Raw genomic sequence first — 44,547 nt, forward strand, 5'->3', positions numbered from 1 at the left:
TGCCCGGCGCTGTTCGACAAGACGCTCACGCAAAGCGTCTGAAGTGGCGTGTGGGCAGTGTCTGGGTCGCGATGAACGATCTTGCAGACCCGCCTCACCTTCCTCCCGAAAACGTCTGAGCCATTTGTAGGCGGTTCGAACGCTTACGCCCGCCGCCTGCGCAGCATCTTCGACACGCAAGCCTTGCTCGATACGTTGGATAAGAAGGGCTCGACCTCGAGGTGTAAGACGGGCATGTTTATGTAGGTTCATCCGGGGCTCCTGGAGTGCTTGGTTGGTCGCACTTCCAGAATTCCGGGAATGCCCCGGATGAACAACCTACTGAGAGATCACATCTAGACCTTGCTGGCGAAGCAGAACGCCGCGCTCCTGCGCGGCGTTTTTCATTGCCGCCCAGGCTCGTCAGCGCCCTGCCCGTGCATGGCGTCGCAGCTCAGCCCAGCGGGAAGCACGATATCTGCACCTGCAGTGGGCTAAGCAGTTGAAAGTGCATAAATTTATTGAAAACGATGCTTGACAGAAAAGCGCTGCACGCGAATAATGCGCGCCACTCGGCTACGTAGCTCAGCTGGTTAGAGCATAGCATTCATAATGCTGGGGTCCGGGGTTCAAGTCCCTGCGTAGCCACCAAACAAAACAAGGGTTTAGCGAAAGCTAAGCCCTTTTTTGTTTCTGGGGTGTCCCCAAACTGTCCCTTTCTTGTCCCACCCACATCAGGCGATGAGTTCACCGATGCAGCGCTCGAAAATGGCGGTCATTGCGCGATAGTCGCAAACCACAGCATCGATATTTGCCTGAATCCACTCAGCCTCACCTACGCCCCACCAGTCGACCTGATAGCCCGCGTTGATGATCAGGTGCTCGAACAGAATCCGCTGAGCCCGGCCATTGCCCTCGCGAAACGGGTGGATGATGTTCAGATCGCCGTACAGTTCTGCAGCCGCAACGACCAGATCCGGGCGAGCCATCTCCTCGAACCAGCCAGTTGAAGCTACTCGCTTGAACAGCTTGGTGGATTCAGCCTCGATGCGGGTCACGTTGCAGAAATGCGTTCCACCCTTCGAGATATCGACCGTGCGCAATTCACCCGCCCAATCGTAAACGTCGCCGAACAGATGCCGGTGTATACGCTGCAGGTAGGCAAGATCGTAGGGAGGAAGGTCGAAGTCCAGCTGGCTGGCTGCGATTTCAGAGAGGCTGCGCTCAGCCTCATGGAGAGCGCTATCGTCAGTCAGGCCTAGACGATTACGTAAAACATCGGTGCCTGGGTAGCAGTAAGGATCCTGCCCGACGCCGTAGTTGTCGAGCATCAGGCCTGACTAGACCGCGCAGCGTTCAAAGCAGCCTCACGAGTCGGGAGCTGACGCTCCGCATCGGCCTGGGTCGTGTTGAACCCTTCAAGGCGCAGGCTGGCCGCGTAGTTCGACCGGCGGGCCTTAGCGCAGTAGGCCTTCTTGGCTTGCAGAGATACACCTGTCATAGGATTGCCTCATTCGTTTCGCCAGCGATCATTATAGCGGATTGCCCCTCATTCTGGTTCAGTAACCCAAGTGGAGAAAGGGTCAAGGCGGTGGCGAAGTGATCAGGCGCCAGATGTGAGTAGCGCATGGTCATCTTGATATCGCCATGACCTAGGATGCGCTGCAGCCCGAGAGATGAAAGCATAGGGCTCATCCCTCGCCCCTCTCTACGTCTACCGGCGCTGCGCCGCGCGGCACGACCGGGGTATGCCGCAAGCTCGCTCCGGCAAGGCTGCCGCCCAGCCTGGAGGCGGCCTTGACGCCCTCACGCGTCAATCCCTCGGTGAGTTCCACGCCGGCTTGCGGCAGCGCCTGCTCCAGGCCTCGGAATCGGTTGTAGCCGTTCTCGAACCGGCGGGCCAACGTATTGGGGCGGGTGCCATGGGGCAGCACTTCGCGATCAGGGTCGCGGATATTCTGCATGGCGCTGGCAAAGCGTGTCGTGTCGTCGAGTTCGGCTTCGTCCCGCGACTGCTTGTTGGCATAGAAAGGCGCCAGCAGGCCGAGCGCCTGAACACCAGTCAACAGCACGGAACCGGCCTTGGCCGCTACGGTACCGGCGCCAACCCTGGCCACCAGGACGCCCATCCCGTGATAGACGGACATCCCCTCGCTGGCGCTGTAGACCTTGCTCGTATACGCCTCACGCGAATTGCTCTGCCGGGGGTCAACGGACGTCAAGGCCTTGCCCCAGAGCGTGCCCAGCCGAGTACCCAGGCTCTCGGCGGGAGGCGCCTGCGGAACATGGGTCGGCAGGCTCCGCCCCTGATATTCGAACCGCTTGTGCTGCTGGCCCAGCGCCTGGCCACCCGACATCACCGCCCCACCGGCGAACGACGACGCCGCCCGCGCAGCGATGCCGGACGCATTGATCGAGGTGGTCAGCTCGATCAAGCGACGCACCATCTGCGCGCCGGCCTGGCTACCGAACGTAATGCCGTCGCCTTTTAGCGTGCCGTTGTGATAGTCCTGCTGGGCGTTGATGAACCCTTTGCGTGCGCGCTCCACGTCGTTCATCGAGGCCTGCAGCTCGTCATCGGTGAACGCGCGATAGCGACCTCCGTCGGTCGTGGCCAGAGGCGTATTGGGGATCACTTCGGCGGCAGCCACCTTGCGCAACTCGGGTGCCCCCAAAGACGCCAGCACCTCCCTGGCCGAGGGCTTGACGAAGTTGTCCAGCGTCTCGTGCACGGCACCGACGGCAGCGCCACTGGAAGCGGCCTGCCCGGCCAGATCCAGTACCGACAATTCGGGATCGACGTAAGCTCGCGCCAACACGAACAGCAACGTGGCAGACAATCCCTGAGGGATACTGGCGGCGAGAAAAACCCGTGCACTGGTAAACAGGCCACTGCCCTGCTCGGCCAGTTCGTGCAGGTGCCTGTCCAGCCCCATGTTGTCGAGACTGTCCTGCAGGGCGCTGCGCTGTAGCCCGGCGCTGGCCTCATCGAACTGCGTCTTTACCTGCGTCCATCGCTCGACCTCGGCCTGTGCCCGTTCGACCTGCTGAGCGCGCATGGGGCCTGGCGGCAGGCCCTGGGTTGCCTGCCACTCGCCACGGGCGGCCACCAGGCAGGCATCGGCCAGCGCCTGGCACTTGTCGAGGATCCGCTCCTTGATACCCGTCGACCAGCGTCCGGCCAGCGCCTGGAAGGCGTCGAAACCGACCTGTACCTGCTGGCGCTCCTCATCGCTCAGTTCGCAGTCGGCCAGCACCTCGCCATAGAGGGCTGCCTGTCCATCGAGATGCCTGGCGATACGCGGCAACGCATTGTCGAGCAGCACCTGCAGGCGTTCGCCGGACACACGCATTCCAGCAGGCATGGGCTGGCTGAAGCGCTGATCGATGTCCGCCAACAGCCGCGCGAACGTGTCGCCATAGGGAATGCCACTATCGAGTTGGCCTGGCTGACCGTCATTGAGCAAGGCCCTCATGCGCTCGTAACTGAGCCGAGGATCCATCTGCAGCACACGCCCCTCCAGGATCATGCGCCTTTTGTTGATTTCCAGCGGGTTCTGCGCGAGCCGGTGTGCCGCCCGCTGCTGCTGGCCGATGGGCCGTGAATAGTTCAGCGGCTTCTGCGCGAGGATCATTTGGCGAGCTTCGGCGCGCACGGCCTCGAGCCCTGGATGCTGGCTCTCGAACAGCCGCACCAGGCTCGTTGGCGAAGGCTGCACAACCTGCGCCTGTTGCTGCGCACTCAAGGGCGCCCGGCAAGAGGCGCGCGCCTGGGAACGCATTGCCTGCGAACGCTGGCTTGGCGCGTCGACCGTGGCGGTGGAGGAAAGGGAACCGTGCGAACGGCTGATGGTGCTGGGCGTTGGCTGCATGAGGCGATCCTTTTTCCAGGGTCATTGCTCGCTAGTACGAGCTGTCAGCGCTTTGCGCGAGGTCGGCCGACCACCTGGCCGGCACACGGGCTGATCGGCGTCGAGGAAAAAGTCTCTGCGCCAGGCTTTGGCCATATCGGCCAGTTCTCCCAGCAAGGTGAGCAGACGCTCGGCACTCAATCGCTCGAGCAGCAACGCCGCCGCCAGGTTTATATGCCGGCTTTGCGGATTGAGCGTGAAGACTGGACTGAGCGGTTCACCGAACAGATGAAAATTCATCTCCAGCAGCCGCAGGGCAGCCGCTGCCGCCTCACGCGAAGGCAACTGCCCGAGGTCGGCATAGAGCAGCACTGTGCCCATGCCCTGGCTCTGCCTGTGGCACAAGGTGAAATCGACACCATTGACCTCGATAGCAGTGCGCTCATAGAGGCTTGCCGGGTTGGGAATCAAAGCCAGGGTACAGAAATGGTCGATCAGCGATCGATAGGCAGGCGTGGTCATAAGCACCATGAAAGTCATCTTGACGATGTGCCATGGGTGGGTGGGAAACCGCCGGCGGTTCCTCTAAGAACCGGAATAAAATCAATGAAATCAAATATTAAGGTTTTATTAACGAACAATGAACGCTGCATGAATTCGCTGTTTCAATCCTGAACGGAAAGGCATCGTCGATGCCATCATGCATCCGAAACAAACCACCCGGCTGGGGTACGTCCGCCAGCACGCCAGATACCGCGGATATCTCGCAAGACCAGCAGTGCTCGCAAACCTCCCGGTACGGCCACCGATCGACCTGGCCTGTGCTCAATCGCGTAGCGAGATAACGCCGGGCCTTTCTCCCAGCGAGCTGCGCAGCCCGAGGCTGAGGCCATCGATGGCGCCCCACAGGTAGCCCCCGGCGAACGCTAGCGCAGCGACGAACAGGTAGCGCTTCAAAGCCTGCCCCGCTGCACGTCGGTGACGGTCGACTCGATGGCACTGCCCGTCCCCATCGCCGCCGTGACTACCTGGTTGCCTGTCCCACAGGTGATTTCCGCCGTCGGCGAGTCGCCCTCGGAGCCCTGCCCATAATCCCCCGCACAGAACACGGTTTTGCCCCGTTCCATATCACGGCGGATACGGTGCAGGTTGATGACGCGGTGGCGGCCAATCTTGGCGGTCGGGACGGTGCCGGATTCGATCCAGCCGCGTACGACATCCTCGGTAATCACGTCAATACCCAGCAGCTTGGCGAACACGTGCTTTGAGCAAAACGGCGCATCACGCAGGTCGTTGACGCGTTCCGGGTTTCCCTGTGTGTCGAACCCCACTATTCCAGACTGTTCCATGCAAAGCCCCTATAATCCAGTTTCACCGAAAGTGAACATGCACCAAATGCATATGTACATGTTACACCTTCAATTAAAAATGTACATAGAACATCAATGGCATTTGTTAATGGCAGAGCAGATAGTCGATAGAAGCCTTCAATTGATCGACCTAGCCAGTCTGAAAGAGCTAGCGGAGGCCGGTGGAACGGATTACGTCCGCTGGCAAAACATCAAGCGCGGGCGCGCGCGCGTGGGCGCTGAAGAAATTGAAATTCTTGGGCGAGTATTCCCGACGTACCGATGGTGGCTAATAACAGGTGAAGTGGCACCAGAGAATGGGCAGACAAGCCCAAGCTTCGACGAGGCCAATCGAAACTTGAACGGTCAATACGCGGGATAGCGATCACTGAAGAAGCTGCTAGGCGCTGGTTTGCCCGAACAGATCTGCACAAGGAGTAGTGAGATGGGCGGTCAAATAAAACCAGATCCTGTAGAGGACTATCGCAACATTCAGCGGGAGGTTAAAGAATGGGAACGATACCTGAACGATAGTGTTGGATACTTTGCCTTTACATTTGCAATAGCGTCATTAGGTACTAACGCACCGCAGTTTTGGGCAACAGTTAGTATGATATTTATTTTTGCTGGGCACCAAGTAAACCAGAAAGGAAAGATGGAAACTCTGAAAAGAATCATAGCACTAAGAAAGCAATCGGGTAACGAGTACTATGCCTTCGTTGAAAAAGATGCACGTAGAACTATCAGCATACTACGCTCACTGCCGTTCTTTATTGGATATATGACTTTGGCTACTATAATATTTGCCCCAAGCCTTATGCCTACTGAATGGGTTACCCTTCTCTACGGTGGGAAGCCATATTTTGACTTTTCAAAACTTAGCATAGTTATGGCTCAATGATTCTTGAATATAATATCGACTAAAACAGCTCTCCTTGTAGCGAAGGGACTCTAACACCATACAGTTCAGATATTTTATTTGTGAACTCTGTCTGACCACCGTAACTTGGATGTCTCACTTTAACTCCAGGTATTCCAGCAGCAACCCTAGCTATAGAACCTACAGCATCATTACCTACAGCGATAAGGCGCCGGGGTTTTATCATGCTAATAAGCTCGCCAAGTACAGCCTCACCAAGATTACGTTCCTGGGAATTATGCGATCTATTGGTGAAAGGTAGCCCTTCTTCATGAGGGTGCAGAGGGAAGACATTCCACAAAAAAACATTGTCGTGTATGCAGTTCAAAACATCCCATATAACTGTTGCTGTTCTTTCTTTAAAGGGCTCTCCTTTAGTTGTTTTAATTGCAGAAAGACTCCAGCGTTTTGCATATGCCTCAGCATGAAATTCGTCTGTCAATGCCAGCCCAGTGCGGCGCCCACCCCTATACCCTAAGTCACGGCCAATCCAGATTGCATCTACCCCTTCCACCGATGCTTTTTTTAAAACATCAAGCAATAAGGCCCTTCTAAGCTTATCGGCGCCTCGAAGGTCATGAGTAGCGCATATTTCAGAATATGGATTGAAGCTGTTTACCGTTCTAATTTCGGATAGCCGCCGCACAAATTCTTTAGGTTGCATCGCGTGGATTCTCTAAACTGTATTCAAGAGATCTTTTTTCTCTAGATCCAATTATATATCCCCGGCCATTAATTTTCAACTCACGGAACACTTTGTACCCATCTAGGATTGCTTTCTCAAATAACGCATAAGGGCAGACATCTACTTCATACCCCTGGACAAACTGCTTCACATTCTTGAGAATGTCAAAAGATAACTCAGACTGAGTTTCAAAATAATCTTTTTCTTTTGCAATAGAAAAAATCCACGCACTTAGTCCTTCTTCAATTACTATAGCTCTTCCACCATCCTGTGATTCATCCTTTTCTGGATTGCTCTTCCGCTTATTCTTTAAGAGCGCCCTAAAAACAGGAGACCAGTGTAAAATCACAGCATACGCCATGTGAAAAACATCATGAAATCTATAACCGTCCTCAACCTCAATATTATCCGTCAGAGGATCACCTATAAAGACGTCTCCTTTTTTCATGTATGTTTTGCCATTGGAACGCTGACTTACCTCAATAATAAATTCACGTGGCAGTTGCTCATCTTGGTCTTCACCCTTGTCAAAATCGGGAAGCTCGCCGAGAGCGGGCGGTAAAAATCGGCCTAAGGATTTTTCTAAATTATTATCTATGACATCTTTAAAGCTAACGCCTGAGGACGACACAACATCGATATATGCCTTTAGAAAATCTTCCAGAAGGTCTGATGATATCTGATTAACATCAGACACTAAGAAAGCTGAAGCTTTATAGCCGAGAACCCTGCTTGACTCAATTAAATCGAGCTTAGTTTGGACTGGTACAAATCCTATTGGGTGATTTTTTATACTGGTACTAATAGCGTAGCGAGAACTATCCTTGTAAATCACCTCAAGAACCTTGGCGACGGAGGTGTCTCGACGATTACATAGCCTTGAGAAATACCAAAGAGCATCTCCTAGCTCTTCTACAAGGGACTTGTCTTGATCGAATGCAGCGTTTTCTCTATATGCTTTTTTTGAAACAGATAAAATACTTCCAACCTCCCCATAGAGGCCGAATGATAATAAATGCCATGGCTTATCACTTAAACGATCTGTATCAGATATCTTACCTTCGTAGACTGTAATGAATTGAAATCCACTCATTGAAATGTCCTCTTGTGCTGCCACTTTTCAGGCTGACCAAGGACTCCTTTTTCTTGATGGCGAAACCATAAGATAAAGTCATCTACAAATTTTCGATCAAAGTCATTCCGATGAGATCGGAGCACTCTTAGTGCGCCAAACTTTTCAGGCAAAGGTATTGCGCCTACGCCCCAATAGGAGAAATTAGACGCAATCAATACTTGATCGGTAGATACCGTATCAGTATCAATGTTGGCCTGAATTGGACTACCGTCTTCATTCGTATGATGGGATTTTTGCTGATGCCACGTTCCATCATGCTTTCTAAAATATATATTATCGCCTGCTTTATATTTATCACTCATATTGAAGACTGGTTTTTTAACCTGAAAGCGGGGATCGTTCCAATATTCATCAAATGATATTTTCTCCGCAACTTCCATGACATAGCAGATTCTATTCCCATCTGGCTTGGGAGTGAGGCCTACTACATAGTCACCGACCATCGCATGCTTTCGAATTTGCGGCTTACATGCAGCCAAGGTGCAAATCCCATGAAATGGATTAGGTGCAAAACCGAAATCACGGGAAACAATATAGGAAAATAGTCTCATTTTTTATTACCGCACTTATGGCGCGCAAAAGGACCATCCTCTTTTATGGAAGAGTCAACATTTGTCCATCCATCAGTGAAAGGTGTGGCCAGTATTTGATCCAGCACCTCAGATACTTGATGAACAAGACCGTCGCCAAACTTGGTAAATCCGTCTGCAAGGACGTCACCTTCATCTTCTTGAATGCAGATTATTTTTCTACCTAGTCGGTTTGCTTCGACTAAGGCTTGTTTTAAACAATCATTTATCTTGTCAGAGGCGAAAAAAACCAGAATCTCGGATTTCCCGATAGCAGCAAAAATCTCTTCTCGCTGAATACAAAATTCTTCCTGTCCAGCTTTATAGATAATTATATCAAGGATTATTTGATACTCTGCAAAATGCTCTTCAATGGCTTTTAGTTTAAACACTTTGTCTGAATTAAGTAGGGCAAGTACTCTCATAACTATTCCTTAGTTAAATTTTTCTAAGAGACGAATAGCATTGCGCTTCGCAGGAGAGAGACTTCAACTCACTGCGAAGCGAAATAATGCTTGGGAGTACCGTTTGGGAAGCGAAACCCGCTAATGCGACTGAGATACAGTAGCAAGCAGGAACGGAGCTGCTTTCGGTCATCCTAACCCTCTATCCGCTACGATTGGCAAATAGCCATCATTTTCAGGCTAGCTGGTAGCTGGAATTTCGTAAATAGGTTGGGTGACTACGTTGGTCGAATTGTGTGCCGGAAACTGGCTTAGTATGGCTAGGCAAATGCCACAGAGCGCGGATTATGGGGCTTTCTGGCTCAGCGGAACGCTTCGTATCGGATTCATAATGCCGGGGTCCGGGGTTCAAGTCCCTGCGTAGCCACCAAACAAAACAAGGGTTTACCGAAAGGTAAGCCCTTTTTTGTTTGCGCCGGTGACTACAAAGTGTGCGCATCTTGACCAAGGAGCACGCGAAGGTCGAATGTGTCAGGGCAGTGGGGAAATGATCGGGCGCAGGGTGGACGAGCCCCGTTCCAATAGCCATTTCCCGGCCTCACATCCAGGCGCTTTCAAAGGCGGGAGTGGCGCCGCCCAAGCGACTGTGGCGGGTGCAGTCAATGGCTTGCCTCGATCATCCGTTGGGCTGGGGTTTAAAAGATCAGGTAGCCCAGCGCGATCAGCAAGCTGCAGATGATTGCACTCACGATATACAGCAGCCGGCTGATGCCAGAACCTCCAGGTGCGTCGAAAACCTGCTGTGGCTGTGTGGAGGCGGCGCGCAGGCGGCGTGGGCGGCGAATTCTGATGACGTTGTCTGCCGCAGGTATCGCGCCCTCGCTATCGGGTTTGGGTTTGAAATTCTCCCAAGACGCACCATGGCCCTGTTTGCGGCGCTCTTCGCGCCACCATTCCTGGTCTTCCCATCCCATCCTTCAGCCCTCCTGGCTGGTATTGTTCGTTCTTGACGGTCATTGAGAACTACGCTGGCAACCACGAGTTCAATACGCGGCTGCAAATAGGCCGATATCGGCGAACCACTGTCCTGACCATCTTAGTACCGACCGCGGCTTTATGCTGTGCTGCCCGTCACCGCGGCGCAGCAACGGACACACGGTCGCTCGTTTCGGTCTGCCGGGCGTGCCTCCGTTGCATTGACCTCGACGGACAGTCTCTGGCGGGTGGCTGACCGACTATTCGAGCAGCAGCTCGACCACCAGGAACAGGCTGGAGACGCCGCACAGCAATACCCCCAACCAGAAGAACGAGGCGCCACGCTGCACGGCGGTGTCGATCACCGCTCGCTTGGGAAAGGTAGGGTCGTAGCGAACCGCGACCGCATCGCCTTTGCGGTAATGGCGCCAGCTGCTCATGCTGCTCTGGTGCACGTGCAGGTCGCCGTGCTCGTCACGCCATTCGAAACGCGGGTAGCGACTCGAGGTATTGAGCCCGTGCTCGCTGGCGATGATCCGCCCCTGGGCCTGTCGCCAGTCACGGCTGGCAAGACGCCGGGACAGGCCAATACCGATCAGCACCGCACCGACGCAGCCGAAGACCATGGCGAGAAAAACGGAAACAGGCATGACTGACTCGAGTGGCGGGACGTGAACAATAGGCGTGCTGGCGCAGTGAAGGTTCAGGGAAAAATACCCCCCGCTCGGCGACCGCATACTCACGCGATGGCCATCCGTAATGCCAGGCGTCGCCAATGCTCTGCGGCCGACGCGTGCAGAAATTTAGGTTGAGTGTTCTGCGGCCGCTCCTGTCCATAGTCATGCCCCCGGATTAAGGAGAGTCACCCATGAACACCACGTCTACCCTCAGCGTTCTGCTCGGCACTCTGCTGGTCGCCGGCCTTGCCCATGCGGCCGACCCGGCCAAGCAGGAGCCGTCCCGCGAGGTCTATCAGGATCAGGTATTGCAGCAGAAGCCCGACCAGAAAGACCCCCAGGCCAAGGATCCGATGCATATCGGCGACCTCAAGGAAGGCACCCCGGCGCCGCACAAATACTGGCGCAAGGATTACGCCATCAACGACCTGAAAAAGCACAATCTTCCGCAGCCCGAAGACAAGGAACACGAGCAGTGGGTGAAGATCGGTACCGACTATGTGTTGCTGAACAAGGATACCGGTACCATTCAGCGCATCATCAAGGGCAAGTAATGGTTCTGCGCTAATATGGCGGCTTGGGAACAGCCCGTCGGCGTCGCCTGATTGGCTATCAATCATGGACGCTTGCGCCCTGCTCGTATCGGTTCTTTTTCTTCTAGGGATGGATGATGAAGGTTTCAGTCGATAAGCCTCATGCCCCGTACCGCGAGCTCTTGCGCGGCGCGGCGGCAATTGCCGTCGGAGCCGCCCTGGCCTATGGCGGCGCTCATCTGTTCGCCCTGCTGCGCCTCGGCTCGCCGCCGGTGGAGCCGGAAACCTTCGAGGTGGTGCCGCAGGTGTCGGTGCACGAACCGGCAGTGGTCGAGCCAACTGCGCCGGGTGAAGATCCCTGGTGGCGCGGTGATGCCGAGTTCTGGCAGGAGCAAGCGCGTTTGAACAGCGCGGTCGTGCCTGCGCAATACCGCGACTTGCAGTTCGCCTGGTCGGAAAAAATGGCCACCAACGCCAGGCAACGTGCCCTGCAGGATGCCTCCGGCCAGCAGCCACAGGTACTACCGGCCAAGCAGGCACAGACCACTGAATTGCAGATTCCCGAGAAGCCGCGTCGCTGAGCCCTGCGCCAGTCCCATCGAGACCTTTTCATCGCTTCGCGGGTATTGCACGGAACGCTTGCCCGTCGAGCGGCTCAAACGCCTGCCTGACCCCATGTAGCAGGCGCCTTTGCCTGCAGAGGCGGGCATAATGCCGCAGCCAAGCAGCCCGCTCCTGAATGTCGGACTGCGCACACCGTTGGAGCCCTCGATGGAATTCATTCACCTGGTTATCGATTTCATTCTGCATATCGACCAGCACCTGGCGGCCCTCACCGCCCAGTACGGCACCTGGATCTACGCGATCCTGTTTCTGATCGTGTTTTGCGAAACCGGCCTGGTGGTCACCCCGTTCCTGCCAGGCGACTCGTTGCTGTTCGTGGCCGGCGCCATAGCCGTGCACGGCACCATGAACGTGCACCTGCTGGTACTGTTGCTGATCACTGCGGCCATTCTCGGTGACGCACTGAACTACACCATCGGCCGCTTCATGGGCCAGAAGCTGTTCAGCAACCCGGATTCGAAGATCTTTCGCCGCAGCCACCTGGAACTCACCCAGAACTTCTATGCCCGGCATGGCGGCAAGACCATCATCCTCGCCCGCTTCGTGCCCATCGTGCGCACCTTCGCGCCCTTCGTCGCCGGCATGGGCCGAATGAACTATGCCCACTTCGCCGCCTACAACGTGGTCGGGGCGATTCTATGGGTGACCCTGTTCACCTACGGCGGTTACTTCTTCGGCAACCTGCCGGCGGTACAGAGCAATCTGCACTACCTGATCATCGGCATCATCGTGGTCTCGATCCTGCCGGGCGTGATCCAACTGATCCGTCACAAGATGAACAGCTCGGCCCGCGTGCAGACGCCTTGACCGGCAAATCGCAGAAATGAAAAAGCCCCGGAATTCCGGGGCTTTTTCTTGCCTTGCCGCTGTCGATCAGGACTGCGGGGCGGCGGGTGCAGGTGCGGGGGTCGTCTGGGTGCGTTCGTTCCAGCCACCACCGAGCGCCTTGTAGAGGTCGATCTCGCTGGTGAGCTGCGACAGGCGTACACCGATCAGCTCCTGCTGCGCGCTGAACAGCTGGCGCTGGGCATCGAGCAGGGTCAGGTAGCTGTCCACCCCGGTGCGGAAGCGGCGATCGGCGAGGTCGTAGTAGTTCTCGGAGGTCGCCACCAGGCCGCGCTGCGCCTGCAACTGCTCCTCGAAGGTACCGCGCGCCGCAAGACCATCGGAAACTTCCTGGAAGGCGGTCTGGATCGCCTTCTCGTAGGTCGCCACCTGGATGTTCTTCTGGATCTCGGCATAGTCCAGGTTGGCGCGCAGACGCCCCGCCGTGAAGATCGGCAGGTTGATCTGCGGCTGGAACAGCCAGGTACCCGAACCACCATCGAACAGACCCGACAGCTGGCTGCTGGCGGTGCCGGCATTGGCGGTCAGGCTGATGCTCGGGAAGAACGCGGCACGCGCGGCACCGATGCTGGCATTGGCGGCGAGCAGCTCGCGCTCGGCCTGCAGCACGTCTGGGCGGCGTTGCAGCAGATCGGACGGCAGGCCGGCCGGGACATCGGCCAGCAGTTGCTTGTCCAGGCCCTCGCCTTGCGGCAAGTCGGCCGGCACGGCACCACCGAGCAGTACGCCCAGGGCATTGCGGTCCTGGGCTACCTGGCGGGTGTATTGCGCCAGGTTGGCCTGGGCGGTCTGCACCGAGGTGCGCGCCTGGCTCAGGGACAAGGCATCGGTCACGCCGACGTCGAAGCTGCGCTGGGTCAGTTCCAGGCTGCGCTGGAAGGTACCCAGTGTGTCGCGGGTCAGCTTCAGCAGCGCTTCGTCGGCCTGCAGGGTCAGGTAGGCGTTGGCCACACTGGCAATCAGGCTGATCTGCGTACTGCGCTGTGCTTCTTCGGTGGCGAAGTACTGCTGCAGGGTCTGCTCGTTGAGGCTGCGCAGGCGACCGAAGAAGTCCACTTCCCAGGCACTCACACCGACGCTGGCGCTGTACTGCCCGCCAACGGTGGAGCGGCCGGTCTGCGACAGATCGGCTGGCGTACGCTGACGGGTACCGCTGCCATCGGCCGAGATGGTGGGGAACAGCTCGGAACGCTGGATGCGGTATTGGGCACGGTAAGCGTCGACGTTCAAGGCGGCGACGCGCAGGTCGCGGTTGTTGTTCAGTGCGGTTTCCACCAGGCGCTGCAGCGCCGGGTCACGCAGGAACTCGCGCCAGCCGAGATCGGCCGCGGCGACCGAGCCCTGCACGTTGCTGCCCGCGTACGCCTGGCCCTGGGGCCAGGCCGCTTCTACCGAGGTATCCGGGCGCTGGTAGTCGGGGATCATGGTGCAGCCGCTGAGCACGATGCCCGCGACTGCGAGAGACAACAGGGACTGCCTCACTGGACGGCCTCCTTCTCGTTGGTTTCTTTGACGCTCTTGTCCTTGAACATCGAGCTGACCAGCACATAGAACAGCGGAATCCAGAAGATCGCCAGGACCGCAGCGGTGATCATGCCGCCGATCACGCCTGTGCCGATGGCATGCTTGCTACCGGCACCGGCGCCGCTGGAAATCGCCAGCGGTACCACACCGAGGATGAACGCCAGCGAGGTCATGATGATCGGACGCAGACGCATGCGGCACGCTTCCACTGCCGCTTCGATGTGGCTCTTGCCCTGCTCGTGCAGCGACTTGGCGAACTCGACGATGAGAATCGCGTTACGCGCCGACAGGCCGATGGTGGTGATCAGGCCCACCTGGAAGAACACGTCGTTGGACAGGCCGCGCCCCAGGGTGAACAGCAACGCACCGAGGATACCCAGCGGAACCACCAATATCACCGAGAACGGAATCGACCAGCTTTCGTACAGTGCCGCCAGGCAGAGGAACACCACCAGCAGCGACAGCGCATAGAGGGCCAGTGTTTGCGAACCCGCCAGACGCTCCTCGTAGGACTGCCCGGTCCAGTCGAAACCGACACCCTGCGGCAGTTCGGCAGCGATACGCTCGACTTCGGCCATCGCTTCACCCGAGCTGTGGCCTGGCGCCGGCGCACCGAGAATCTCGATGGCGCTCACCCCGTTGTAGCGCGACAGCTTGGGCGACCCGTAGGTCCATTCGCCGGTGGCGAAGGCACTGAACGGCACCATCTGGCCCTGGTCGTTGCGTACGTGCCATTTGTCCAGGTCTTCGGGGTTCATCCGAGCGTCGCTTTCACCCTGCAGATAGACCTTCTTGACCCGGCCGCGATCAATGAAGTCGTTGACGTAACTGCCGCCCCAGCCGATCTGCAAGGTGCTGTTGACGTCGGACAGGGAGACACCCAGGGTGCGCACCTTCTCGTCGTCGATCAGCAGCTTGTACTGCGGTTCGTCGAGCAGGCCGTTGGCCCGCACGCTGGATAACACAGGGCTCTGGTTGGCCAGTTGCAGGAACTTGTCACGGGCCTCGTTCAAGGTGGCCTGGCCAACGCCAGCGCGATCCTGCAGGAACAGGTTGAAACCGGTGGCGTTACCCAGCTCCATGACCGCTGGCGGAGCGAAGGCGAAGACCATGGCATCGCGGAACTCACCGCCGAAGAAGCGCCCCTGGGCACGCTGCGCCAACTCGGCAACGCTGGTACCGGCAGCGGTACGCTCGGACCACGGCTTGAGCATGATGAACGCCATACCCGAACTCTGGCCACGGCCAGCGAAGTTAAAGCCGGTTACGGTGAACACCGAGTTGACCACGTCCTTCTCGTCGTCGAGCAGGTACTTGCGCATGTCGTCGACCACCGCCTGGGTACGCTCGGCGCTGGAGCCCGACGGAGTCTGTACCTGAGCGAACAGCACGCCCTGGTCCTCCTCGGGCAGGAACGCCGAGGGAATCAGGGTGAACAGCCAGCCCGCGACCGCGACGATCACCACATAGATGATCAGGAATGGCGCCTTGCGCTTGATCACACCGCGCACGCCACGCTCGTAGCCGTTGACGCTGCGCTCGAAGGTACGGTTGAACCAGCCGAAGAAGCCGCGCTTCTCGTGATGATCGCCCTTGGCGATGGGCTTGAGCATGGTGGCGCACAGCGCCGGGGTGAAGATCAGGGCGAGGATCACCGAGAGCACCATGGCCGAAACGATGGTGATGGAGAACTGCCGGTAGATCACTCCCACCGAGCCGCCGAAGAAGGCCATCGGCAGCAGTACCGCCGACAGCACCACGCCGATGCCCACCAGCGCGCCCTGGATCTGCCCCATGGATTTGCGCGTCGCTTCGAGTGGCGAGAGCCCCTCCTCGCGCATGACCCGCTCGACGTTCTCCACCACCACGATGGCATCGTCCACCAGCAGGCCGATGGCCAGGATCATGGCGAACATGGTCAGGGTGTTGATGCTGTAGCCGAATACCGCGAGCACGCCGAAGGTACCCAGCAGCACCACCGGTACGGCGAGGGTCGGGATCAGGGTGGCACGGAAGTTCTGCAGGAACAGGTACATGACCAGGAAGACCAGCACGAAAGCTTCGATCAGGGTCATGATCACGCCGTGAATGGACTCCTGCACCACGGGGGTGGAGTCGTACGGCATGACCACTTCCATCCCGGCCGGGAAGAACGGTTTGAGCTCGTCGATGGTCGCGCGGATCGCCTTGGCGGTATCCAGGGCGTTGGCCCCGGTGGCCAGCTTGATCGCCAGGCCAGATGCCGGGTTACCGTTGAACTGGGCGCGGATGTTGTAGTTCTCGCCGCCCAGCTCGACCCTGGCGACATCGCCAAGACGCACCTGGGAACCGTCACGGTTGACCTTGAGCAGAATCTCGCGGAACTGCTCCGGGGTCTGCAGGCGGGTCTTGCCGATGATGGTGGCGTTGAGCTGTTGGCCCGGCCCGGCCGGCAGGCCGCCGAACTGGCCGGAGGAGATCTGCACGTTCTGCGCTTCGACTGCGCTACGCACATCGCTCGGGGTCAGCTGGAAGTTGTTGAGCTTGGCCGGATCCAGCCAGATACGCATGGCGTACTGGGCACCGAACACCTGGAAGTCACCGACGCCCGCCGTACGCGAGATCGGATCCTGCATGTTGGCGACAATGTAGTTTGAGAGATCCTGGTTGGTCATGCTGCCGTCGGTGGACACCACCCCGATGACCAGCAGGAAGTTCTTCACGGCCTTGGTGACGCGCAGGCCCTGCTGTTGCACTTCCTGAGGCAGCAGCGGCGTCGCCAGCTGCAGCTTGTTCTGGACCTGGACCTGGGCGATATCCGGATTGGTGCCCTGGTTGAAGGTGACGGTGATCTCCATGCTGCCGTCGGAGTTGCTCGCCGAGCTGATGTAACGCAGCCCGTCGATACCGTTCATTTGCTGCTCGATCACCTGGACCACGGTGTCCTGCACGGTCTGTGCGGACGCACCGGGGTAGTTGACCTGGATGCTCACGGCCGGGGCCGCGATGCTCGGGTACTGGTTGACCGGCAATTTGAGGATGGACAGACCGCCCGCCAGCATGATCACCAGCGCGATCACCCAGGCGAAGATGGGCCTGTCGATGAAGAAATTCGACATCGTGAAATCGCTCCTTAGCGGTTGTCAGCCTGGTCGGAAGCCGACGCCTGCTGAGGATCTGCCACGTTCTTCGCCTCGGTGGTCTTCACCTCGGCGCCTGGCTGCACGAACTGCAGACCTTCGGTTATCAGCTTGTCGCCCGGGTTCAGGCCTTCGAGGATCAACCAGCGGTTGCCGGCGGTGCGCTCGGCCTTGAGCTGACGCAGTTCGACCTTGTTCTCGGCGTTGACCACCAGGGCGGTTGGCTCCCCCTTGGAGTTGCGGGTGACGCCTTGCTGCGGTGCGAGGATGGCTTGCTGGTTCACGCCGGCAGCCAGACGCGCATGCACGAACATGCCGGGCAGCAGGTTGTGATCGGGGTTGGGGAACATGGCGCGCAGGGTGACCGAACCGGTGCCTTCGTCGACCGATACCTCGGAGAATTCCAGGGTGCCTTCATGCTCGTAGTTGCTGCCGTCTTCGAGGCGCAACTGGACTCTGGCGGCGTTGTCACCGACCTTCTGCAGCTTGCCGCTCTCCAGCTCGCGGCGCAGGCGCAGCAGATCCTTGGCCGGCTGGGTCACGTCGACGTAGATCGGATCGAGCTGCTGGATGGTCGCCATGGCGTTGGTCTGACCGTTGCTGACCAGTGCCCCCTCGGTAACCGCGGAACGACCGACGCGACCGGAGATAGGGGCCATCACCTTGGTGTAGCGCACGTTGATGCGCGCCTGCTCAAGCGCGGCCTCTGCCTGCAGGCGGGCCGCCTGGGCTTCGTCGTAGGCCTGCCGACTCACGGCCTGGTCAGCGACCAGGTCCTTGTAGCGCTCGGCCAGCGACTTGGCCGAAGCCAGGGTCGCCTGGGCGCTCTTGGCAGCGGCTTCATAGACCGACGCATCTATCTGGTACAGCTGCTGGCCAGCCTTGACTTCAGAACCTTCCTGGAACAGACGCTTCTGGATGATGCCATCGACCTGCGGACGCACTTCGGCGATACGGAAGGCGGCGGTGCGGCCCGGCAGTTCGGTGGTCAGCGTGTAGGGCTCGGCCTGCAGGGTGACGATGCCAACGGTGGGCGCCTGCTGCGCTGGCGGTGCGGCTTCCTCACTGCAACCAGCGAGCGTCAGCGTGGCCAGAGCGATAGCGGAAACCATAGCGGCGAAGGCTGGCTTCTTCTGCATCTGAAAGGACCTCATTTTCATATTGATTCGAGCCGCACGGGCGGTACCTGGCAGATAGCCGAGGTGGATACTGGGGTATAGAGTGCGAATATACTTACATCCGAGAATGTTTGTAAACGCATCTTTTGTGTAACATTGTGATCTGCCTGAAACCCAGGATAAGGGTTTTCATCCATTTCCCAATACGCGGGACCTGCCCAGATGGCCAGACGCACCAAAGCGGAAGCTGAAGAAACCCGAGCGCACATCCTTGATGCAGCCGAGCGGGTGTTCTATGCCAAAGGGGTATCCAGCACCTCGTTGGCCGATATCGCGACCGCGGCCGGTGTGACTCGGGGCGCCATCTACTGGCACTTCCAGAACAAGGTCGATGTGTTCCAGGCCATGTTCGACCGCCTCCGGCTACCGCTCGATGAACTGTCGCTGGCTTGTCGCAGTGAAGACGAACCCGACCCACTGGGCAACATGCGCTACTTGCTGGTACACCTGCTGCAACGCCTGGTGCAGGACCCACAGAGCCGGCGCATTACCGAAATCCTTCAGCACAAATGCGAGTACTCCGACGACCTCGGCGACCTGCGCCAACAAATGCAAGCATTCAGCCAAGACTGCGACCTGCGGATTGCAAAAGCATTATGCAATGCAGTGAACAGGGGCCAGTTGCCTGACGACCTGGATTGCGCACGTGCGGCGATCTGCCTGCACGCCTACATCGACGGCCTGCAAGCCCACTGGTTGCTGACTCCCGACAGCTATGACATCGGCGCTCAGGCCGAGACGATGGTGGACGCCCTGATCGACATGCTGCGCCATAGCCCTGCGCTGCGGCGTGCCTGACGGCCGGCGATCAGCACTGATCGGCCGAGGCGGCTGCGGCAGGCCCGCCCATCTGCCGGGACCGGGCCGTGACGCGGTTCAACCATGCGGCCGAGCATTCGTCGGAGTATTGAGCCTTGGCGCACGGTCTGAACCACAAGCCCACTGCCAGCGGAAGCCACCATGTCTGTTATCTACCTGCGCAGCCTGCTGCTCGCCTCGCTCGTGATTGCCCTGAGTGCCTGCAGCAGTCTCGTTCCGGACGATCCGTTACACATCGACCTGGTCGGCCTCGAACCGCTCGCCGGAGAAGGGCTGGAGGCGCGTTTCGCGGTGAGACTGCGGGTGCAGAACCCCAATGACAAGGCCATCGATTTCAACGGCGTGGCCCTGCAGCTGGACATCAATGAGCAGCCCATGGCTCGTGGCGTCAGCGACCAGAGCGGCCAGGTGCCGCGCTTCGGCGAAACGGTGATCCGTGTGCCGGTGACCATCTCAGCCTATTCGGTGTTGCGCCAGGCCTGGGGCGCCGGCGGTCACCAGCCCGGCCAGAGCCTGCCGTATCAGTTGCGTGGCAAGCTCGCCGGTGGCCTGTTCGGTACCCGGCGCTTCAGCGCCAGCGGGCAACTGAATTGGCCGGCGGCACAGCCCGCCATCAGGTAGCGGGCTCGTTCTCCGGGAGGATTTCCTTGTCTCCCGGCTCCTTGCCTTCTCTGGAAAGATGCTCGATGACCGCATTCAGCTCGGCACCGAACAGCAGCACCGCACAGGAGATATGCAGGTACAGCAGGAAAACGATGATCGCGCCGATGCTGCCGTAGGTGGCGTTGTAGTTGGCGAAATTCTGCGCGTAGTAAGCGAAACCCAGCGAAGCGGCGATCCACACCACCACCGCCAGCACCGACCCCGGCGTGATGAAGCGAAAACGTTGCTCGACGTCCGGCGCCACGAAGTAGACCACTGCCACGACGATCATCAGCAAGGCAATCGCCACCGGCCAGCGCAGCCAGTTCCACAGGATGACCACGACCTGTTCGATGCCGACCTGCTGTGCCAGCCAGTTCATCACTTGCGGGCCGAGCACCATCAGCGCGGCAGCCGTGAGCAGGGCGGCGGCGATGCCGATGGTATAAAGCAGCGACAGGGGGATGCGCTTCCAGGGCTTGCGGCCTTCCTTCACGCCATAGGCCTTGTTCATCGCGTCCATGGTCGAGCGCACCGCCGAGGAAGCCGTCCACAGCGCCACCACGATACCGATCGAGAACAGACCGGCCTTCTGGGTCTGCAACTGATCGATGACGGGATTGACCAGCTCGACCGTGGAGAGTGGCAGCACCAGTTCGGCCTGTTGCCGCAACCAGTCGAAGAACGGCTGCATGTCCAGCAGGCTGATCAGGGCGACCAGGAACAACAGAAAGGGAAACAACGAAAAGAACATCTGGAAGGCCAGGGCCGACGCGTAGGTGGGCAGTTCGTCCTCGATGAAGTCACTTACCGTCTTTTTCATCACCTGAAACAGGCTGACACCCTCGATCTTGGGTAAAAACATAGCGCCTCCACTGGCTATGCCGGACCGCCCGCTCGCGCCCCGGTGAATCATTGGCAGATGCAGCCGCCCGCCCCGCGGATCAAGCGACTGCTAACGGTTGGAGGTACCGAATGCCGCATGAGTTCGGGTTATCCACACCTGCATCGTACAACTGGCAACACTCCCGAGTTAGCCGATGGTGCAACCTGCCCTAGACTGCCTGGCCGTTTTTCTGGCCATGGAGGTATCGATGCACAGGCACACACTGAACCCGGACTCGGTATTCGACACCCTGCAATATGGTTTCAGCCAGGCAGTGATCAGCCAGGGCGAACGGCGCATTCACCTGTCCGGCCAGATCGGGGTGGATGCTCAGGAGCATCTGGTTGGCAAGGACCTGGCCAGTCAGACCCACGCGGCCCTGGACAACGTTCGCAAGATTCTCGAGCACGCCGGCGGCAGCATGGAGACCGTGCTGGTGCTGCGCATCTATATCGCTGCGGCGGCCCGTGAAGAGCAGGCCTGTATCGTCGATGCGTTGCGCAAGTTCTTCCCCGAGCGACCTCCTGCAACATCCTGGATCGTGGTCACCGGCCTGTCGGAGCCAGAGTGGCTGATCGAAATCGAAGCCGAGGCGCTGCTGCCGGATGCCTGAACGGCGATCCACCGGCAGTCGCCAAAACCCTATATAATCTGCGGCCTTTTTATCATCGGTCTCAGAAGGATCCACCGTGAGCACGCTGCCCCCCTGCCCCGCCTGCAACTCCGAATACACCTACGAAGACGGTACCCAACTGGTCTGCCCGGAATGCGCCCACGAGTGGTCGGCCAATGCCAGCGAAACGGCCGATGACATCAAGGTGATCAAGGATTCGGTCGGCAATGTGCTGCAGGACGGTGACACCATCACCGTGATCAAGGACCTCAAGGTCAAGGGCTCGTCGCTGGTGGTCAAGGTCGGTACCAAGGTCAAGGGCATTCGCCTGGTCGACGGTGACCATGACATCGACTGCAAGATCGACGGTATCGGCGCGATGAAGCTGAAGTCCGAGTTCGTCAGGAAAGTCTGACTGCCCGAGCGCTCACTGCACCGGCAGGAAGTTCAGGAACATCAGGCTGTGGGCGTAGTTCACGCCGATACGCCGATAACGCTCGTCGAGCACGTCGCTGAGGTAATCCAGGCGTGCGACGATCTTGCCGAACTCCACGGCGAAGCTCAGATTGCGCCCCTGCTCGGACAGCTCGTTGGACAACAGCAGCGGATTGCCCTGGGCATCACGCCGGGTCGCCAGCAGCCAGGTGGCCGTCTCGATATTGCGCGCGGCGTTGTGCACGAACTGCGCATCGATGGTATCGGTGATGTAGAACTGGGTGCTGCCGCCATGGGCGGTCACCAGCATGCTGCCGATGGCGTAGATGAACGCGCCGACCCTGTCCCCCTGGAACTCCGGACTCAGCGCGTAGCTGAGGGCGGCGATATCCTGGCGGCCGGCCAGCGAGGGCAGCGGCCTGCCCTGCTCGACCGCCTGCTGCACCGCACGCTGCGCGGCCTCGCGATCACCCAGGCCGCTCTTGCGCCATTCCCGCGGGTTACGCTGGTAGAGCTTGGCCATCAGGCGATAGAGGCTGTTCAGGTTGTTGCGCATGCCAATGGTGGCGAGGCGGTCGGAATGGGTCTGGAACAGTTCGCTGGGGGCCGCGGGCGCGCTGTTGCTGAGGAAGGCGCGGTTATCCTGGTTGCGGGCACAGCCCCCCAGGCAGAGCACCAGCACCAGCAGTGCCAGCCCCGCCCTGCGGGCATTGCGCCCAGCGGCCAGAGCCCTCGTCAGCGAGGTGACTGGGGCTTTACCGAACGCTTGGGAGATGTGCGAGTCGTCCATTAACCCACGCTCCATCCTTCCGCTGATGACATGACACTAGCAAGTGATTCGCCTTCGTGCCGGTTACGGCTTCGCCTGCGAGGACGCACGCCAGCCAGCGACATAGACCGCGGAATATCGTGCAAAGTTTTCCAGTGCCGCAGATTGGCCCTGCACCCGCGGCTCAAGGGGCTGCGCGCACCGGGCCAGCAAACGCTCGCCGCCGACCGTATGCCTGGACTTGCCGCTCGAAGCGGGCAGCGTGTCGCCGTGCCTGGCGAGTGCCAATGCGCACCAGCAACCCTCACCTGACAGGCCCAGAACGTACCGCGTCAGACCGACGCCCGCTGCACAGATGTGGGCAACGTCGCCAGAAGCAGGCCGGCGAAGATCATCGCGCCGCCCAGCCAGTGGAAGCGTTGCAGGGCCTCGCCCAGCAGGATCCAGCCAAGGATCGCGGTGAACACCGGCATCAGGTAATTGCCCATGGCCGCCGTCGATGCGCCGAGCACCTTGACGCCCTGGTTCCAGCCCAGATAAGCCACCAGCGAAGCGAACACCGCGGTGTAGGCGATGGCGGCCAGATTGGCGGGAGTCGCCAGCAGTTGGGCACCGTTGGCCAGTTCGTACAGATAAAGCGGCAGGATCAGCGGCACGCCGAGGAGCATGAAGACGCCCAGCAGCGCCAGCGCCGGGATCGGTGCCAGGTACGCCGCCCAGCGGCGCAGCAGCACGGTATAGAGCGCCCAGTCGATCACCGCCAGCAGCATGATCAGGTCGCCACGGTTGAATGCCAGCCCGACCAGGGTCTGCCAGTCACCACGGCAGATCAGTACCAGCAGCCCCAGCACTGCCAGGGCCATGCCCCACCACGCCCTCATCGACGGCCATTCGCCAAGCAGCAGCCCGGCGAACAGGAAGGTCACCAGCGGAATGCAGGTGTTGACCAGGGTGATGTTGATCGCCGCGGTGGTCTGCGCGGCGCTGTACAGGAAGGCGTTGTAGCCGGCGATACCGAAAGCGGCGATGACCAGCAAGCGCCAGCCGGCATGCCGCAGCGCGGCACGATGACGCCAGAGTGGCGACACCACGAACGGCAAGACGATGAAAAGGGCCAGGCTCCAGCGCCAGAACGCCAGGGCCAGGGGCGGGATCTCCCCCGCGAAGGCCCGCGCCACCAAGGCATTGCCCGCCCAGCACAGTACCGCCACCAGCACACCGGCGATCGCCAGCTGGCGTGAGGATACGCTCGCACTCATGACTGTGGTGGGCGCAGACGGTACTGTTCGGGCAGTTGCGCGGCAGCGCTGACGGTCACGTCGAGGTCCTTCCAGCGCCCGTCCTTGAGGCCGTAGATACAGCCGTGCACGGACAGCGGCTGGCCACGGTGCCAGGCATTCTGGACGATGCTGGTACGACTGACGTTGGCCACTTGCTTCATCACGTTCAGTTCGCACAGACGGTCGACGCGCGCCTCTTCGTCGCCCAGCGCGGCCAGGTGCTCGTGCTGCTCGTAGTAGAGGTCACGGATGTTGCGCAGCCAGCCATCGATGAGTCCGAACTGCGTGTCGTGCATCGCCGCGCGCACGCCGCCACAACCGTAGTGGCCAGTGACCAGGATATGTTTGACCTTGAGCACGTCGACCGCGTACTGGATCACCGACAGGCAGTTGAGGTCGGTATGCAGCACGACGTTCGCCACATTGCGGTGCACGAACAGTTCACCGGGCAGCAGCCCGACGATATCGTTGGCCGGCACGCGGGCGTCCGAACAGCCGATCCACAGATACTCCGGCGTCTGCTGACGAGCCAGGCGGGGAAAGAAGTCCGGGTCGTCGTGGGTGATGTTTTCAGCCCAGCGCCGATTGTTGTCGAACAGGTGTTTAAGGTCGCTCATGCCGGTGGCTCGCGGGAAGATCGACACGCACCATACGGAGGCGTCAGCCTTTTTGGCAAGGCGATTGCCACCCCGGCGCATGCGGCGCGGACGGCAACACGGCACACGAAACGCTGAATCTTTCGGCCGGCGGGGCCGTCCACTGACAACAGCCATCGACGGATCTGGAGGTCGTCATGACGGACAAACAGCCGGAAAACCATGTGCCACTGATCAACGAGCCCCCCATTCTCCGGGACCGTGTGCAAGAGCTTGTGCCGAGCATGCGCGAAGCCGATGCGGCCCGCGAGCCGAGCGGTGATACAAGCGAGGCCGATGACCAGCGTGACGCCATGCAGGCGCCCCCCTATCGGATGAATACGACCTGAGCCTGGTCGATGATGAGCGCGAGCCGGGCCAGCCGGCGTGCCGCAAGTAGCTCACTCGACCAGGGTGCAGGCCATCACCAGGGCGTCTTCGCGGCCCCCCGGGGCCGGGTAGTAATCGCGGCGCCGGCCGATCTCGTTGAAGCCGTAGCGCTCGTACAGGCGGTAGGCCGCCTGGTTGCTGGAGCGCACTTCGAGAAAGCATTCCCCCGCCTTGAGCTGAGCGGCGCGCTCCATCAGATGTTCGAGCAGGCGCAGGCCCAATCCGCGGCCCTGGCTTTCCGGCTTGACGGTAATATTGAGCAGGTGCGCCTCGTCGATGATCACGTTGATCACCCCGTGGCCGACCTGCTGGCCACCTTCGAACATCAGCCAGACTTCGTATGATTTCAGGCTGTCGAGGAAAATGCCGCGCGTCCAGGGATGACTGAAGGCGGCGTATTCGATCTTCAGCACGGCGTCGATGTCCGCCTCGGTGGCGCGGCGGAAGGAGATCGCGTCACTCATGTCGACGCCTCGAGCCAGCGCCGACGCACCCGCTGCATGGCCTGCCACAGCTCGCGCTTGCGCAGGGGCTCGTCCATCAGCAGCTCCAGGCCCGGCAGAGCCCAGGCGGCGCCCAGCTCCTCGACCTGCAGCTCGCGGTTGTAGGCCTCGGCGTCGGCGTCACCGGCGAAACGAATCGCTGGCAGGCCGATCAGCCACAGGCAGGCGCAGGGCTCCTGCTCCTCCAGCCGTGCGCCGATGAAGCTCTGCACGAAGTCCAGGGCAGCCTGCGGCCCCTGATCCATAGTGCCGCGCACCAGCAGGGGCCAGCGCACCGGCTCGCCAATGATCTGCGGGGCGTCCGGCAGGCCGGCGGCACGCAACAGGTCCTTGAGCAGCAGGTAGGCCGGATCGCGGCTCTGGAACGGCTCGCCCGTGGGCAGTTCGACCAGCAGCGCACAGCTGCCGGCGCGCAACAACTGCAGAGCGAAACGCGGCGGTGGCGCCGGCCGCTCTCGGCGCGGCGGCGCACTGACTTCAGCAGTCGCAGCGGGCTCACTGGCCCTGGCTGCAGAACCGGGTTTGGGCACCTCGATGCGTGGCCGCTCGCGAACCACTTCGTTGCCTGCGGGTGCCGCCACTGCTGCGGCTGCCGGTGCCTTGGCCTGCGGCGGAGGTGCCGCGACCGCTTCAGGCTCCGGCTCTGGCTCGAAAGACACCAGCAGCTCGGGCCGCGAAGGTGCCGCGAACGGCAGTTCGACACGGGGCAGCCAACTGGCCACTTGCATGGCATCCAGATAGGCGCGGCGGCGCAGCTCGGTGTTCAAACGTCAGGTACCCGGTACTTCGATTTCGAGGGCGCTGATTGTCGCGTGAATCGTCTGCTGCGGGTAGCCCCAATGATCCAAAGGATCACCGAGGCGCCCTTGCCTGGCCCTGTGATCAGGGCCGCTGCAGGATCTCGATCCACAAGGCGCCATCACCTGCTGGCGCCTCGTCGACCCGCTTGAGGCTACCGTTCTCGCCAATCGCGTAGCTGCCCACGGCCTGGCTTTTCTCACCGGTCACCAGTAGCCACTTGCCGCTCGGGAAGAAAGCGATGTTGCGTGGCTGCTTTTCCTCGAGCGGGTAGTTGCCGATGAAGCTCAGGCCACCGCTCTGCGGATCGACCTTGAAAGCCGACACCGAACTGGTGGTGCGCTCGGTGATGTACAGCAGCGTGCCGTCTGGCGACAGGCGAATGTCGGCCGCCCAGATACGCGGCGTTGGGTCATCCTTGAGGTCGTTGTTGGCCGCGCTGCGCGCCTCGCCCCGCGCCAGGCCCAGACTCTCGGGAACGCCTTCGGCAAGGCTGACTTCCTTCAACGCACCAGTGTCGGGGTCGATGGCATAGCCGGTGACGCTGCCGCTGAGTTCGCCGACCACATAGAGGAACTTGCCATTGGGTGAGAAGGCGATATGCCGTGGGCCGGTCTTCGCGGCGGTGCTGGCGAAGCCCGCACCGATGGGCGTCAGCGCGCCGGTTTGCTTGTTCTGGCTGAACTGCAGCACCTTGTCGACGCCCAGGTTGCCGGCGTAGACGAAGCGATCGCTGATGTCGCTGCGGATCGAGTGGGCGAACGGGCCGGTCTTGTACACCTCGGTCTGTTCCGACACACGCTGCTCGGCATCGATGGCCTGAACGGTGAGTACCGCACCGCCATAGGACGCGCCCATCAGGAAGCGCCCGCTGCGGTCGGTCGACAGGTACGCCAGGCTATCGGCCAACGGCGCCTGGCCGCGCTTGTGCAGGTGGCCGGTTTTGCCATCGATGCGGTACACCAGCACGGTGAACGGTGCGACGCGTTGTGCGGCGAACAGCGTGCTGCCGTCAGGTGAGAGGGCCATAGGGTTGACCTTGTCCCCCGCCTTCGTCTGCTCGACGAGCGCGATGGCACCGGTGCTTTCGTCCAGCCGGTACTGGGAAATCAGGCCGTCGTTGGGACTGGAGATATAAGCGAACGTGGTGGCGGCGTGAACCGGCGCGGCAAGTGCCGAGGTCAGCGCAGCGGCAAGCAGGAGCGGCTTGGACATGGTCGGGTGGCCTTTATGTTGTGCTTATTGTGGTCAGTCATCGTATGAGCAACCCATTGCCAGCAGCAAGTGCTCTACATGATCGATGAACGGGCCGCCAGGTACTCGTCCTTCAAGTCGAACCGCTCGCCCACTATGCAGGCGCGTCAGCGTGCTGCTTGAGCAGGCTGACGAACGCCTGGGCCGGTGGGCTCAGGTAGCAGGGTTTGCGCTGCAGCACGCCAATACCACGGGCCGGTGCAGCCGGTAGCGGATGGACAGACAGGCTGCCATCGGCGTTGAAGGTGCCCGCCACGCTCGCCGGCAGCAAGGCATAGCCCAGCCCTGCTCGCGCCAAGGCGGCAGCGCTGCTCAGGTAGGCGACCTCCCACGCAGGATCGCGCAGCAGGCCCATGCGTTCGAGGGTCTGGTCGGCCATGGTACGCAGGCTGGTATCCCGGGTGGTGGCCACGTAGTCGAGATCCCGCAGGGCAGCCACCAGTCTTTCGCCATGCAACCTGGCCAGGCCTCGCACCAGCAGCACCAGGCTGTCGTCGTAGAGGGGCTGAAAATCCAGCACACCGGGCTCGTCCGCCACCGAGGTGATGGCGAAGTCCACTTCCGCGTTGCTCACCCACTGGCGGATTTCCCCGGCACGACCATCGCGCAGGCTGATGTCGATACCCGGATAGCGCTGGCGATAGTCGACCAGCACCCGGGGCAGCGGCTCGATGGCGACCGAGGGCAGCACCGCGATGCGCAGCGAACCGCTCTGCAGATGCAACTGTTCGTGGGCGTCATGCACCGCGTTGTGCATGTCGCGCAGCAAGCGGCGGGCCTGTTCGAGAAAACGCACCCCGGCCTCGGTCAGCTCCACGCTGCGGGTGTTGCGCGCGAACAGCGACAGCCCCAGCGCCTCCTCGAGCTTGCGCAGGCTGTAGCTCAGAGCCGGTTGCGACAGATGGATCTGCTCGGCAGCGCGACTGAAGCTGCGCTGCTCGGCGATCAGCACGAAGGCGTGAAGCTGGCGAAAGCTGATATCCATGGCCACTGCTTTTATAAAATTAACTTATCAATTGATATCACATTTCGAATTCACAACTAAATCAGGAAGCCGCACCCTTTCCGCAGACCTCGACCTGGATCAACAATGATGACAACAGTCCATATCGGTTGCGGGGCAGGCTTCGCCAACGATAGACCCGATGCCGCCCTGGCACTGGCGAGCGATCTGGCCGCTCGCGACGGCCGGCGCTTCCTGTTCTTCGAACTGCTCGCCGAACGCACCCTGGCCGAGGCGCAGTTGCGTCGCCTGGCCGACGCAGAAAGCGGCTACGCCACCCGGCTATTCGACTTTCTCGAGCCGGTGCTGGAGATCTGCCTGGCTGCCGGCATCCCGATCATCACCAATGGCGGCGCGGCCAATCCCAGCGCTGCGGCCCGGCGCCTGCGCAAGCAACTGCAGGCTGGCCGCTTCGCAGCGGCGCGAATCGCCTGCGTACTGGGTGACGACCTGCTCGAGTCGGGCGAGGCGCTACGACGCTGGCTGCCCGAGACGCTCGACGGCGAGGTGGTGTCGGTCAACGTCTACACCGGTGCCGATGGCATCGCCCAGGCCCTCGACGAAGGCGCCGACATCGTCCTGTGCGGGCGCGTGGCCGACCCGAGCCTGGCGGTTGGCCCGCTACGCCATGCCTTCGGCTGGCAGGCCGAGGATTGGGACCGCATTGCCCTGGCCACTGCGGTTGGCCATTTGCTGGAATGCTGCACCCAGGTCAGCGGCGGCTACTTCGCCCATCCGGGCCTCAAGGATGTGCCGGATCTGGCCAACGTCGGTTGCCCGATCGCCAGCGTCCAGGCCGACGGCCGTGTGACCATCGGCAAAGCCGCCGGCACCGGTGGCTGCGTCAGCGAACGCACGGTCAAGGAGCAGTTGCTCTATGAAGTCCATGACCCCGCTGCCTACCTGACCCCGGACGTGACCCTCGACCTGAGCCAGGCAACAATTCGGCAGGTCGGTCCTGATCGTGTAGAGGTCGAAGGCATACGCGGTCATCCACGCCCGGCCGAACTGAAAGGGCTGGTCGGCCTGCGTGGCAACTGGTTCGCCGAGGCGGAGATCTCCTATGCCGGCCCTGGTGCCCTGGCCCGCGCCGCCCTGGCCCGGGACATCCTGCTGCAGCGCTGCGCCCGCCTGGCGCCGCGGCTCACGCCCTGGATCGACTTGATTGGGGTCGCCAGCCTGTTCAACGACGCCCGGGGCGAGTGGCTGCAGCAGCGCCTGGCCGACGCAGCGGACCCGCAGGATGTGCGCCTGCGCATCAGCTTCGTCGACCACGACAAGGCGCTGCTGGAAAACCTTCTGCTCGACGCCGAGTCGCTCTACACCAACGGCCCGGCGGGCGGCGGCGGTGTGCGCCGGCACCTGAGCGAATCCCTGGGCACGGCGAGTTTCTTCATCCCACGCACCGCGGTGCAGCAACAAGTGGAGTGGTTCTGATGAGCGAGACGGTAGTGCTATGCGACTACGCCCACGCCCGCGCAGGTGACAAGGGCAACATCCTCAGCGTGGCGGTGTTCGCCTACGACCCGGCGCATTACGCCTGGCTGGCCGCCGAGCTGACCAGCGAGCGCGTGGCGGGCTGCCTGGCACATCGCCGGATCGGCAGCGTGCGCCGTTATGAGTTGCCGAACCTGGGCGGCCTCAACTTCGTGGTGGAAAACGCCCTGGAGGGCGGCGTCAACGCCAGCCCCGGCATCGACCGTCACGGCAAGAGCCTGAGCTATGCCCTGCTCGACCTGAAGCTGCCCATGCCCACCTGAGCTCACGCAACGCCAGCCTCGCGACTCCAACAATAATAAAACCGGAGAGATCGTCATGATCACCGCACTCGGCTTCACCCTGATGTTCGCCATCGTCATCCTGATCCTGATGCGCCGCATCACCCCGTTGGTGGCCTTCGTCACCCTACCGGTCATCGCCTGCCTGCTGGCCGGTTTCGCGCCTGCGCAAATCGGCACCTTCGTCACCGAGGGCCTGAAGACCGTGGCGCCGACCGCCACGCTGTTCATCTTCGCCATCCTGTATTTCGGCATCATGCGTGATCGCGGTCTGTTCGACCCGCTGGTGCGTTTCCTGCTCAAGAGCACCAAGGGTCGCCCGCTGGCGGTCGCCATCGTGACCGTCGCGGTGACGGCGGTCACTCACCTGGACGGCATCGGCGCCGCCACCTTTCTGCTGGTGATTCCCGCCCTGCTGCCGCTGTACCTGCGTCTGGGCATGAGCCGGCAGATGCTGCTGTGCCTGGTGGTGCTCAGCGCCGGGGTGATGAACATGGTGCCCTGGGGCGGCACCACCACGCGCGCTGCCGCGGTGTCCGGGCTGGATGCCTCGCAACTGTGGCTATCGCTGATCCCGATCCAGGCCATCGGCCTCGCCCTGGTCGTGGCCCTGGCGGTATTTCTCGGCCTGCGCGCGCAACGCAGCTTCGCCGCCAGCGGTGGCGTGATCGCCGACAGCGAACCGGCCGATGCGCCACAAATCGACACCTCGCAGATGCTGGCCCCCCATACCTGGCGCTACTGGGCCAACCTGGCGCTGACCGCGGGCATTCTGGCCTGCCTGTTCACCGGCGCCTTCCCGCTGTTCGCCTGCTTCATGGTCGGCCTGGGCGTGGCGCTGCTGCTCAACTATCCAAGCCTGGACGAACAGAACCGCGCCCTGCGCGCCCACGCCACCGATGCCATGCAAATGGCCCTGGTGATGCTCGCTGCCGGCATCCTGCTCGGGGTACTGGCCGGCGCCGGCATGTCCGACGGCATGGCCCACTGGATGATCAACGTGCTGCCCGAAGGCTCGGCCAACTGGATTCACGTGATCATCGGCGCGTTCGGCGTGCCGCTGGGCATGCTGTTCTCGCCGGATGCCTACTACTTCGCCCTGCTGCCGGTGATCCGCGACGTATCCGTGGCCGCTGGCGTCGACCCGGCAGCCGTGGCCAGTGCCATGCTGATCGGCGAAAACACCGGCTTCGGCGTCAGCCCGGTGGTGCCCAGCGTGTACCTGGCCATCGGCCTGGCCGGTGTCGAGCTGTACAAGCACATCCGTTACACCGTGCTGTGGGCCTGGGGCATCAGCCTGATCATGCTGGCCTCGGCGGTGCTGCTGGGGGTGGTGACGGTCTGACATGCACGGACCGCAAACGAAAAAGGATCGCCGAGGCGATCCTTTTTTGCAGCGATGGTGCAAGCGTGTCTTACAGGGACTGGTCCCACGGACGGTCGCCCTGCTCATCCTTGATGCGCGTCGGCAGGCCCATCACGTCCAGCGCCTTGAGGAACGGCTCGGCGGGAAGCTCTTCGACGTTGACCATGCGCTGCACGTCCCACTCGCCACGGGCGACCAACAGGGCGGCGGCCACCGGTGGTACACCTGCGGTGTAGGAGATGCCCTGGCTGTCGGTCTCGGCGTAGGCTTCTTCGTGGTCGGCCACGTTGTAGATGAACACTTCGCGCGGCTGGCCATCCTTGCTGCCGTTGACCAGGTCACCGATGCAGGTCTTGCCGGTGTAGCCCGGCGCCAGCGAGGCGGGATCGGGCAGCACGGCCTTGACCACTTTCAGCGGCACGACTTGCAGGCCTTCTGCCGTGGTTAACGGTTGCTCGGAGAGCAGACCAAGGTTCTTCAGTACGGTGAATACGTTGATGTAGTGCTCGCCGAAGCTCATCCAGAAACGCACGTTGGGCACGTTCAGGTTCTTGGAGATCGAGTGCACTTCATCGTGACCGGTCAGGTACAGGTTCTGCTCGCCGACGACGGGCAGATCATCGGTACGTTTGACCTCGAACATGCTGTTGGTCGTCCACTGGCTGTTCTGCCAGCTGTACACCTGCCCGGTGAATTCGCGGAAATTGATTTCCGGGTCGAAATTGGTGGCGAAATACTTGCCATGGGAACCGGCATTGACGTCGAGAATGTCGATCGAATCAATCCGGTCGAAATACCGTTGCTGGGCCAGTGCCGCATAGGCGTTGACCACACCCGGGTCGAAGCCTACGCCGAGAATGGCGGTGACGTTGTTCTGCCGGCATTCCTCGAGGTGTTTCCACTCGTAGTTGCCGTACCAGGGCGGGGTTTCGCAGATCTTGCCCGGTTCTTCGTGAATCGCGGTGTCCAGATAGGCAACGCCGCTATCGATGCAGGCACGCAGCACCGACATGTTGAGGAAAGCGGAACCGACGTTGATGACGATCTGCGATTCGGTCTCGCGGATCAGCGTCTTGGTCGCCTCGATATCCAGTGCGTCCAGCGCGAACGCCTTGATCTCGGCCGCCTGTTTCAGGCTGCCCTTGGCATGCACGCTGTCGATGATGGCCTGGCATTTGGAGATGTTCCGTGACGCGATGGCAATACGACCGAGTTCGTCGTTGTGCTGCGCGCACTTGTGGGCCACCACCTTGGCGACACCTCCTGCACCAATGATAAGAACGTTCTTCTTCAATTGTTTCCACCTCCAGGGTACTGCGTTGTTAAAGACGTCTTGTCCGTAGGGTGGATGACGCTTTACCCATCCACCGTTACGCGGTTAACACGGTCGATGAAAAAGCATCACCCACCCTGCTAGTCAGGCTGCGGGGTGGACAGCGCCTCATCCCTCCACCGTGCGGCGATTGCAGGGGGGACAAAACAGCGTGGTCCACCCTGCACGTCAGCTAAGGCTCGACAGGTAATCCTCGAAACCGAACTCGCGCACCACCTCGACACTGCCGTCGAGCTGCTTGACCGCGATGGCCGGCATCTTCAGGCCGTTGAACCAGTTCTTCTTGACCATGGTGTAGCCCGCCGCGTCGACGAACGACAGGCGGTCGCCGATCTGCAGGGGCTTGGCGAACGGGTACTCGCCGAAGATATCGCCGGCCAGGCAGGATTTACCGCACACCATGTAGGTGTGCTCACCCTCGCTGGGCGCCAGCTTGGCGTTGAGGCGATAGATCAGCAGGTCGAGCATGTGCGCTTCGATGGAGCTGTCGACCACAGCCAGGTGCTTGCCGTTGTAGAGCGTGTCGAGCACGCTGACTTCCAGCGATGCGCTGCCGGTGATGGCCGCTTCGCCTGGTTCCAGATAGACCTGCACGCCGTACTTCTCGGAGAACGCCTTGAGGCGCGCGCAGAAGGCGTCCAGTGCATAACCTTCGCCGGTGAAATGAATGCCGCCACCGAGGCTGACCCACTCGACCTTGTGCAGCAGGTGGCCGAAGCGCTCTTCGATGTGCGAAAGCATCGTGTCGAACAGGCCGAAGTCGCCGTTCTCGCAGTTGTTGTGGAACATGAAGCCGGAGATCTGATCGATCACCGCCTCGATCTTCGCCGGGTCCCACTCGCCCAGACGGCTGAACGGCCGCGCCGGGTCGGCCAGCAGATAATCCGAGCTGCTCACCTGAGGGTTCACGCGCAGGCCACGCACCTTGCCTTCGGACTGTTCGGCGAAGCGCTCGAGCTGGCCGATGGAGTTGAAGATGATCTTGTCGCAGTTGGCCAGCATCTCATCGATCTCGTCGTCGGCCCAGGCCACGCTGTAGGCGTGGGTCTCGCCGGCGAACTTCTGGCGACCGAGCTTGAGCTCGTAGAGCGAGCTTGATGTGGTGCCGTCCATGTACTGCTGCATCAGGTCGAAGACCGACCAGGTGGCGAAGCACTTGAGCGCCAGCAGCGCCTTGGCACCGGAGTGTTCACGCACGTAGGCGATCTTCTCCATATTGCCCAGCAGCTTCTGTTTGTCGATGAGGTAGTACGGCGTTTTGATCATTGCGCAGTCCGTAATAAAGGTCGGCCAACAGGAGCCCGCCAGCCTCCCGAAAAAAGCGGACGCGAATTGTGCCGACAACCGCCACAGATCGAAAGGCCGCTGAGCATATTTTGTCCATTTGCGGATATTTCAGGCCGCGAACCGATCAGCGTCCAACGCTATTCGCCGCCGAGCATGCCCATCGGCGATGACGGCCGCGTGACAATGCAGCGACATGCCGCTTTCCCGTACAATCGGCGTTTTTTCGAAATCGAGCGACAGCCCCGCGATGATCGACCCCAAACGCGTATTGCGTGCCCTCGCCGAGCACTGGGCACTGCTCGAGCCGCTCTGCGAAAGCTTCGATAGCGGCACCCTGAGCCTGGTCGAGCTGCGCAAGCAGCTCACCGCACAGTTGCCGCCGCAAAGCACCGCGGTGGACGTCACCGCCCTGCTCGATCAGTGGATCCGCCTGGACATCCTGGTGCCGGTGGCCAAGAGCCCCAACCGTTTCGAGCTCAACGCGCAGATTCACGACTTTCTCGCCTACCTGCGCCGCGAGCACCGCCTCGGCCTGTGCCTGGAAATCGAAGCCTACCTGCGCCACCTCGAGCGCCTGGCCGGCTATATCCAGGACGCTTTCGAAGTGCGTGACGGCAACGACCTGGCCCGCCAACTGCGCCTGCTCGACATGCGCGTGCGCGACGTGCTGAAGAAGCTCGGCAACGATGAGCAGGCGCTGATGGGGGTGGCCGAACGGGCCAAGACCAGCGACCGGCAGATCCCGCTGCGTCAGCGTTATGCCGAAGTGCTGGCCACCTGGGACGAGTACGTCGAGCCGATGATCCAGCTGGTCGCTGCCGACGGCGCCTTCGAGCAGGGCGTGCGCCGCGTCGAGCAGGTGCTGCTCAAGCTGCTCGGCGAACAGCAGCGCCTCGGCCAACTGGTCGACGATGACCTGCTGTTGCGCACCCACGCCCGCATCCTGGAAATGCAGACCACCGCCCAGTTGACCCTGCGCAAGGCCCGCGAGCTGCTGCTGCCGCTGCGCGAAGAGGCACGCCGGCACAACGCCGTGACCCGCGGTGCGGCGCTGGCCCTGTCGGTAATCCGCAAGAAGGGCATCGAGGCGGTGCCGCAGGCTGCGATGCCGATGTTCACCCGTCCGCAGAGCAACTTCCTCGGCAGCGCGTCCCAGGTCGAGGCCTATGTGTATGCACTGGCTCGCTTCGAGGCCAAGCCCAATCATTTCCCGAAGGCCAGCGGCAAGCGCAAGGGCGACAGCCCGCGGGCACCGAAAACCGCACGGGAAATGATCGACCGCTGCGAGCAGTCGCTGCCGCTGCCGGACCTGATGACCTGGCTGCTGGAACAGGAGCCCGAAGGCGCCACCGACGAGCTGCTCTACTGGTTCTCGCGCCTGTCGCGCGAAGGCCGCTTCCAGCGTGATCGTCTGGAGCGCCAGGTCTACCTGACCCGCGAGCACGAGATCAGCATCAGTTCCTATGCCCTGGTGGGCCGGCCCAGTGCCTGATTTTTACGTAGGGTGGACCGGGGCGCGCGGCCAACGCCGTCTTTTGTCCACCTTATTGATTGCCACGCGGTGGACGGATAAAGCGCCGTCCACCCTACGACTGCCCGTGAGCATGACGCATGAACATTGATTTGAAAGAAATGACCCAGCTCGCAGCCGCGTTCCGCGACCTGTTCAAGGGCTACCACATCTCGCGTAGCGAGCCGGAGTGCTACGCCCAGCTGTCCAGCATGCAGGACCAGTATCGCGCGCTGTTCCGCGCCCTGGGCTTCGAGCTGGTGTGCGACCCGCGCGGCTTCTATTACTTCGTGCCGGAGCAGGCCGCGCCGCAGGTGAACAAGACCGCCCAGCGCCTGGCACTGTTCACCTTCATCCTGGTCGAGCACCTGGCCGACCAGGGTCGTGACCCGCTGTCGGTGCTCGACGGCGGCAGCATCGGTCGTGACGAGTTACCGGCGTTGCTCGACAAGTACCGCGACCTGTTCCTGCAGGCCGAAGTGACCACTCACGAAGAACTCGAAGACAAGGTCATCCGCCGCCTGACCCAGCTCGGTTTCGCCGAAGACAGCAACGGCGTATACCGCTTCCTGCCACCGATGCATCGCTTCCTCGATGTCTGCCTGGCGGTGCAGCACGACCGTGACCTGGCAGCCAGCCTGCACAGCACCGAACTGTCGCTGCCGGCACCGGTACTGATCGACGATGACAGTGGTGACCCGATCATCACCCTCGACGATGCCGTCGAAGAGTCCGAGGAACAAGCCATGGCCCGCGCCCTGGCCGAAGAGCGCGCGGCACAGGAGCAAGACGCATGACCCAGGAACGCTATGGCATCCGCCGCTTCGCGCTGCTCAACACCGCCGGCTACAGCCTCGGCCTGTTTCCCCTGGAAAACCCGCTGTCGGTGTATGGCGCCAACAACCTCGGCAAATCGGCGTCGATCAACGCCCTGCAGTTCCCGATCCTGGCGCGCATGTCGGACATGAGCTTTGGCAAGTACAGCCTGGAGCAGTCGCGCAAGTTCTACTTCGCCACCGACACCAGCTACATCCTCGTCGAAGTCGCCCTGCCCCATGGCCCGCACGTGATCGGCGTGGCCGGCCGTGGCCCTGGCGGCGGCTTCGGCCATCAGTTCTTCGCCTACGCGGGCGAACTGGATCTGGATCACTACCAGCAGGGCGGCACCTGCCTGCGTCAGCGCGAGCTGTTCAAGAACCTCGGCCAGGCCGGGATCACCGCCCATGAACTGAAACCCGACGAACTGCGGCGCCTGCTGGTCGGCGGCCACACCAGCATTCCTCTGGACCTGACCCTGATTCCGCTGCGCTCGACCAGCGAGCAGAGCCTGAAGACCTTCCGCGCGCTGTTCATCAACCTGCTGCACATGCGCGAGATCACCGCGGCGAAACTCAAGCAACTGTTCCTCGATGCCTTCGAGCACAGCCTGCGCTCCGGCAGCGTCGATTACATCGCTGCCACCGAAGAAGCGTTCCGCGACGTGCGCCGCATGGAGCAGGACTACCAGGCGCTGGTCACCGCCGGCCCGCTCATCGAGGCGCTGGCCTCCGGCGTGAGCCAGCGCGAACACCTGCGCGGCAAGCTGCATCGCCTGTCACCGTTGCTCGACTCGCTGCTCGGCACCTGGCACGACTATGCCGACGCCCGCAAGGAAGAGCTGGTGATCCAGGCTGAGCACTACAAGGGCGAGCAGGACGGCCTGCAGAACGATCAACGCGGCGGCACCCAGGAGCTGATGCGCATGGAGCGCGAGATCAGCGAGATCCAGCGCTGGCTCGGCGAGCTGGCGGTGCTGAAGAACCGCTTCGCCCTGGTCGACGACGTCAAGGTACTGGAAGCCCAGTTGCTGGCCGCCAAGGATGCCCACGATGAACTGGCCGGCGCCCTGGCACAATCCCGACAGTTCTCCAGCGAAGATCTGGACGAACGCCTGCGCGATCTGGAAAAACGCCTCAAGTCGGTCAGGCAGCAGCTCGACCACGCCGACAACAACAGCTACTCACGCCTGCGCGAAGAGTTCTCCCAGGCCGACGTCGATCGCCTGATGCGCCTGTTCAATGGCCAGTTGTTCAGCCTGCCGCTGGGCGAGAAAGGCATTCAGCTCGACGACGGCGAGGTGTGGGTCAAATCCCTGGAAGCGATTCTCGATGGTTTCAAGGGCGAGCGCTTCCAGGTGCCCGGCCTGGACATCGACCTCTCGCACATCGAGCCACCGGCCCTGCAAGCCCTGGCCGACCGCGCCGCACTGCGTGACCAGAAGGATCGCCTCGACCGCGAATACAAGCAACTCAAGACCCAGCAGTCGGTGGCCGCCGACCGCGCCGCCAGCAAGGCCCAGGCCGAGCAGCTGTATCAGGCGGTACTCGATGCCCAGAAGGCGCTGGAAGACTTCCGGCGCAGCCAGACCCTGGCCGCCGAGGAAGACGGCAAGCTGGAAAAACTCGCCCAGCTGGAAGGCGCTCAGGACGAACTCAAGCGTGCCAGCGATGCGTTCACCGAGCGCGTCCAGCAGCTCTCCGCCAAGCTGCAACTGGTCGGCCGGCAGATCGCCGACCTGGAGGCCAAGGAGCGCACGCTGGAAGATGCCCTGCGCCGTCGCCAATTGCTGCCCGCCGACCTGCCCTTCGGCACGCCCTACATGGAGCCGGTCGACGACTCACTGGACAACCTGCTGCCGCTGCTGGGCGACTACCAGGACACCTGGCAGGGTCTGCAACGCATCGACGGGCAGATCGAGGCGCTGTACGCCCAGGTGCGCCTCAAGGGGGTCGCCAAGTTCGACAGCGAAGACGACATGGAGCGCCGCCTGAAGCTGCTGGTAAACGCCTACGCCCACCGCCAGGACGAAGCCCTGACCCTGGCCAAGGCGCGCCGGGCCGCGGTGACCGACATCGCCCGGACCCTGCGCAACATCCGCAGCGACTACGATAACCTCGAGCACCAGTTGGCGCTGTTCAACCGCGAGATCAACAAGCGTCAGGTGTCCAACCTGCAGAGCTTTCGCATCGTCCTCGCGCCGAACAAGGATGCCCTGCGTCACATCGATCAGATCATCCACAGCGCCGGCCAGTACGAGGAAGGCGAAACCCTGTCGGTATTCGACCTCGGCCAATCCAGCGAACAGGATGCCAAGAACGAAGAGGCCAAGGAGTACCTGGCGCGTCTGGTGGCCGCCAACGGCAACCAGCTGGGCCTCAAGGACCTCTTCGAACTGGCCTTCGAAATCACCAAGGTGCACGGCCAGCCGGTGATCCACACCGACATCGATGGCGCAGCGAGCAACGGCACCACGATGACCATCAAGGCGCTGACCAACATGTACCTGCTGCTGCACCTGATGGACCGTGAGCAGGCCGGTCGCGTACGCCTGCCGTACTACCTGGATGAGGCAGCCGACATCGACGAGCGCAACCAGCAGGCGCTGATCGAGACCAGCCTGCAGTTGGGCTTCGTGCCGATCCTGGCCTCGGTGAAACCGCAGGTCTCGGCCACCGTCGCCATCGACCTGGAAGGCGGCAGCGGGCCGAACGGCATCTATATCGACGAAGCGGACTGGAAGTACATCAGGCGCCGCGAACCCAGCGAAGCACCGGCCAGCCAGCAACAGGACACGTCCGAGTTGGCCTGATACCGCCGCACGATGCAAAAGGCCCGCGTTTTCATGCGGGCCTTTTGGTTTTCGCTCACCTCATTTGGGTAGGCTGATCTTTGGCGCCCACTCCAGCCATTCCGGTTGCGACTCATCGAACAGCGCGAAGGTCTGCCCAGCCCTGGCCACGTTGTGATCCCCTTCCGGCGTGGCGAAGGCAACGCCGCCCGCAACCAGGGTTTCCAGGGATTCGGTACGCACCGTCATGCCCTTGAACAAACCGACATCGATGCCAAAACCCGAGCTGTTCCAGAACCGGCTACCGGTTTTCACCAGTCCCGCATAACGCGGCTCGATAAGCACCTGAATCAGTACCCGATCCGCCGTGGCGCCCAGCTCGTAACCCGTTACCTTGCCGACCTGGATTTCCCGGTAGGTGACCGGCGCACCGGCCTTCAAAGAACCACGCCGCGCGGCACTGAGCACCAACCGCAATCCAGGCTCGTCCAGCACCTGCTCGGGCGGCTGCTCCAGCGCGACGAACTCGCTTTGGCGACCATCGCTGCGGCCTGAGGGCGATACTTCGATGTACTGGCCACCGACCAGGGTATCGAGATTGGCAGCGCCTGCCAGACTCAGTTGCGGCTTGACCACCCAGAACCGCGAACCGGGTCGCAGCACCTGCTTGGCCGCCGTATTTATCCGGCCGTGCAGCATCACCGCCTGCAGATCATCAGTCAGTTCGACGCGCTCGATGGTGCCGATCTGCAATCCCTTGAAGCGAATCTCGGTCCCGGGAGACAGGCCATCGCCACGCGCCACGCGGATGCTCAGGGCGTCACCGTGCTGCATCGCGGTATCGCGGTCGGCATACAGGTTGAAACGTTGCACACGTTTGGCATCGGCCGGCGCGTTCAAGTCATCGGTTTCGAATGAAATACCGCCTGCCATCAGGCTCTGCAGCGACTCGCTCTTCACTTCGATGCCGGACAGGCCACCCTTGAGCGTGATACCGCTGACGTTCCAGAAGCGCGTGGTACGGTTCACCAGCCTGGCGTATTCCGGCTCGATGTGCACGCCGAGCACCACCTGCTTGTTGTCTCTCGCCAGCTGGAAGCTCTGCACCGTACCCACTTTCATCTGTCGGTAGAGGATGGGACTGCCCACATCCACCGAACCCAACGTGTCGCTAAACAGCACCAGGTGCAGGCCTTCGGCGCCCAGATCCAGTGGCGGCGCCTTGGTCCGGGCGACGAAGTCACGGCGCGGTGTGCCTCCCAGCTCGCCGGGACTGATGGCGATGTAGTTGCCTTTGACCAAGGCCTCCAGGCCGGTGATGCCCGCCAGGGAAATCGAAGGCTTGACCACCCAGAACTGGCTGCCCTCGACCAGGTAATCTTCGGCCAGCGGATCCATGGCCAGCTCCGCCGTAGCACTTTTCAGATCCGGGTCGACCTTCAGGCTTTTCAAGGTGCCCGCCTGGATGCCCTTGTACATGACCGGTGTACGACCGGCCTGCAGCCCCTCGAAGTCGGTCAGTTTGACCACCGCCTTGATGCCCGCCTGCGCGGCATCGAAGTCTTCGTAGAGACGAAAGGGCTTGCTCGGGTCGGTCGGAGGACTGTCCTTGCGATGCTCCGGAGTCGCGAAGGCGATTCCTCCAGCGACGATACTGGCCAGGGATTCGCTGCGGAACTTCACACCGGAGAAGTTGGCATCGACGCTGATGCCACTGGCATTCCAGAAACGCGTATGTTTGCGCACGAGGTCGGCATAGGCTGGCTCGATGAATACTTTCACGTCCACCGAACTCTGGTCATCGGCCAGCTCGTAGCTTTTCACGCGCCCTACCTGGATCTGCTTGTAGAACACCGGGCTGTCACGGTTCAGCGAACCAAGCCGCTCGGCCTTTAGGGTCAGGTGCAGGCCAGGCTGTTCATCCGACAGGGGTGGCGCCTGAGGCAACGCCTGGAAATCATAGGTCGGCTCACCGTTACCCGGGCTGACAGCGATATAGTTGCCCGAGACCAGTGTCTCCAGACCGGTGATACCCGCCATGCTCACGCTCGGCTTGACCAGCCAGAAGCGCGTACCGGAACGCAACTGGTACTCGACGTCCTTGCTCATTTCCAGCGTAGCGATCACGCCCTGCTGCTTCTCGCTCTTGTCCAGGGTCAGGCTCGATACCTTGCCGATCGACATGCCCTTGTACATGACCTCGGTCTTGCCCGCCTCGATGCCTTCACCACTGGCGAATACCACCTGGATCTGGATCCCGGCATCATTGTAGGCACGCCAGCCAAGCCAGCCGCCGATCAGCAACGCGATCAGCGGCAGCACCCATATCGCTGACCAGTTGGAGGCCGGACGTGTCCTGGCCGTGGGCAGATCATTCATGGTCGTCATCCGATTCCGTGTTATCCCAAATCAATCGAGGGTCGAAGGTCAGCGCTGCCAGCATGGTCAGAATCACCACTGCGGCGAAAGCCACCGCTCCCATCCCAGGCTCGACACTCGCCAGACTGCCGAACCTGACCACCGCCACCAAGATGGCAATGACGAAGATGTCCAGCATCGACCAGCGCCCGATCCATTCAATGAAGCGGTACATCATGATCCGTTGGCGAGCCGACATCGGCTGGTGGCGCTGCACGGAATAGAGCAGCAGGCCGATCCCGACCAGCTTGAGTGTCGGGACCACGATGCTGGCGATGAATACCACCGCTGCAATCGGCAACATGCCATGACCGACCAGGGTGATGACGCCCGACATGATGGTGTCCGGCTGGCCCTGGCCGAGGGAATTGATCGTCATGATCGGCAGCACGTTCGCGGGGATATAGAGAATGGCTGCCGTCAGCAACAACGCCCAGGTGCGGACCAGGCTGTTCGGCTGGCGCGGATGTACCCGCCCCCCGCAACGCGAACAGAACTGCCGCTGCAACTCAGGCTGGTGGCGATTGAGTTGATGGCATTCGTGGCAAATCAGCAGACCGGCATCAATGGCGCGCACTGACATCCTCCCCTGCCAGGGCTTCCCAGATCTGATGAGGCGACATGGTCACCTCCAACCAGACCTGCACCAACAGCAGCGCAATGAAACAGAACAACCCGAAGCCCAGAGACAAGGCTGCGATATCGGCCAGTTTGACGATGGAAACCAGAATACCCATCAGATAGACCTCGAGCATGCCCCATTCGCGCATGTGGTGATAAATACGGTACAGCAGTAACCCGTAGCCACGACCGACCTTCAGGCTGATGCTCAAGAGCACCAGGAGCTGACAGAGCAGCTTGAGCAACGGCACCGCCATGCTGCACAGGAACACCACCACGGCGATGCTCTGCATACCGCTGCCATACAGACCCAGCACACCGCTCCACACCGTATCGTTGGCGGTCTGCCCCAACAGGGTCAGGTGCATGATGGGCAGGAAATTCGCGGGGATATACAGCAGAAGCGCAGCCAGCACCAGCGCCAAGCTACGGCGTACCACTTGGTGGCGGTGGTTATACAGCTCGTAGCCGCAGCGCGGACATTCGACACTCTCGCCATCACTGATGTGCGGTTTGCGCATGAGCAGGTCGCACTCATGGCATGCAACCAGTTGCGTCAAGGATGATTCAGCGAGCGACTGCCGTTCGACCGACTCGGGCATGGATGGAATTCTCGAAAGGATCGCAGCATTCTAAACGAGACCCCGATAGCGGCGCACAGTTATGCCGATTATTTCCTTTCCCGTGCATCCCTTCGCTCAGCCTTGGCCTACATTTCATAGTACGTGGACGGTCAGGCCTTTGAACGATATAGCGAGCTGCCCCAGGTTACGCTTGCGGCAGCGTCCGGTCATTACACATTGTGACGTTTGAATGTCTGCAGCGTACTCTGACTCGCTGGAGCCGGCCCGCATGACTTTAATTAGGCGTGATCACGGGGCCTGCAACTGGCCGGCTAATGTGCAGTTCAACTCATACTGTTCAGCCATGCTGACAACCCTGCGCGCGCTTGTTGCCACTGAGCCCTCTTGCGTCCATAGGAATGGGTAGAACGACATGCATTGATCACCGCTCACACGCTGTATGTCGTCGCGCCAGGACTCCCACCGCAGGCCATCATAGAAAGTCGCCGTACGATTGCTCACAGCCCATTCCAGGAAGGCGGTGTAACCGATGTCCAATGGCTCCCAAAGCAAACTGTCGGGCGCCCAGTAGTACATCGCTCCCACATCATCACCCAAGCCGCCGCCATTGATGGAAAAACATCCACCTGCCGCGTCATCTGCCACGAGCAGATGCCCTTGTGCTCGCCCCTCGCTCCATTTCGCTAGAGTTCTTGTAAGTTTTTGATGACCTGAACCAAGAATACGAAGCCAGCCATGATCAATCAGTATCCCGCCAGTCTCAAATGCTACAGCTCCCAAAGTCGACCTGGTCGTTACCTGTAGCTGTAGGAGAACGCTGGTGTTTTGAGGTGAAGGGGGAAGCAAGTCGTAGGGGCGGTCGGCCTGCTCCAGCATCTTTCGTATGTGGAGAATGCCCGGGTCATTAATTTCAACCAAATCTTCTATGCGTTTCATTAGCTAATCCTTGGTAGCAAGACATCCAAGTTAGACGGAAATCCACTGCAGCGGCTACGAATACCGCGGCGATTGACACTCCCGCCTCTCCTGCAACACCAAAGCCATCCGAGCCATGGGTTGCTCAGCCCATGCGGCAGACGTTTAAGCTGCCGTGTCCCTGTTACGCCTTCGGCGCCCCCAGGCTACAGAGCCATCAGGGCCCGTAGGGTGGAAGACGCCTCACCCTTCCACCACGAGCTCTCGCACGCTCCGCCCCATAGCCTGGAGGGAAGGCTCCATCACCGCGCAGGACGCTCCTGTTGTTGTAGGAACCTGGCTTGCCGGCGATGCGCTTGACCGCAGCCCAGCCCCTACGTGTGGCCGGCAGCCTGTGCAGCACATGTTCGACCTGCTGCCGGTTTTCCCACGCCGAAAAGACGAAACCCCAGACCTCTGTCGAGATCTGGGGTTTCTGGTAGAAGCTTGACGATGACCTACTCTCACATGGGGAGACCCCACACTACCATCGGCGATGCGTCGTTTCACTGCTGAGTTCGGGATGGGATCAGGTGGTTCCAACGCTCTATGGTCGTCAAGCAATCCGGTTGGGGAGTCGATGTTTAGGTCGCTTCCCCGAATTGGGTATGTGATATCCGTTGGTATTGCGTGTTCTTGCAAATTTTCGGCTTTACTGTCGACTTCAACCGTCTAACAGCCAAATTGTTTGGGTG

At 61.0% G+C, this 44,547-nt stretch carries 44 protein-coding genes, 1 tRNA gene, 1 rRNA gene and 1 pseudogene; 17 read left to right on the plus strand and 30 right to left on the minus strand.

From position 1 onward, the window contains the following. A partial coding sequence (locus BLR94_RS26140; protein WP_139207516.1) for a leucine zipper domain-containing protein occupies positions 1–252 on the minus strand: 252 nt, incomplete at its 3' end. 301 nt (positions 253–553) lie between these two features. On the opposite strand from BLR94_RS26140, the gene BLR94_RS26145 reads away from it, so the two are divergent. Continuing rightward, positions 554–630 (plus strand) — tRNA-Met (locus BLR94_RS26145). Between the two features lie 83 nt (positions 631–713). Here BLR94_RS26145 and BLR94_RS26150 read toward each other — a convergent pair. The 5 genes and pseudogenes from BLR94_RS26150 to BLR94_RS26175 all read right to left on the minus strand — a co-directional run. Further along, positions 714–1,310, minus strand: a complete 597-nt coding sequence (locus BLR94_RS26150; protein WP_084308840.1) for a putative adenosine monophosphate-protein transferase Fic — start codon at positions 1,308–1,310, stop codon at positions 714–716. Beyond that, entirely contained in the window at positions 1,310–1,480 is a 171-nt protein-coding gene (locus BLR94_RS28110) for a YhfG family protein (protein ID WP_090423776.1), read from the minus strand. Before BLR94_RS28110 ends, BLR94_RS26150 begins: the two co-directional genes overlap by 1 nt. 190 nt (positions 1,481–1,670) lie before the next feature. Continuing rightward, the gene (locus BLR94_RS26165; protein WP_084308842.1) at positions 1,671–3,851 is read right to left on the minus strand and encodes a hypothetical protein; all 2,181 of its coding nucleotides are present in this window, start codon (positions 3,849–3,851) and stop codon (positions 1,671–1,673) included. Positions 3,852–3,872: 21 nt separating this feature from the next. Next, entirely contained in the window at positions 3,873–4,361 is a 489-nt protein-coding gene (locus BLR94_RS26170; RefSeq protein WP_167359813.1) for a CesT family type III secretion system chaperone, read from the minus strand. Between the two features lie 557 nt (positions 4,362–4,918). Further along, positions 4,919–5,179 (minus strand): annotated as a pseudogene (locus tag BLR94_RS26175) (DNA-binding protein); the annotation flags it as partial. On the opposite strand from BLR94_RS26175, the gene BLR94_RS26180 reads away from it, so the two are divergent. Together BLR94_RS26180 and BLR94_RS27395 are read left to right on the plus strand one after the other, a co-directional pair. Beyond that, positions 5,178–5,561: a DNA-binding protein gene (locus BLR94_RS26180; protein WP_244158269.1), complete on the plus strand. Its 384-nt coding sequence runs from the start codon at positions 5,178–5,180 to the stop codon at positions 5,559–5,561. The pseudogene BLR94_RS26175 and the gene BLR94_RS26180 overlap by 2 nt on opposite strands. Before the next feature lie 63 nt (positions 5,562–5,624). Next, positions 5,625–6,080, plus strand: a complete 456-nt coding sequence (locus tag BLR94_RS27395; protein WP_139207517.1) for a hypothetical protein — start codon at positions 5,625–5,627, stop codon at positions 6,078–6,080. Positions 6,081–6,099: 19 nt separating this feature from the next. Here BLR94_RS27395 and BLR94_RS26185 read toward each other — a convergent pair whose 3' ends face one another. The 6 genes from BLR94_RS26185 to BLR94_RS26205 form a co-directional block, all read right to left on the minus strand. Further along, on the minus strand, positions 6,100–6,762 hold the full coding sequence (locus BLR94_RS26185) for a uracil-DNA glycosylase (RefSeq protein ID WP_084308844.1): 663 nt from the start codon (positions 6,760–6,762) through the stop codon (positions 6,100–6,102). Continuing rightward, on the minus strand, positions 6,752–7,876 hold the full coding sequence (locus BLR94_RS27400; protein ID WP_139207518.1) for a hypothetical protein: 1,125 nt from the start codon (positions 7,874–7,876) through the stop codon (positions 6,752–6,754). Before BLR94_RS27400 ends, BLR94_RS26185 begins: the two co-directional genes overlap by 11 nt. Next, positions 7,873–8,469: an Nmad2 family putative nucleotide modification protein gene (locus tag BLR94_RS27405; RefSeq protein WP_139207519.1), complete on the minus strand. Its 597-nt coding sequence runs from the start codon at positions 8,467–8,469 to the stop codon at positions 7,873–7,875. Before BLR94_RS27405 ends, BLR94_RS27400 begins: the two co-directional genes overlap by 4 nt. Then, positions 8,466–8,912: a hypothetical protein gene (locus BLR94_RS26195; RefSeq protein ID WP_084308846.1), complete on the minus strand. Its 447-nt coding sequence runs from the start codon at positions 8,910–8,912 to the stop codon at positions 8,466–8,468. Before BLR94_RS26195 ends, BLR94_RS27405 begins: the two co-directional genes overlap by 4 nt. Positions 8,913–9,586: 674 nt before the next feature. Beyond that, on the minus strand, positions 9,587–9,865 hold the full coding sequence (locus BLR94_RS26200; protein WP_084308847.1) for a hypothetical protein: 279 nt from the start codon (positions 9,863–9,865) through the stop codon (positions 9,587–9,589). 261 nt (positions 9,866–10,126) lie between these two features. After that, positions 10,127–10,516, minus strand: coding sequence for a DUF3592 domain-containing protein (locus BLR94_RS26205; protein ID WP_167359814.1), 390 nt, complete (start codon positions 10,514–10,516; stop codon positions 10,127–10,129). A 218-nt stretch (positions 10,517–10,734) separates the two neighbouring features. Here BLR94_RS26205 and BLR94_RS26210 point away from each other — a divergent pair, with 218 nt between their 5' ends. The 3 genes from BLR94_RS26210 to BLR94_RS26220 all read left to right on the plus strand — a co-directional run bounded on the left by BLR94_RS26210 (position 10,735) and on the right by BLR94_RS26220 (position 12,507). Continuing rightward, on the plus strand, positions 10,735–11,097 hold the full coding sequence (locus tag BLR94_RS26210; protein ID WP_084308849.1) for an RcnB family protein: 363 nt from the start codon (positions 10,735–10,737) through the stop codon (positions 11,095–11,097). Positions 11,098–11,213: 116 nt separating this feature from the next. After that, positions 11,214–11,657 (plus strand): hypothetical protein, encoded by a 444-nt coding sequence (locus tag BLR94_RS26215; protein WP_084308850.1) that lies wholly within the window; start codon positions 11,214–11,216, stop codon positions 11,655–11,657. A gap of 190 nt (positions 11,658–11,847) precedes the next feature. Continuing rightward, on the plus strand, positions 11,848–12,507 hold the full coding sequence (locus BLR94_RS26220; protein ID WP_084308851.1) for a DedA family protein: 660 nt from the start codon (positions 11,848–11,850) through the stop codon (positions 12,505–12,507). A 66-nt stretch (positions 12,508–12,573) separates the two neighbouring features. On the opposite strand, the gene BLR94_RS26225 is transcribed toward BLR94_RS26220, so the two are convergent. The 3 genes from BLR94_RS26225 to BLR94_RS26235 are packed head-to-tail and all read right to left on the minus strand — an operon-like array spanning position 12,574 to position 18,328. After that, positions 12,574–14,028, minus strand: a complete 1,455-nt coding sequence (locus tag BLR94_RS26225; RefSeq protein ID WP_084308852.1) for an AdeC/AdeK/OprM family multidrug efflux complex outer membrane factor — start codon at positions 14,026–14,028, stop codon at positions 12,574–12,576. Then, positions 14,025–17,168: an efflux RND transporter permease subunit gene (locus tag BLR94_RS26230; RefSeq protein WP_084308853.1), complete on the minus strand. Its 3,144-nt coding sequence runs from the start codon at positions 17,166–17,168 to the stop codon at positions 14,025–14,027. Before BLR94_RS26230 ends, BLR94_RS26225 begins: the two co-directional genes overlap by 4 nt. 14 nt (positions 17,169–17,182) lie before the next feature. Next, positions 17,183–18,328, minus strand: coding sequence for an efflux RND transporter periplasmic adaptor subunit (locus tag BLR94_RS26235; protein ID WP_139207521.1), 1,146 nt, complete (start codon positions 18,326–18,328; stop codon positions 17,183–17,185). A gap of 201 nt (positions 18,329–18,529) precedes the next feature. On the opposite strand from BLR94_RS26235, the gene BLR94_RS26240 reads away from it, so the two are divergent. Together BLR94_RS26240 and BLR94_RS26245 are read left to right on the plus strand one after the other, a co-directional pair. Beyond that, the gene (locus BLR94_RS26240) at positions 18,530–19,165 is read left to right on the plus strand and encodes a TetR family transcriptional regulator (RefSeq protein ID WP_084308855.1); all 636 of its coding nucleotides are present in this window, start codon (positions 18,530–18,532) and stop codon (positions 19,163–19,165) included. 162 nt (positions 19,166–19,327) lie between these two features. Beyond that, positions 19,328–19,807: an LEA/WHy family protein gene (locus BLR94_RS26245; RefSeq protein WP_084308856.1), complete on the plus strand. Its 480-nt coding sequence runs from the start codon at positions 19,328–19,330 to the stop codon at positions 19,805–19,807. On the opposite strand, the gene BLR94_RS26250 is transcribed toward BLR94_RS26245, so the two are convergent. Next, entirely contained in the window at positions 19,800–20,693 is an 894-nt protein-coding gene (locus BLR94_RS26250) for a YihY/virulence factor BrkB family protein (RefSeq protein WP_084308857.1), read from the minus strand. The two genes, BLR94_RS26245 and BLR94_RS26250, sit on opposite strands and share 8 nt — an antisense overlap. Positions 20,694–20,922: 229 nt before the next feature. On the opposite strand from BLR94_RS26250, the gene BLR94_RS26255 reads away from it, so the two are divergent. Further along, on the plus strand, positions 20,923–21,327 hold the full coding sequence (locus BLR94_RS26255) for a RidA family protein (RefSeq protein WP_084308877.1): 405 nt from the start codon (positions 20,923–20,925) through the stop codon (positions 21,325–21,327). Between the two features lie 76 nt (positions 21,328–21,403). Then, positions 21,404–21,742: a zinc ribbon domain-containing protein YjdM gene (locus BLR94_RS26260; protein WP_084308858.1), complete on the plus strand. Its 339-nt coding sequence runs from the start codon at positions 21,404–21,406 to the stop codon at positions 21,740–21,742. A gap of 12 nt (positions 21,743–21,754) precedes the next feature. On the opposite strand, the gene BLR94_RS26265 is transcribed toward BLR94_RS26260, so the two are convergent. The 3 genes from BLR94_RS26265 to can form a co-directional block, all read right to left on the minus strand. Next, the gene (locus tag BLR94_RS26265) at positions 21,755–22,552 is read right to left on the minus strand and encodes a hypothetical protein (protein ID WP_244158270.1); all 798 of its coding nucleotides are present in this window, start codon (positions 22,550–22,552) and stop codon (positions 21,755–21,757) included. Positions 22,553–22,863: 311 nt separating this feature from the next. Further along, positions 22,864–23,790, minus strand: a complete 927-nt coding sequence (locus BLR94_RS26270) for a DMT family transporter (protein WP_084308859.1) — start codon at positions 23,788–23,790, stop codon at positions 22,864–22,866. Beyond that, the gene (gene can, locus BLR94_RS26275; RefSeq protein WP_084308860.1) at positions 23,787–24,428 is read right to left on the minus strand and encodes a carbonate dehydratase; all 642 of its coding nucleotides are present in this window, start codon (positions 24,426–24,428) and stop codon (positions 23,787–23,789) included. Before can ends, BLR94_RS26270 begins: the two co-directional genes overlap by 4 nt. Positions 24,429–24,604: 176 nt before the next feature. Here can and BLR94_RS26280 point away from each other — a divergent pair, with 176 nt between their 5' ends. Beyond that, positions 24,605–24,796 (plus strand): hypothetical protein, encoded by a 192-nt coding sequence (locus BLR94_RS26280; protein WP_084308861.1) that lies wholly within the window; start codon positions 24,605–24,607, stop codon positions 24,794–24,796. 51 nt (positions 24,797–24,847) lie between these two features. Here the strand turns inward: BLR94_RS26280 and rimI are convergent, their stop codons facing one another. The 4 genes from rimI to BLR94_RS26300 form a co-directional block, all read right to left on the minus strand. Next, positions 24,848–25,300, minus strand: coding sequence for a ribosomal protein S18-alanine N-acetyltransferase (gene rimI, locus BLR94_RS26285; protein WP_042556182.1), 453 nt, complete (start codon positions 25,298–25,300; stop codon positions 24,848–24,850). After that, positions 25,297–26,106, minus strand: a complete 810-nt coding sequence (locus BLR94_RS26290; RefSeq protein ID WP_090423777.1) for an energy transducer TonB — start codon at positions 26,104–26,106, stop codon at positions 25,297–25,299. The genes rimI and BLR94_RS26290 overlap by 4 nt, the downstream gene beginning before the upstream one ends. Positions 26,107–26,221: 115 nt before the next feature. After that, the gene (locus BLR94_RS26295) at positions 26,222–27,352 is read right to left on the minus strand and encodes a lactonase family protein (protein ID WP_084308862.1); all 1,131 of its coding nucleotides are present in this window, start codon (positions 27,350–27,352) and stop codon (positions 26,222–26,224) included. Between the two features lie 133 nt (positions 27,353–27,485). After that, on the minus strand, positions 27,486–28,376 hold the full coding sequence (locus BLR94_RS26300; protein ID WP_084308863.1) for a LysR family transcriptional regulator: 891 nt from the start codon (positions 28,374–28,376) through the stop codon (positions 27,486–27,488). A 105-nt stretch (positions 28,377–28,481) separates the two neighbouring features. On the opposite strand from BLR94_RS26300, the gene BLR94_RS26305 reads away from it, so the two are divergent. The 3 genes from BLR94_RS26305 to BLR94_RS26315 are packed head-to-tail and all read left to right on the plus strand — an operon-like array spanning position 28,482 to position 31,517. Continuing rightward, entirely contained in the window at positions 28,482–29,831 is a 1,350-nt protein-coding gene (locus BLR94_RS26305; protein ID WP_084308864.1) for an acyclic terpene utilization AtuA family protein, read from the plus strand. Next, a complete protein-coding gene (locus BLR94_RS26310) occupies positions 29,831–30,154 on the plus strand; it encodes an AtuA-related protein (protein ID WP_084308865.1) in 324 nt (107 codons plus the stop codon). Before BLR94_RS26305 ends, BLR94_RS26310 begins: the two co-directional genes overlap by 1 nt. Before the next feature lie 55 nt (positions 30,155–30,209). Continuing rightward, positions 30,210–31,517: a CitMHS family transporter gene (locus BLR94_RS26315; RefSeq protein WP_084308866.1), complete on the plus strand. Its 1,308-nt coding sequence runs from the start codon at positions 30,210–30,212 to the stop codon at positions 31,515–31,517. A 70-nt stretch (positions 31,518–31,587) separates the two neighbouring features. Here the strand turns inward: BLR94_RS26315 and BLR94_RS26320 are convergent, their stop codons facing one another. Together BLR94_RS26320 and BLR94_RS26325 are read right to left on the minus strand one after the other, a co-directional pair. Continuing rightward, entirely contained in the window at positions 31,588–32,832 is a 1,245-nt protein-coding gene (locus BLR94_RS26320) for a saccharopine dehydrogenase family protein (RefSeq protein WP_084308867.1), read from the minus strand. Between the two features lie 207 nt (positions 32,833–33,039). Next, the gene (locus BLR94_RS26325; RefSeq protein ID WP_084308868.1) at positions 33,040–34,137 is read right to left on the minus strand and encodes a carboxynorspermidine decarboxylase; all 1,098 of its coding nucleotides are present in this window, start codon (positions 34,135–34,137) and stop codon (positions 33,040–33,042) included. A gap of 268 nt (positions 34,138–34,405) precedes the next feature. Between BLR94_RS26325 and mksB the strand changes: the two genes are divergently transcribed. The 3 genes from mksB (at position 34,406) to mksF (ending at position 39,296) form a co-directional block, all read left to right on the plus strand. Then, positions 34,406–35,650: an Mks condensin complex protein MksB gene (gene mksB, locus BLR94_RS26330; RefSeq protein WP_084308869.1), complete on the plus strand. Its 1,245-nt coding sequence runs from the start codon at positions 34,406–34,408 to the stop codon at positions 35,648–35,650. Positions 35,651–35,769: 119 nt separating this feature from the next. Further along, positions 35,770–36,465: an Mks condensin complex protein MksE gene (mksE, locus tag BLR94_RS26335; RefSeq protein WP_084308870.1), complete on the plus strand. Its 696-nt coding sequence runs from the start codon at positions 35,770–35,772 to the stop codon at positions 36,463–36,465. Further along, positions 36,462–39,296, plus strand: a complete 2,835-nt coding sequence (gene mksF, locus BLR94_RS26340; RefSeq protein ID WP_084308871.1) for an Mks condensin complex protein MksF — start codon at positions 36,462–36,464, stop codon at positions 39,294–39,296. The genes mksE and mksF overlap by 4 nt, the downstream gene beginning before the upstream one ends. A 60-nt stretch (positions 39,297–39,356) precedes the next feature. Here mksF and BLR94_RS26345 read toward each other — a convergent pair whose 3' ends face one another. The 5 genes from BLR94_RS26345 to rrf form a co-directional block, all read right to left on the minus strand. Further along, positions 39,357–41,654 carry a PqiB family protein gene (locus tag BLR94_RS26345; protein WP_084308872.1) on the minus strand — a complete coding sequence of 766 codons (2,298 nt, stop codon included), beginning with the start codon at positions 41,652–41,654 and terminating at the stop codon, positions 39,357–39,359. After that, on the minus strand, positions 41,647–42,270 hold the full coding sequence (locus BLR94_RS26350; RefSeq protein ID WP_084308873.1) for a paraquat-inducible protein A: 624 nt from the start codon (positions 42,268–42,270) through the stop codon (positions 41,647–41,649). Before BLR94_RS26350 ends, BLR94_RS26345 begins: the two co-directional genes overlap by 8 nt. Next, positions 42,257–42,916, minus strand: coding sequence for a paraquat-inducible protein A (locus BLR94_RS26355; protein ID WP_084308874.1), 660 nt, complete (start codon positions 42,914–42,916; stop codon positions 42,257–42,259). Before BLR94_RS26355 ends, BLR94_RS26350 begins: the two co-directional genes overlap by 14 nt. A gap of 270 nt (positions 42,917–43,186) precedes the next feature. After that, on the minus strand, positions 43,187–43,834 hold the full coding sequence (locus tag BLR94_RS26360; protein WP_084308875.1) for a DUF2625 domain-containing protein: 648 nt from the start codon (positions 43,832–43,834) through the stop codon (positions 43,187–43,189). Between the two features lie 463 nt (positions 43,835–44,297). Continuing rightward, a 5S ribosomal RNA gene (gene rrf / locus BLR94_RS26365) occupies positions 44,298–44,413 on the minus strand. Positions 44,414–44,547: the final 134 nt, after the last annotated feature.

The organism is Phytopseudomonas flavescens (assembly GCF_900100535.1).
In the GTDB taxonomy this organism is placed as follows: Bacteria; Pseudomonadota; Gammaproteobacteria; order Pseudomonadales; family Pseudomonadaceae; genus Aquipseudomonas; species Aquipseudomonas flavescens.

What these genes read in the sequence shown, in the direction of transcription:
- BLR94_RS26150 (WP_084308840.1), bottom strand. Translation starts at nt 1,310, where the DNA reads ATGCTCGACAACTACGGCGTCGGGCAGGATCCTTACTGCTACCCAGGC.
- BLR94_RS26205 (WP_167359814.1), bottom strand. Translation starts at nt 10,516, where the DNA reads ATGCCTGTTTCCGTTTTTCTCGCCATGGTCTTCGGCTGCGTCGGTGCG.
- BLR94_RS26345 (WP_084308872.1), bottom strand. Translation starts at nt 41,654, where the DNA reads ATGAATGATCTGCCCACGGCCAGGACACGTCCGGCCTCCAACTGGTCA.
- BLR94_RS27405 (WP_139207519.1), bottom strand. Translation starts at nt 8,469, where the DNA reads ATGAGACTATTTTCCTATATTGTTTCCCGTGATTTCGGTTTTGCACCT.
- BLR94_RS26280 (WP_084308861.1), top strand. Translation starts at nt 24,605, where the DNA reads ATGACGGACAAACAGCCGGAAAACCATGTGCCACTGATCAACGAGCCC.
- BLR94_RS26265 (WP_244158270.1), bottom strand. Translation starts at nt 22,552, where the DNA reads ATGGACGACTCGCACATCTCCCAAGCGTTCGGTAAAGCCCCAGTCACC.
- BLR94_RS26185 (WP_084308844.1), bottom strand. Translation starts at nt 6,762, where the DNA reads ATGCAACCTAAAGAATTTGTGCGGCGGCTATCCGAAATTAGAACGGTA.
- BLR94_RS28110 (WP_090423776.1), bottom strand. Translation starts at nt 1,480, where the DNA reads ATGACAGGTGTATCTCTGCAAGCCAAGAAGGCCTACTGCGCTAAGGCC.
- mksE (WP_084308870.1), top strand. Translation starts at nt 35,770, where the DNA reads ATGAACATTGATTTGAAAGAAATGACCCAGCTCGCAGCCGCGTTCCGC.
- BLR94_RS26200 (WP_084308847.1), bottom strand. Translation starts at nt 9,865, where the DNA reads ATGGGATGGGAAGACCAGGAATGGTGGCGCGAAGAGCGCCGCAAACAG.
- rimI (WP_042556182.1), bottom strand. Translation starts at nt 25,300, where the DNA reads ATGAGTGACGCGATCTCCTTCCGCCGCGCCACCGAGGCGGACATCGAC.
- BLR94_RS26245 (WP_084308856.1), top strand. Translation starts at nt 19,328, where the DNA reads ATGTCTGTTATCTACCTGCGCAGCCTGCTGCTCGCCTCGCTCGTGATT.
- BLR94_RS26270 (WP_084308859.1), bottom strand. Translation starts at nt 23,790, where the DNA reads ATGAGTGCGAGCGTATCCTCACGCCAGCTGGCGATCGCCGGTGTGCTG.
- BLR94_RS26195 (WP_084308846.1), bottom strand. Translation starts at nt 8,912, where the DNA reads ATGAGAGTACTTGCCCTACTTAATTCAGACAAAGTGTTTAAACTAAAA.
- BLR94_RS26220 (WP_084308851.1), top strand. Translation starts at nt 11,848, where the DNA reads ATGGAATTCATTCACCTGGTTATCGATTTCATTCTGCATATCGACCAG.
- BLR94_RS26240 (WP_084308855.1), top strand. Translation starts at nt 18,530, where the DNA reads ATGGCCAGACGCACCAAAGCGGAAGCTGAAGAAACCCGAGCGCACATC.
- BLR94_RS26165 (WP_084308842.1), bottom strand. Translation starts at nt 3,851, where the DNA reads ATGCAGCCAACGCCCAGCACCATCAGCCGTTCGCACGGTTCCCTTTCC.
- BLR94_RS27400 (WP_139207518.1), bottom strand. Translation starts at nt 7,876, where the DNA reads ATGAGTGGATTTCAATTCATTACAGTCTACGAAGGTAAGATATCTGAT.
- BLR94_RS26315 (WP_084308866.1), top strand. Translation starts at nt 30,210, where the DNA reads ATGATCACCGCACTCGGCTTCACCCTGATGTTCGCCATCGTCATCCTG.
- BLR94_RS26255 (WP_084308877.1), top strand. Translation starts at nt 20,923, where the DNA reads ATGCACAGGCACACACTGAACCCGGACTCGGTATTCGACACCCTGCAA.
- BLR94_RS27395 (WP_139207517.1), top strand. Translation starts at nt 5,625, where the DNA reads ATGGGCGGTCAAATAAAACCAGATCCTGTAGAGGACTATCGCAACATT.
- BLR94_RS26300 (WP_084308863.1), bottom strand. Translation starts at nt 28,376, where the DNA reads ATGGATATCAGCTTTCGCCAGCTTCACGCCTTCGTGCTGATCGCCGAG.
- BLR94_RS26180 (WP_244158269.1), top strand. Translation starts at nt 5,178, where the DNA reads ATGCAAAGCCCCTATAATCCAGTTTCACCGAAAGTGAACATGCACCAA.
- BLR94_RS26355 (WP_084308874.1), bottom strand. Translation starts at nt 42,916, where the DNA reads ATGCCCGAGTCGGTCGAACGGCAGTCGCTCGCTGAATCATCCTTGACG.
- BLR94_RS26295 (WP_084308862.1), bottom strand. Translation starts at nt 27,352, where the DNA reads ATGTCCAAGCCGCTCCTGCTTGCCGCTGCGCTGACCTCGGCACTTGCC.
- BLR94_RS26250 (WP_084308857.1), bottom strand. Translation starts at nt 20,693, where the DNA reads ATGTTTTTACCCAAGATCGAGGGTGTCAGCCTGTTTCAGGTGATGAAA.
- BLR94_RS26325 (WP_084308868.1), bottom strand. Translation starts at nt 34,137, where the DNA reads ATGATCAAAACGCCGTACTACCTCATCGACAAACAGAAGCTGCTGGGC.
- mksB (WP_084308869.1), top strand. Translation starts at nt 34,406, where the DNA reads ATGATCGACCCCAAACGCGTATTGCGTGCCCTCGCCGAGCACTGGGCA.
- BLR94_RS26215 (WP_084308850.1), top strand. Translation starts at nt 11,214, where the DNA reads ATGAAGGTTTCAGTCGATAAGCCTCATGCCCCGTACCGCGAGCTCTTG.
- BLR94_RS26230 (WP_084308853.1), bottom strand. Translation starts at nt 17,168, where the DNA reads ATGTCGAATTTCTTCATCGACAGGCCCATCTTCGCCTGGGTGATCGCG.
- BLR94_RS26360 (WP_084308875.1), bottom strand. Translation starts at nt 43,834, where the DNA reads ATGAAACGCATAGAAGATTTGGTTGAAATTAATGACCCGGGCATTCTC.
- BLR94_RS26235 (WP_139207521.1), bottom strand. Translation starts at nt 18,328, where the DNA reads ATGCAGAAGAAGCCAGCCTTCGCCGCTATGGTTTCCGCTATCGCTCTG.
- can (WP_084308860.1), bottom strand. Translation starts at nt 24,428, where the DNA reads ATGAGCGACCTTAAACACCTGTTCGACAACAATCGGCGCTGGGCTGAA.
- mksF (WP_084308871.1), top strand. Translation starts at nt 36,462, where the DNA reads ATGACCCAGGAACGCTATGGCATCCGCCGCTTCGCGCTGCTCAACACC.
- BLR94_RS26310 (WP_084308865.1), top strand. Translation starts at nt 29,831, where the DNA reads ATGAGCGAGACGGTAGTGCTATGCGACTACGCCCACGCCCGCGCAGGT.
- BLR94_RS26305 (WP_084308864.1), top strand. Translation starts at nt 28,482, where the DNA reads ATGATGACAACAGTCCATATCGGTTGCGGGGCAGGCTTCGCCAACGAT.
- BLR94_RS26210 (WP_084308849.1), top strand. Translation starts at nt 10,735, where the DNA reads ATGAACACCACGTCTACCCTCAGCGTTCTGCTCGGCACTCTGCTGGTC.
- BLR94_RS26170 (WP_167359813.1), bottom strand. Translation starts at nt 4,361, where the DNA reads ATGGTGCTTATGACCACGCCTGCCTATCGATCGCTGATCGACCATTTC.